52 protein-coding genes are annotated in these 56,980 nt (G+C 62.3%); 29 read left to right on the forward strand and 23 right to left on the reverse strand.

The window, feature by feature from the left end; all coding sequences use genetic code 11:
• Positions 1–616 precede the first annotated feature (616 nt).
• From NCR98_RS13965 to zwf, 4 genes are all read left to right on the forward strand, one after another.
• Complete coding sequence (locus NCR98_RS13965) at positions 617–1,237, forward strand: glutathione S-transferase family protein (RefSeq protein WP_250492989.1); 621 nt, start codon at positions 617–619, stop codon at positions 1,235–1,237.
• A gap of 7 nt (positions 1,238–1,244) precedes the next feature.
• Entirely contained in the window at positions 1,245–3,311 is a 2,067-nt protein-coding gene (locus NCR98_RS13970; RefSeq protein WP_250526452.1) for a 2Fe-2S iron-sulfur cluster-binding protein, read from the forward strand.
• A 69-nt stretch (positions 3,312–3,380) separates the two neighbouring features.
• On the forward strand, positions 3,381–4,286 hold the full coding sequence (locus NCR98_RS13975) for a LysR family transcriptional regulator (protein WP_250526532.1): 906 nt from the start codon (positions 3,381–3,383) through the stop codon (positions 4,284–4,286).
• A gap of 178 nt (positions 4,287–4,464) precedes the next feature.
• Positions 4,465–5,940, forward strand: a complete 1,476-nt coding sequence (gene zwf / locus NCR98_RS13980; RefSeq protein ID WP_244828944.1) for a glucose-6-phosphate dehydrogenase — start codon at positions 4,465–4,467, stop codon at positions 5,938–5,940.
• Positions 5,941–5,975: 35 nt separating this feature from the next.
• Here zwf and NCR98_RS13985 read toward each other — a convergent pair whose 3' ends face one another.
• From NCR98_RS13985 to NCR98_RS13995, 3 genes are all read right to left on the reverse strand, one after another.
• On the reverse strand, positions 5,976–7,268 hold the full coding sequence (locus NCR98_RS13985) for an FUSC family protein (RefSeq protein ID WP_250526453.1): 1,293 nt from the start codon (positions 7,266–7,268) through the stop codon (positions 5,976–5,978).
• An 87-nt stretch (positions 7,269–7,355) separates the two neighbouring features.
• On the reverse strand, positions 7,356–7,997 hold the full coding sequence (locus NCR98_RS13990) for a LysE family translocator (RefSeq protein ID WP_250467684.1): 642 nt from the start codon (positions 7,995–7,997) through the stop codon (positions 7,356–7,358).
• A gap of 125 nt (positions 7,998–8,122) precedes the next feature.
• A complete protein-coding gene (locus tag NCR98_RS13995) occupies positions 8,123–9,016 on the reverse strand; it encodes a LysR family transcriptional regulator (RefSeq protein WP_250467685.1) in 894 nt (297 codons plus the stop codon).
• Between the two features lie 94 nt (positions 9,017–9,110).
• On the opposite strand from NCR98_RS13995, the gene NCR98_RS14000 reads away from it, so the two are divergent.
• The 3 genes from NCR98_RS14000 (at position 9,111) to NCR98_RS14010 (ending at position 11,907) form a co-directional block, all read left to right on the forward strand.
• Positions 9,111–10,085 (forward strand): NAD-dependent epimerase/dehydratase family protein, encoded by a 975-nt coding sequence (locus NCR98_RS14000; RefSeq protein ID WP_250526454.1) that lies wholly within the window; start codon positions 9,111–9,113, stop codon positions 10,083–10,085.
• 273 nt (positions 10,086–10,358) lie between these two features.
• Positions 10,359–10,898 (forward strand): nucleoside deaminase, encoded by a 540-nt coding sequence (locus tag NCR98_RS14005; protein ID WP_250526455.1) that lies wholly within the window; start codon positions 10,359–10,361, stop codon positions 10,896–10,898.
• Between the two features lie 166 nt (positions 10,899–11,064).
• Positions 11,065–11,907, forward strand: a complete 843-nt coding sequence (locus tag NCR98_RS14010; RefSeq protein WP_250467688.1) for a class II aldolase/adducin family protein — start codon at positions 11,065–11,067, stop codon at positions 11,905–11,907.
• Here NCR98_RS14010 and NCR98_RS14015 read toward each other — a convergent pair whose 3' ends face one another.
• On the reverse strand, positions 11,908–12,681 hold the full coding sequence (locus NCR98_RS14015) for an IclR family transcriptional regulator domain-containing protein (RefSeq protein ID WP_244828951.1): 774 nt from the start codon (positions 12,679–12,681) through the stop codon (positions 11,908–11,910). It lies immediately after the preceding gene.
• Positions 12,682–12,963: 282 nt separating this feature from the next.
• Here NCR98_RS14015 and NCR98_RS14020 point away from each other — a divergent pair, with 282 nt between their 5' ends.
• Positions 12,964–14,370, forward strand: a complete 1,407-nt coding sequence (locus NCR98_RS14020; protein WP_250467689.1) for an MFS transporter — start codon at positions 12,964–12,966, stop codon at positions 14,368–14,370.
• Positions 14,371–14,443: 73 nt separating this feature from the next.
• Here NCR98_RS14020 and NCR98_RS14025 read toward each other — a convergent pair whose 3' ends face one another.
• Positions 14,444–15,217 carry an SDR family NAD(P)-dependent oxidoreductase gene (locus NCR98_RS14025; RefSeq protein ID WP_250526456.1) on the reverse strand — a complete coding sequence of 258 codons (774 nt, stop codon included), beginning with the start codon at positions 15,215–15,217 and terminating at the stop codon, positions 14,444–14,446.
• A gap of 100 nt (positions 15,218–15,317) precedes the next feature.
• On the opposite strand from NCR98_RS14025, the gene NCR98_RS14030 reads away from it, so the two are divergent.
• Positions 15,318–16,232, forward strand: coding sequence for a LysR family transcriptional regulator (locus NCR98_RS14030; protein WP_250492997.1), 915 nt, complete (start codon positions 15,318–15,320; stop codon positions 16,230–16,232).
• A 13-nt stretch (positions 16,233–16,245) separates the two neighbouring features.
• Here NCR98_RS14030 and NCR98_RS14035 read toward each other — a convergent pair whose 3' ends face one another.
• Positions 16,246–17,295, reverse strand: a complete 1,050-nt coding sequence (locus tag NCR98_RS14035) for a Gfo/Idh/MocA family protein (RefSeq protein ID WP_250526457.1) — start codon at positions 17,293–17,295, stop codon at positions 16,246–16,248.
• 382 nt (positions 17,296–17,677) lie between these two features.
• Between NCR98_RS14035 and NCR98_RS14040 the strand changes: the two genes are divergently transcribed.
• Entirely contained in the window at positions 17,678–18,031 is a 354-nt protein-coding gene (locus NCR98_RS14040) for a Rieske 2Fe-2S domain-containing protein (RefSeq protein ID WP_250467693.1), read from the forward strand.
• Between the two features lie 11 nt (positions 18,032–18,042).
• Here NCR98_RS14040 and NCR98_RS14045 read toward each other — a convergent pair whose 3' ends face one another.
• The gene (locus NCR98_RS14045; protein ID WP_250526458.1) at positions 18,043–19,299 is read right to left on the reverse strand and encodes an MFS transporter; all 1,257 of its coding nucleotides are present in this window, start codon (positions 19,297–19,299) and stop codon (positions 18,043–18,045) included.
• A 206-nt stretch (positions 19,300–19,505) separates the two neighbouring features.
• On the opposite strand from NCR98_RS14045, the gene NCR98_RS14050 reads away from it, so the two are divergent.
• The 6 genes from NCR98_RS14050 to NCR98_RS33320 all read left to right on the forward strand — a co-directional run bounded on the left by NCR98_RS14050 (position 19,506) and on the right by NCR98_RS33320 (position 25,685).
• On the forward strand, positions 19,506–19,682 hold the full coding sequence (locus NCR98_RS14050) for a hypothetical protein (protein WP_250493000.1): 177 nt from the start codon (positions 19,506–19,508) through the stop codon (positions 19,680–19,682).
• Between the two features lie 69 nt (positions 19,683–19,751).
• Positions 19,752–20,051 (forward strand): DUF6723 family protein, encoded by a 300-nt coding sequence (locus NCR98_RS14055; RefSeq protein ID WP_244828959.1) that lies wholly within the window; start codon positions 19,752–19,754, stop codon positions 20,049–20,051.
• A gap of 83 nt (positions 20,052–20,134) precedes the next feature.
• A complete protein-coding gene (locus tag NCR98_RS14060; protein ID WP_250526459.1) occupies positions 20,135–21,931 on the forward strand; it encodes a thiamine pyrophosphate-requiring protein in 1,797 nt (598 codons plus the stop codon).
• 115 nt (positions 21,932–22,046) lie between these two features.
• Positions 22,047–22,304: a hypothetical protein gene (locus tag NCR98_RS14065; RefSeq protein ID WP_250526460.1), complete on the forward strand. Its 258-nt coding sequence runs from the start codon at positions 22,047–22,049 to the stop codon at positions 22,302–22,304.
• 24 nt (positions 22,305–22,328) lie between these two features.
• Positions 22,329–22,658, forward strand: a complete 330-nt coding sequence (locus NCR98_RS14070; protein WP_250526461.1) for a hypothetical protein — start codon at positions 22,329–22,331, stop codon at positions 22,656–22,658.
• Positions 22,659–23,372: 714 nt separating this feature from the next.
• Positions 23,373–25,685, forward strand: a complete 2,313-nt coding sequence (locus tag NCR98_RS33320) for a hypothetical protein (protein WP_284503847.1) — start codon at positions 23,373–23,375, stop codon at positions 25,683–25,685.
• Positions 25,686–26,374: 689 nt separating this feature from the next.
• Here NCR98_RS33320 and NCR98_RS14085 read toward each other — a convergent pair.
• Together NCR98_RS14085 and NCR98_RS14090 are read right to left on the reverse strand one after the other, a co-directional pair.
• Positions 26,375–27,718, reverse strand: a complete 1,344-nt coding sequence (locus tag NCR98_RS14085; protein WP_244828966.1) for an MFS transporter — start codon at positions 27,716–27,718, stop codon at positions 26,375–26,377.
• A gap of 32 nt (positions 27,719–27,750) precedes the next feature.
• A complete protein-coding gene (locus NCR98_RS14090) occupies positions 27,751–29,025 on the reverse strand; it encodes a glucarate dehydratase family protein (protein WP_250526462.1) in 1,275 nt (424 codons plus the stop codon).
• 156 nt (positions 29,026–29,181) lie between these two features.
• On the opposite strand from NCR98_RS14090, the gene NCR98_RS14095 reads away from it, so the two are divergent.
• The gene (locus tag NCR98_RS14095; protein WP_250466325.1) at positions 29,182–29,892 is read left to right on the forward strand and encodes a GntR family transcriptional regulator; all 711 of its coding nucleotides are present in this window, start codon (positions 29,182–29,184) and stop codon (positions 29,890–29,892) included.
• Positions 29,893–29,897: 5 nt separating this feature from the next.
• Here NCR98_RS14095 and NCR98_RS14100 read toward each other — a convergent pair whose 3' ends face one another.
• Positions 29,898–31,034: a GGDEF domain-containing protein gene (locus NCR98_RS14100; protein WP_250526463.1), complete on the reverse strand. Its 1,137-nt coding sequence runs from the start codon at positions 31,032–31,034 to the stop codon at positions 29,898–29,900.
• Positions 31,035–31,189: 155 nt separating this feature from the next.
• Here NCR98_RS14100 and NCR98_RS14105 point away from each other — a divergent pair, with 155 nt between their 5' ends.
• The 6 genes from NCR98_RS14105 (at position 31,190) to NCR98_RS14130 (ending at position 38,342) form a co-directional block, all read left to right on the forward strand.
• Entirely contained in the window at positions 31,190–31,777 is a 588-nt protein-coding gene (locus tag NCR98_RS14105; RefSeq protein ID WP_244828970.1) for a glutathione binding-like protein, read from the forward strand.
• 291 nt (positions 31,778–32,068) lie between these two features.
• On the forward strand, positions 32,069–32,806 hold the full coding sequence (locus tag NCR98_RS14110) for an SDR family NAD(P)-dependent oxidoreductase (RefSeq protein ID WP_250526464.1): 738 nt from the start codon (positions 32,069–32,071) through the stop codon (positions 32,804–32,806).
• 67 nt (positions 32,807–32,873) lie between these two features.
• Positions 32,874–34,535, forward strand: a complete 1,662-nt coding sequence (locus NCR98_RS14115) for a rhodanese-like domain-containing protein (RefSeq protein ID WP_250526465.1) — start codon at positions 32,874–32,876, stop codon at positions 34,533–34,535.
• Positions 34,532–35,743: an LLM class flavin-dependent oxidoreductase gene (locus NCR98_RS14120; protein ID WP_250466332.1), complete on the forward strand. Its 1,212-nt coding sequence runs from the start codon at positions 34,532–34,534 to the stop codon at positions 35,741–35,743. The genes NCR98_RS14115 and NCR98_RS14120 overlap by 4 nt, the downstream gene beginning before the upstream one ends.
• Complete coding sequence (locus NCR98_RS14125; RefSeq protein WP_250526466.1) at positions 35,740–37,071, forward strand: LLM class flavin-dependent oxidoreductase; 1,332 nt, start codon at positions 35,740–35,742, stop codon at positions 37,069–37,071. The genes NCR98_RS14120 and NCR98_RS14125 overlap by 4 nt, the downstream gene beginning before the upstream one ends.
• Positions 37,072–37,103: 32 nt before the next feature.
• Positions 37,104–38,342, forward strand: a complete 1,239-nt coding sequence (locus NCR98_RS14130; protein WP_250526467.1) for an SfnB family sulfur acquisition oxidoreductase — start codon at positions 37,104–37,106, stop codon at positions 38,340–38,342.
• A 37-nt stretch (positions 38,343–38,379) separates the two neighbouring features.
• On the opposite strand, the gene NCR98_RS14135 is transcribed toward NCR98_RS14130, so the two are convergent.
• The 6 genes from NCR98_RS14135 to NCR98_RS14160 all read right to left on the reverse strand — a co-directional run bounded on the left by NCR98_RS14135 (position 38,380) and on the right by NCR98_RS14160 (position 44,601).
• Complete coding sequence (locus NCR98_RS14135) at positions 38,380–39,378, reverse strand: ABC transporter substrate-binding protein (RefSeq protein ID WP_250509741.1); 999 nt, start codon at positions 39,376–39,378, stop codon at positions 38,380–38,382.
• Positions 39,379–39,408: 30 nt separating this feature from the next.
• Positions 39,409–40,188, reverse strand: coding sequence for an ABC transporter ATP-binding protein (locus tag NCR98_RS14140; protein ID WP_250526468.1), 780 nt, complete (start codon positions 40,186–40,188; stop codon positions 39,409–39,411).
• Positions 40,175–41,083, reverse strand: coding sequence for an ABC transporter permease (locus tag NCR98_RS14145; RefSeq protein WP_250526469.1), 909 nt, complete (start codon positions 41,081–41,083; stop codon positions 40,175–40,177). Before NCR98_RS14145 ends, NCR98_RS14140 begins: the two co-directional genes overlap by 14 nt.
• A gap of 126 nt (positions 41,084–41,209) precedes the next feature.
• Positions 41,210–42,580 carry an LLM class flavin-dependent oxidoreductase gene (locus tag NCR98_RS14150; RefSeq protein ID WP_250526470.1) on the reverse strand — a complete coding sequence of 457 codons (1,371 nt, stop codon included), beginning with the start codon at positions 42,578–42,580 and terminating at the stop codon, positions 41,210–41,212.
• An 11-nt stretch (positions 42,581–42,591) separates the two neighbouring features.
• Positions 42,592–43,539, reverse strand: a complete 948-nt coding sequence (locus tag NCR98_RS14155) for a TauD/TfdA dioxygenase family protein (RefSeq protein WP_250466345.1) — start codon at positions 43,537–43,539, stop codon at positions 42,592–42,594.
• A 45-nt stretch (positions 43,540–43,584) separates the two neighbouring features.
• The gene (locus tag NCR98_RS14160; protein WP_250526471.1) at positions 43,585–44,601 is read right to left on the reverse strand and encodes an ABC transporter substrate-binding protein; all 1,017 of its coding nucleotides are present in this window, start codon (positions 44,599–44,601) and stop codon (positions 43,585–43,587) included.
• Positions 44,602–44,861: 260 nt separating this feature from the next.
• Between NCR98_RS14160 and NCR98_RS14165 the strand changes: the two genes are divergently transcribed.
• Complete coding sequence (locus tag NCR98_RS14165) at positions 44,862–45,500, forward strand: NADPH-dependent FMN reductase (protein ID WP_250526472.1); 639 nt, start codon at positions 44,862–44,864, stop codon at positions 45,498–45,500.
• Positions 45,501–45,587: 87 nt separating this feature from the next.
• Here NCR98_RS14165 and NCR98_RS14170 read toward each other — a convergent pair whose 3' ends face one another.
• Both NCR98_RS14170 and NCR98_RS14175 read right to left on the reverse strand, forming a co-directional pair.
• Entirely contained in the window at positions 45,588–46,181 is a 594-nt protein-coding gene (locus NCR98_RS14170; protein WP_250509745.1) for a nitroreductase family protein, read from the reverse strand.
• Positions 46,182–46,282: 101 nt separating this feature from the next.
• On the reverse strand, positions 46,283–47,512 hold the full coding sequence (locus NCR98_RS14175; RefSeq protein WP_250526473.1) for a multidrug effflux MFS transporter: 1,230 nt from the start codon (positions 47,510–47,512) through the stop codon (positions 46,283–46,285).
• Between the two features lie 157 nt (positions 47,513–47,669).
• On the opposite strand from NCR98_RS14175, the gene NCR98_RS14180 reads away from it, so the two are divergent.
• On the forward strand, positions 47,670–47,906 hold the full coding sequence (locus NCR98_RS14180; RefSeq protein ID WP_244829738.1) for a DUF1272 domain-containing protein: 237 nt from the start codon (positions 47,670–47,672) through the stop codon (positions 47,904–47,906).
• 35 nt (positions 47,907–47,941) lie between these two features.
• Here NCR98_RS14180 and NCR98_RS14185 read toward each other — a convergent pair whose 3' ends face one another.
• Positions 47,942–48,460, reverse strand: coding sequence for a hypothetical protein (locus NCR98_RS14185; protein ID WP_250526474.1), 519 nt, complete (start codon positions 48,458–48,460; stop codon positions 47,942–47,944).
• Between the two features lie 149 nt (positions 48,461–48,609).
• Here NCR98_RS14185 and NCR98_RS14190 point away from each other — a divergent pair, with 149 nt between their 5' ends.
• Entirely contained in the window at positions 48,610–49,242 is a 633-nt protein-coding gene (locus NCR98_RS14190) for a YceI family protein (RefSeq protein WP_250526475.1), read from the forward strand.
• An 11-nt stretch (positions 49,243–49,253) separates the two neighbouring features.
• On the opposite strand, the gene tdh is transcribed toward NCR98_RS14190, so the two are convergent.
• Positions 49,254–50,285: an L-threonine 3-dehydrogenase gene (gene tdh, locus NCR98_RS14195; protein ID WP_250526476.1), complete on the reverse strand. Its 1,032-nt coding sequence runs from the start codon at positions 50,283–50,285 to the stop codon at positions 49,254–49,256.
• A 115-nt stretch (positions 50,286–50,400) separates the two neighbouring features.
• The gene (locus tag NCR98_RS14200; protein WP_250526477.1) at positions 50,401–51,603 is read right to left on the reverse strand and encodes a glycine C-acetyltransferase; all 1,203 of its coding nucleotides are present in this window, start codon (positions 51,601–51,603) and stop codon (positions 50,401–50,403) included.
• 158 nt (positions 51,604–51,761) lie between these two features.
• Here NCR98_RS14200 and NCR98_RS14205 point away from each other — a divergent pair, with 158 nt between their 5' ends.
• Together NCR98_RS14205 and NCR98_RS14210 are read left to right on the forward strand one after the other, a co-directional pair.
• Complete coding sequence (locus tag NCR98_RS14205; protein WP_250526478.1) at positions 51,762–52,364, forward strand: helix-turn-helix domain-containing protein; 603 nt, start codon at positions 51,762–51,764, stop codon at positions 52,362–52,364.
• 301 nt (positions 52,365–52,665) lie between these two features.
• Entirely contained in the window at positions 52,666–53,022 is a 357-nt protein-coding gene (locus tag NCR98_RS14210; protein WP_250526479.1) for a DUF2471 family protein, read from the forward strand.
• Positions 53,023–53,056: 34 nt separating this feature from the next.
• On the opposite strand, the gene NCR98_RS14215 is transcribed toward NCR98_RS14210, so the two are convergent.
• Positions 53,057–54,499: a DUF2252 domain-containing protein gene (locus NCR98_RS14215; RefSeq protein WP_250509750.1), complete on the reverse strand. Its 1,443-nt coding sequence runs from the start codon at positions 54,497–54,499 to the stop codon at positions 53,057–53,059.
• 178 nt (positions 54,500–54,677) lie between these two features.
• Between NCR98_RS14215 and NCR98_RS14220 the strand changes: the two genes are divergently transcribed.
• Complete coding sequence (locus NCR98_RS14220; protein WP_250526480.1) at positions 54,678–55,706, forward strand: tyrosine-type recombinase/integrase; 1,029 nt, start codon at positions 54,678–54,680, stop codon at positions 55,704–55,706.
• Between the two features lie 21 nt (positions 55,707–55,727).
• Here NCR98_RS14220 and NCR98_RS14225 read toward each other — a convergent pair whose 3' ends face one another.
• Positions 55,728–56,927, reverse strand: coding sequence for a DNA-binding protein (locus tag NCR98_RS14225; protein WP_250526481.1), 1,200 nt, complete (start codon positions 56,925–56,927; stop codon positions 55,728–55,730).
• Between the last annotated feature and the right edge of the window lie 53 nt (positions 56,928–56,980).

Genomic DNA, 56,980 nt, shown 5'->3' on the forward strand with positions numbered 1-56,980 from the left:
GGCAGCGGCCCTCGGGCCGCTGCCTGAGAAGCGACGGTGCGTTTCTTCTTCATCGGCATATCCATGACTTTTACCTCTCATAATATGCCTCGCCCACAGAATTACGGATAGGTCCGGCCCGTGTTGTTATGCGGGCCAAGTCTAAGAAACGATCGACTTGCCTGCCAGGCACACGCGGTATCGAGCCTTTGATGCCATACATCTCATAAAATCTTATTAATTTCGAGGCCATTGCGAGCTTGTATTCGCGAGGCAGCGCCGCGCTTTGCGCGTTCTCCGTATCCGCTCGGGAACGAGGAGTCTCTTCGCAAAAAGAAATCCGGGCTTCGTATCCGCTCGGGAACGAAGCGCCTCGCGACGCGCATTTCAAATGCGGTCGCTTGCAGTTCAATTAAGCTGCCCTTCCACCGCGCGCCTACTCAAGCGTGAATCAAAATCTCCCAAATACCTCACCGTTCTCCAAACAAGAACAGTGATTTGAATCCATGTGGTATTCAACTCAGCAGGACAAGTCCCCATACTTGGTTCGTACACGGAGAGACCCTCCGTAAGTCAGCGAAACGCGCCTCCGCGTCAAAAGACTGCCAGGAACCAACCATAAGGACTGAAGCCCGCCATGAAGCTCTATCACCATCCCCTCTCCGGCCACTCCCACCGGGCGCGGCTTTTCTTGCACCTTCTTGCCCTCGATCACGAAGAAGAAGTCGTCGACCTCGCCGCCAACGCGCACAAGTCGCCTGAATTCCTGCGCCTGAATCGCTTCGGCCAAATCCCGGTGCTTACCGACGGCGATCACGTCATCGCCGATTCGAACGCCATCCTCGTCTACCTCGCGAAGAAAAGCGGCGATGCCCGCTGGCTCCCCGAAACGCCCCTCGAAGCGGCCCAGGTGCAACGCTGGCTCTCCGTTGCCGCAGGCCAGATCGCCTACGGCGCATGCGCGGCGCGTCTCGTCACCGTGTTCGGCCGGAAGTTCGATACCGAAGAAGTCATCGGCCGGGCGCACGCTTCGCTCGAAGTCATCGACGAAGAATTGCAGTCGCGCGACTGGATCGCCGATATCGGCAGCTCGCATCCGACCATCGCGGATGTCGCGCTCTACAGCTACATCTCCAGCGCGCCCGAAGGCAACGTCGATTTGTCCGGTTATCGCCATGTGAACGCGTGGCTGGCGCGCGTGGAAGCGCTGCCCGGATTCATCGAGTTCCAAAAGACGGCGGCCGGGCTGCGGGCCTGAGACGATCATGTCCTTCTCCAGTCCCGTCACGATGGACGCGCCGTGGCATCGCGGCGAAATCACGCTGCAGAAAACCGCGGGCGTCTACGAGCGCATGCAGGAACAAGGGCGGCGCGTGGTGCGCAGCTTCATGCCGGAGCAGCATCGGCAATTCTTCGCGCAGCTGCCGTTCATCGTCACGGGCGCGGTCGATCGAAACGGCGACGCCTGGGCCACGCTCCTCGCGGGCCGTCCCGGTTTTCTGCAAACGCCTGACGCGACGACTCTCGCCGTCAGGCATCCGCGCGACAAGAACGATCCTGCCGATGCCGGCATGAGCGATGGCGCATCGGTCGGCATGCTCGGCATCGAACTGCATACGCGGCGGCGTAATCGCATGAACGGCGTGATTCATCGCCATGGCGACCGCGCGTTCGAAGTGGCCGTCGAGCAGAGCTTCGGCAATTGCCCGCAATACATTCAACTGCGCGATTTCGCATTCGTGCGCGAGCCTTCCGAGCCTTCGAGCTCGAAGCCGGTCGAAGAAGATCCGCACTCGCCACGCGCAAGGGCGATGATCGAACGCGCCGACACCTTCTTCGTGGCATCGTATTACGACCGCGAAGACGGGCATCGTCAGGTGGATGTGTCGCATCGCGGCGGCAAGGCGGGTTTCGTGCGCATCTCCGACGATGGCGTGCTCACCATTCCCGACTTCGCGGGCAACCTCTTCTTCAACACGCTCGGCAATATTCTTGTGAACGGACGCGCCGGTCTGCTCTTCACGGACTTCGAAAGCGGCACGCTGCTGCAACTTACGGGCGACGCCGAAGTGCTCACCGATTCACCCGAAATCGCCGCGTTTCAAGGCGCGGAAAGGCTGTGGCGCTTCACGCCGCGTCGTGTCGTGCTGCGCGAGAATGCGCTGCCCTTGCGCTGGGCGCTGCGCCGCGAAGGCTTTTCGCCCAATGCGCTGATGACGGGCGACTGGGCGGAGGCATCCGAACGCATGAAGGCGGCCGCGCTCGCCAACGCGTGGCGGCCGTTCAGGGTGAGCCGCATCGTCGATGAAAGCGATGTCATCCGCTCTTTCCATCTGCAATCGGCGGATGGCGCGGGCATCGTGGCGCACGCGGCCGGCCAGCATTTGCCGATTCGCGCGCATCTTCCCGGCGAAGCGAAGCCGCTGATCCGCACGTACACGCTGTCGGTGGCGCCATCGGACGGGATGTATCGCATCAGCGTGAAGCGCGAAGGACGCGTGTCCGCGCATCTGCATGACACATTGAAAGTGGGCGATGTCGTCGAGGCGCGCGCGCCGGCGGGCGACTTCACCATCGACGCGCTGGAGCGACGCCCGGCCGTGCTGATCGCGGCGGGCGTCGGCATAACGCCGATGATCGCTATGCTGCGGCACGTCGTCTACGAAGGCCTGCGCAAGCGCCGCATCCGCCCGACGTGGCTGATCGTATCGGCGCGAACGCTCGCCAATCGCGCGTTCGCCGCCGAGATCGATGCACTCGTGCAAAGCGCAGGCGGCGCGGTGCGCATGATTCGCGTGCTGAGCGACCCGCAGGGCGCGACCTTCAAGGAAGATTACGAGGTGTCGGGGCGGATCGATATCGACTTGCTGACGAGCTTTCTGCCGTTCAACGACTACGAGTTCTATCTGTGCGGACCGGGCGCGTTCATGCAATCGCTCTACGATGGCTTGCGCGCGCTCAACGTGGCCGACACGCGCGTCCATGCCGAAGCCTTCGGTCCCGCATCGCTGCGACGCACCGCCGATCGCGGTATCGAGACGAAGCCGATGCCGCCAGCGGCAACGCAAGCCGTATCGGTGAGCTTCCTCAAGTCGGACAAGCGCGTGCAATGGTCGCCCGAAAGCGGCTCGTTGCTCGATCTGGCCGAAGCAAACGGCATCGACGCGGAGTTCAACTGTCGCGGCGGAACATGCGGCACGTGCAGGACGCGCATCAGGGAAGGCGCTGTGACCTATGCAAGCGAGCCCGCGTTTCATGTCGGCGACGACGAAGCCTTGATCTGCTGCGCGCTTCCCGCGGAACAAAGCGCGCCGCTGCTACTCGATCTCTAGATTGCGCGGCGCGCCAGCATGCCCGAGAATGCACGGCAACTTCCCAGCCCGCAGGCCGTGCGCCCCAACATGGATCGTTTCCAGGCAATGTCGACCTTCGTCACCGTGGTCGAAACCGGAGGCTTCGCGTCCGCCGCGCGCAAGCTCGAAGTGTCGCCATCGGTGGTGAGCCGCGTCGTCACGGAACTCGAAGAACGGCTTGGCGTGCGGCTGCTCACGCGCACCACACGCGTCGTGCGTCTCACCGACGCAGGCCGTGGCTACTTCGAGGACTGCCGCCGCATTCTCGGCGAACTCGACAGCGCCGACCTCGCCGCGACCGGCACCCATTCGTCGCCGCGTGGCGTCCTCGCCATCACCGCGCCAGTCATGTTCGGCCGACTGCATGTCATGCCGGTGATGCTCGACTACCTTTCGCGCTATCGGGAAGCGGACGCCAGTTGCTGGTTCGTCGACCGCGTGGTGAATCTCGTCGACGAAGGTATCGACGTGGCGGTGCGGATCGCGGAACTGCCGGACTCGTCGCTGCAGGCGATTCCCGTGGGCCACGTGCGGCGGGTGCTGTGCGCGTCGCCCGAATATCTCGATGAACACGGCACGCCGCAACATCCCGCCGACCTCGATGACCATACGATCATCACGTCCACCGGCTCCTCGACGCCGCCCGAATGGCGTCTTTACGAGGGCGAGCGGCATATCGTCGTGCGCGCGCGGCCGCGCCTTTCCACCACGACCAACGACTCGGCGATGGAAGCCGCGCTCGCGGGCTTCGGCATTGCGCGGCTGCTTTCTTATCAGATCGCGTCGCATCTGAACGAAGGCGCGCTCGTCACCCTTCTCGCCGATTTCGAACCGCCGCCGCTGCCGGTGCATCTCGTGCATCGTGAAGGGCGCCATGTCGCACAGAAGGTGCGCGCGTTTCTCGATCTCGCCGTGCCTGCGTTGCGCGCGAATCCATCGCTGAACTGGCGTTAGTTTTTGGTTGCGCGCGGCGGGCAAGACACGCGCGCTTCGAAGCTCGTCCGCTCGAATCGAACGGCCGTTAGCGCGCGCCCCGTGCAAAATGCCGGCAAACCATGCAACATAGCTCTCTCGACCGGATGTCACGGTCGCCGCGCTTCGGCTTTCCTGAACCTTCAACGGCTCACGCACCATGACGAATCAAACATCTTCCTCGAATGAACGCCCGCTCGACATGATCATCTTCGGCGGCGGCGGCGACCTTGCCGCACGCAAGCTGCTGCCCGCGCTCTACATGGCTCATTCGCATTGCAATCTGCCGCCCGACACGCGCATTCTCGCGATCGGCCGCAAGGACTGGACGCGCGAAGACTATCTGAAGAATTTCATGGAGAAGCAGTCGCGCCCGTTCATCGACGAAAAAGGCTTCGATGCGCAGTCGTGGGACAAATTCCTCGCGCTGTTCGATTACGTGCGCGTGGATGTCGAAAACCCGGACGACTTCCGCCGTCTCGCCGAAGCATCGCGCGAGAACGCGCAGCGCGTGTTCTATCTCTCGACCTCGCCGGAACTGTTCACCACCATCTGTGACAATCTCGCGGCAGCGGGTCTCGTGGACGAGCAGTCGCGCGTCGTGCTGGAAAAGCCGCTCGGCCACGATCTCGCCTCGGCGGTCGAGATCAACAACGCCGTCGGCAAGCGCTTCAAGGAAGAGCAGATTTATCGCATCGACCATTATCTCGGCAAGGAGACGGTCCAGAACCTGATGGTGCTGCGCTTTGGCAACGCCATCTTCGGTCCGCTGTGGCAAGCGCCTTATATCAAGAGCGTGCAGATCACGGTGTCGGAAACGGTGGGCGTGGGCAGCCGCGCGGGCTTTTACGACCACACCGGCGCGCTGCGCGACATGGTGCAGAACCACTTGCTGCAACTGCTGTGCATCGTGGCGATGGAACCTCCCGTCTCGCTCGATCCCGACGCCGTGCGCGACGAAAAGCTCAAGGTGCTGAAGTCGCTGCGGCCCATGTCGGTCGCGGATATCGCCCGCGACACCGTGCGCGGTCAGTATGCGGCGGGCGCGGTCGGCGGCGAGGCGGTAAAGGGCTATCTGCAGGAAGACAACGTGCCCGCCGAAAGCCGCGCCGAGACCTTCGTAGCATTGCGCGCGCATATCAACAACTGGCGCTGGGCCAACGTCCCGTTCTTTCTGCGCACCGGCAAGCGCATGCAGAACCGGCGCTCTGAGATCGTCATCGACTTTGCCGACTTGCCGTTCTCGATCATTCCGGCGGGTCCGCGTCATTACGGCAACCGGCTCACCATCACGTTGCAGCCGGAAGAATCAATCCAGTTGCAGATGATGGCGAAGGAACCCGGCAGCGGCATGCAAATGCTGCCCGTCAATCTGAACCTCGATCTGCAGCAGGCGTTCACCGAGCGCCGCGCGGAAGCGTATGAGCGTTTGCTGATCGACGTGATTCGCGGCCGTCTCACGCACTTCATGCGCCGCGACGAACTCGAAGCGGCTTGGGCGTGGGTCGAGCCCATTCTCAACGGCTGGAAGGAACTTGGCGACAAGCCGCGCGGTTATACGGCGGGAACGTTCGGCCCGGCGGCTTCATCGGCACTGATGGCGCGCGAGAATCTCGCGTGGGCCGAGGAAGCGTGATGCGTTGACTTCGCGCTGACTTCGCGGCGGGCGCTTTATCGCATCATCGAGCGAGCGCCCTGCCGCGCGGACCACGCCGTGCCGACCGCCATCACCCACGCGAGCACGACGATCCCGCACAGAATGCCGGACAGCCGCAGCACGGCGGGCATCGGGTCCGACGACCAATGGTGGTCCTGCACGAAGACCATGATGAACGCGATGCTGAACTGCCGCCCGACATAGCTCGCGCCCTGCGAGCCCGTCTGCACGTGACAGCCGAGCCACACGCCCGCGCACAGCGCGAGCATGCAGGCGAACGCGTTGTCGCCCAGCAGTGGCAAAAGCGCTAGGCTCACCGCTCCCGCCAGCAGACAGCCGACGAGCCGCTGCACCATGCGCTGCGTGACGGGTTTTTTCGTCGGCTTGTCCAGTGCGGATGCGGGCAAGATCAGCACGGCAACGGCCGTTACCATCGCCTGCGCGAAGCCGGGCAGATTCCACGCATACGCGAGCGCCGCGAGAATCATGATCGACCACGCGGACTGCCATGCCAGGCGCTTGCGCATGACGTTGGCAACGTGCTGCGCGTGCGCGGCTTCGAGCGCTTGCACGGCTTGCGCGGCATCGGAGGGAACGAGCGTGATGGCATGCGTGACGGCGAGGCTGTTGGCATTCACCCTGTCGGCCGTGGACGACGCCTGCGCGCCCGGCACGAGCGCCGCGCCACGCTTTTTCCGATAATGCTGCACGCCCGCGTGAAAGAGCGCCGACACGGCCACGCACGCCACGGTGCCGACGATCACCTCGACCACGCGCAGCACCGCGAACGAAGCCGTCGCCGATGCCGAATCGAGCCGATGCGCCTCGAACGTCACCATCAGCGCGGTCACCGCGCCGAGCACCCAGGCGTAGCCGGCATCCGAGACGAGCGCGCGAAACACCGAGAAGCCTGCGATCAACCCGAGCAGCGGCACGAAGAGCCACGGCACATCGCCGATGAGCGGCCCGGCCACCGCCCCGAGCAACGCGCCCGCCACCGTGCCGAGCACGCGATGCACGCCGCGTTGCGCGCACGCGGAGAACTTGGTCTGCATGACGGCGAAGCCGCTGATGGCGGCCCACCAGATGTGCGTCAAGTGAAACGCGTAGGCCAGCGCGACCGCGAGCGCCACCGAGAACATCGCCTGCGTGGCGAAGAGCGCGCGCTCGGGCGTCGGTTTGATCGCGATGAGTTCGCGGCCCAGCGAGACGAAGGCATCGCGCAGAACGGGCGCGAGCGCGTCCACGCCGCTCAGGGCGTCACGTTCGAGCGGCGGGGCGGCTCGGGTCGAGTTTTCGTTGGGCATTGTCCGAGCGTCTTCGAGGATGCACTTTGCAGCGTAGTCGCGATGCGGCCCGAGCGCAAAGGCAAGACAAAAAGACGGCGGATTGCGTCAGACCCGCGAAGTCAGCAGTCGAATGCCTGCAACTGCAAAGACGAGCGCGAGCGCGGCGTCGAGACCGCGCTGGATGCGCGTGTAGATGCGGCGCGCCGATGCCATCGAAAAAAGCGCGGCATAGCCGCCGAACACGCATACGCCGATACACAGACAGCCCGCGACGACCGCGAGCATGTGCGCGGTGCCCTCGCCCGCCGATGAGCCGAGCGCCGCCACCGACATCCATACGAGAATGGCCTTCGGATTGGTCAGATGCAGCAGCGCGCCGCGTGCATAGAGCTTGCGCGTGTCTGGTTGCCCAGTCGTTTCCACCGACGATGCACGGCGCGCCGGCCGCCACGCCGAGCGGCCCGACTTGAACGCGAGCCACAAGAGATACACGCCGCCACACAGCTTTACCGCGACGAGAAAGCCCGTGTATGCCGTCAACACGGCGGAAAGGCCGAGCGCGGCGAGCATCGCCCAGAAGAAGGAGCCGGAGATCACGCCCGCCGCGAAAGCGAACGCCGCGCGCCGGCCGGAAGTGCTCGCAATCGACATGATCGCGAGATTGCTCGGGCCGGGGCTTGCCGTGCCGACGAAATAAGCGGAATAGGCCAGCAGAAGGTTGGCGCTGACAAATGCGTGAGCAGACATGGAGTGGCTCCGGCGAGTCGAGTGTTTGCCGATGAGCGCGACTTTCGCGCCCGCCGATATTCTCGCCGACCGAAGCACCCCCGCACATGCACGATTCCCACGTGAACCGGCAGGCCAGTGCGTGATCAGTCCGCATAGCGCTCGATGCCATCCGCCAGCGCGTCGAACACGGCGCGGCAGCGCGGACTGCCGCGCAGATCTTCGTGCATCGTCACCCAGGTTTCGAGCTGAAACGTGAATATTTTCGGCAGCACGCGCACGAGCGACTCGTTGCGCCGGGCGAGCGCCACCTGACACATGCCGAGGCCCGCGCCCGCGCGGATCAGCGCAAGTTGCGCGAGGTCGCTGTCCGAGCGCAGGGCGAACGTATCGCGCGAAAATTCCGGCAGCGACTTGCTCGCTTCGCGTACGAAGGCGTTCGGCTGATCGAAACCGATGATCGCATGCCGATCCAGCGCCGCGACGTTGCGCGGCGTGCCATGCTTCGCGAGATAGTCGCGATGCGCGTGCAAGCCCACTTCGATCCGCCCGACGCGCCGCGCGACGAGTTGCGTCTGCTTCGGCCGCACCATGCGCACGGCGATGTCGGCTTCGCGTCTGAGCAGGTCCTGCACGCGATTGCTGAGGACGAGTTCGATCACGAGACGCGGATGCCGCTCGCGCAACGCCGCGAGAATGGGCGGCAACAGTTCGACGCCCACGACTTCGCTCGCCGATATCCGCACGGCGCCCTGCACGCTTGCGCCATCCGCATGACCCGTCGCGGCGCGTTCGAGCGATGCGGCCGTGCTGTGCATCGCCTCGGCATGCGCGCGCAGGTCGAGCGCGACATCGGTAGGTTGCAGGCCGGTTTGCGAGCGCGTGAACAAGCTTACGCGGAGCGCCTTTTCGAGCGCCTCGATATGCCGTCCCGCAGTAGGCTGCGTGATGCCGAGCGAACGCGCCGCGCCCGAAAGCGAACCTTCCTGCAAGACCGCCAAAAAAGTGCGGTACAGCTCCCAGCCAATACTCTCTGCCATACGAATTTGTATATCTGCTCAACGAGGTTAGGCAATTTTATTGTATCGCTGCACGGCACAGAATAAGGTCTTCGATCCATAAGAGGCGCAAGACATGACACACGGCGAACAGGCATTGGTGCTCGGGGCGAGCGGCGGAATTGGCAGCGAAGTGGCCCGGCAGCTGCGCGATGCGGGCTGGCGCGTGCGCGGCATGAAGCGGGGCGCACCCGACGCGCGGCCCGACGTGCACGGCATCGAATGGATTCAGGGCGATGCCATGAACCGCGCGGATGTCACGCGCGCCGCACGGGGCTGCGCGGTCATCGTGCATGCGGTGAATCCGCCGGGCTACAAGCGCTGGGCCGACTTCGTCTTGCCGATGATCGATCACACCATCGCCGCCGCGAAAGCCGAGGGCGCGACCATCGTGCTGCCGGGCACGGTGTACAACTTCGGGCCGGACGCGCTGCCCTTCATCGATGAGCGCGCGCCACAGCGTCCGCTCACGGAAAAAGGCGCGATACGCGTGGAGATGGAAGCGCGACTGGAACGCGCGAGCAAGGAAGGCGCGCGCGTGCTGATCGTGCGCGCGGGCGATTTCTTCGGGCCGAAAGCGGGCAACAACTGGTTTTCGCAGGGACTCGTGACGCCGGGCAAACCGGTCAGGAAAATCAGTTGTCCCGGTGCGCGCGGTGTCGGGCATGAATGGTCGTATCTACCCGATGTGGCGCGCACGATGATCGAGTTGCTTCGACGCCGCGATACGCTCGAACCCTTCGCGCGCTTTCACATGGGCGGACATTGGGACGAAGACGGCATGCAGCTCGCTCGTGCTATCCAGCGCGTCGCCGCGCGCAGCCGGCCGCGCATCGTCGGGTTTCCGTGGTGGTTGCTCGCGCTGGCATCGCCCTTCAATACGACGTTTCGAGAGCTGCGCGAGATGCGCTACTTATGGCGCACGCAGGTGCGCATGAACAATGCCTTGCTCGTCCATACGCTCGGCCACGAACCGCACACGCCGCTCGATGAAGCCGTCGAAGCCACGCTCGTCGGACTCGGCTGTCTCGATCTCGGCGAGCGCGCCTGACCGAAGCGCGGACTACTTCTGGGCGCAATGAAGCTCGGCTTCGTAAGCAGCCGAAGACGACGGCTCCCGAAAGCGCTCACCTTTAGACGCTCGAAAGCCGCCAAATCGATGGAAAAGCCCTTTGTTTTCAAGGCTCCGTGCCAACCGCGAGCATGCCTCCCGAATACCCTCACCTTTCGCGCTGATACACGTCATCCGCCTCGCACGCGCTAGCGGCTTTTTGCCTGCGCTATGCTGCCTTTCCTTCCAACGGCGATTGCAGGAGACAAGTCCATGAGCATTACCGCGCCCGCGCCCAAGCAGCAAAGCGACGCTTTTCCGCCGCAAGGTCTCACGCCCACGCGCGAGCAGATCATCCGGCATCTGCGGCATTCGAGCGTTATCGCCGAGCGTGCAACCTTGCTCGGTCATCATCCGTTCGGCGCGATCCTCGTCGGTCCTGACCAGGAAACCGTGATGATGGAGCAAGGCAATGTCGATACCGTGAATCACGCGGAGTCGGTGCTCGCGCGCGTCGCGGCGCTCAACTTCACGCCAGAGTACTTGTGGAGCTGCACGCTCTATACGTCCGTCGAGCCGTGCTGCATGTGCGCGGGAACCGCGTATTGGGCGAATATAGGACGCGTGGTGTATGGACTGACGGAAGCGCGTCTGCTGGAAGCCACCGGCAATCACGAAGAGAATCCGACCATGAGCGTCTCGTCACGCTACGTGTTCGATCACTGCCAGAAGCCCGTCGAACTGATCGGCCCGGTTGCCGAAGTAGAAGACGAGGTGCTACGCGTGCAACGCGAGTTCTGGGCCAAACGCTAGACAAGCCTCTTGCAGTGCAACATGAAGCAAGCAAGATGGATTGGCCGTCATGCGTTGACTGCATACATGAGCCGGGTTCATGCATGGATGAACATCGATCGTTTGTCATCGGATCGCGGCGGGGAGACTATAACGATAACGAGGCAACAAACATTGGAGACCCGCCATGAACGAAGTGCTCGAAAAACCCACATTGTCGATCGTCAAGGAAGGCAAGGTATCGATCTATCAGCCGGAGCAGGAAGGGCTGATCTTTCCTGAATTGCCGGAATTCAAGAATGCGGCCGAACATCGGCAGTATTTGAAAGAGCGGCTAGTGGGTGCATGTCGCGCGTTCGCGCTGCAAGGCTTCGATTACGGTTTCGCCGGGCATCTCACCGTGCGCGATCCGGAAAACCCGGGCCTGTACTGGACTAATCCGATGGCCATTCACTTTTCGCAAGTGAAGGTGTCGAATCTGATCTGCGCGGATCACAAGGGCACCGTCGTCGAGGGCAATCACGCGATCAATCGCGCCGGCTTCGTGTTGCATGCGGCCGTGCATGAGATGCATCAGGATATCGTCGCCATGTGCCACGCGCACACGCTCTACGGCACCGCGTTCGCGTCGCTCGGCAAAGCGCTCGAACCGATCTCGCAAGACGCGGCTGCGTTTTTTGAAGATCACGTCGTGATCGGCGAGGAAGCGGGCAAGGTTGCAGTGGAAGTGAAAGGTGGCAACAAAGTCGCGCTCGCGTTCAAGGGCGTGAAAGCCGCGATCCACCAGAACCACGGGCTGCTCACGGCGAGCCGCCACAGTATCGACTCCGCGGCGTTCTGGTTCATTGCGCTGGAGCGCTGCTGCCATCAGCAACTGATGATCGAGCAAACCGGCATCACGCCGAAGCTCGTCACGCCGGACCGCGCGCGTTATAGCCGCGAACACGTGGGCAGCGACTATATCGGCTGGCTGCACTTCCAGACTATCTGGAATGACCTCGTCGCCACGCAGCCGGACATGTTCGACTGATCAGATCACGTTGAGCATGTTCAACGCCGTCTCCTGAAGCGGCGGCAAGACCCGAGCGAGCGCAGCCTCGCTCGTTTCTTTTCCGATCGGCATATTTGCCGACAAAGCCGCGACCACCTGCCCGTGCCGGTTCTTCATCGGCACGGCGATCCCGCGCACGCCCACCTGCAATTGCTGTTCGATTGCAACGTAACCTTCCACGCGCGCCGCGCGAATCTTTTCGTACAACCTCTCCTTGTTGGTGATGGTGAGCGGCGTGAACGGCTTGAACTCCGTGGCGTCGAGCCACTTGCGCACCGCTTCCTCGTCCGGCTTGTGTGCGAGCAGAACGATGCCGCCCGACATCAACGCCGCCGGCACGCGCGCGCCGAGCACGAACCCGGTGGTCATGACGCGCGTCGAGCCGTTTCGCGCGATGATGACGAGATCCCACTCGTCCAGCACACTCACATACACTGATTCGTGGATCAGCGCGCTCAACTGCTGCAGATAAGGCTGCACGATACGCGGCAGCCGCGCCGAGTCGAAGTACGACCAGCCCACGCGCAACACGCGCGGCGTCAGGTTGAATAGCTTGCCATCGGTTTGCACGTAACCGAGATGTGCCAGCGTCAGCAAATAGCGGCGCGCGGCCGTGCGCGTCATGCCGGTGCGCACGGCGGCTTGCGTCGGCGTCATGCGAGCGTGCTGGTCGTCGAAGGCTTCGAGAATCGCTAGACCTTTCTCCAGTCCGGCGATCCAGTCGCGCTTGTCGAGTGTCGATGTTTTCGTCATGTTCGTTGCTCGAATGGGGCAGCCGGCGTGCGCTGACAAAGCCGAAAGGTCAGTGCTAACCCCCAATTCGGTCGATTATCGGACACACGCGTACGATTATCGCGCAAAATGCGTTATAAGTCGTTGCCGCGATCAGCCAGCGCTCTTATGCTCGAAACACTTCTGAGCGAGGCGTATTCCGGTGATCCGAATGCCCTGCCGCTCGGCCACGAGCAGCAGGCCAGAAAGCGGCGGCCTCGGTGGCAAACGGGTTCTACTCATAACCATTGTCGGAGACATTACATGGCTAGCCTTCAGGACGAAGCACACGGCGGCCGCCAGGCGAAGAAAGCGACGGCGAGCGGCTGGATCGGCTCGGCGCTCGAGTACTACGACTTCTTCATCTACGCCCAGGCGGCAGCGCTCATATTCCCGCAGTTGTTCTTTCCCTCGGGCAATCCGAAGGTGGCTATCGTCGCGTCGCTCGCGACTTACGGCGTGGGTTATGTCGCGCGTCCTATCGGCGCATTCGTGCTCGGCCATCTGGGCGACACCCACGGCCGTAAGAACGTCCTGTTGGTCTGCATGTTCCTGATGGGCTTTTCCACCATGGCCGTGGGCCTGTTGCCGACATATCACAGCGTCGGCATGCTCGCACCGACCTTGCTCGTGATCTTGCGTCTGGTTCAGGGCTTCGCCGTGGCCGGCGAAATCTCCGGCGCAAGCTCGATGATTCTCGAACACGCGCCTTTCGGACGACGCGGCTTCTTCGCGAGCTTCACGTTGCAAGGCGTGCAGGCGGGCCAAATTCTCGCCGCCGCCGTGTTCCTGCCGCTCGCGTACTTCATGCCGGAAGACACGTTCAACTCATGGGGCTGGCGCATCCCGTTCCTGCTGTCGGCGGGCGTGCTGGTCGCGGGTTACATCATCCGTCGCGAGGTTCACGAAACGCCGGCGTTCACGGCAGAAGGCAAGCATGGCGATCTGCCGAAGTCGCCGATCAAGGAAGCGTTCGCCAACAGCACGCCCGACATGCTGCGTGTGATCTGCATGGCGCTCATGAACGTCATTCCCGTGGTCGCCACGATCTTCGGCGCGGCTTACGCGGTGCAGGCTTCCTACGGCATCGGTTTCTCGAAGAGCGTGTATCTGTGGATTCCGGTCGCGGGCAACATCCTCGCCGTGCTGGTGATTCCGTTCGTCGGCAATCTGTCGGACAAGATCGGGCGCCGTCCGCCGATCATCGTCGGCGCTATCCTGTCGGGGCTGCTGTCGTTCGCTTATCTGTGGGCGATCAGCATCCACAACGTGCCGGTTGCCATCGTCATGTCGCTGCTGATGTGGGGTCTCGTGTATCAGGGCTATAACGCGATTTTCCCGAGCTTCTTCCCGGAACTGTTCCCGACGCGCTCCCGCGTTTCGGCCATGGCGATCGCGCAGAACATTGGCACCACCATTACCGCGCTCTTGCCCGCCCTCTTCGCAGCGGTCGCGCCGCCGGGATCGAACAATATTCCGATGACGGTCGGTTGCATCACGCTAGTGGTGACGATCATCGCGGCACTCGCGGCATGGTCGGCTCGCGAGACCTTCCGCGTTCGCCTGAACGATCTGGGCAAGCCGGACGCCGTGCCGATGACTCAGCAGGAATACGACCGTCAGCGCGCCGACTCCATGGCCGTGGAAAAAACCGCCAAGGCGCACGCCTGATCAGAAAGAACACGCGATGTTGGAGTGATTGCCGGGCTTTTCGAAGCCCGGCTTTTTTTCGTCCGGCACGAACTCATCTGTCGATACGCACGCCCGACAGACGCTCGCAAATGCCGATCAGGCGGTCCTGCATGGCTTCGTCGCGCGCGGCCGGATCGCACGAGCGCTCGCGCAGATGGAAGAAGTATCGGCCCGATACGCGCGCCTTGTCGTCGTCGCTGGCCGCGAGCCACGCTTGCGTGCGATGCGCCTTGTCCATGTCGTCGGGCGCGGAAGCGCCGCCCATCTTCGTCGGCACCCAGCCGGGTTCTAACGCGTTGGACAGCACATCCGGCCAGTAGCGCGCCACCGCCAGCGCGAGCAGCACGTCCATGAACTTGCTTTCGGCATACGCGAGCGAGCCGTTCCAGCGGCGTTGCGTCCATTCGATGTCGTCGAGATTCGCGGGCGTGCCGTGATGCATGCCGGAACTGAGATACACGAGCCGCGATGGCTTCTCGATCAGCGCCGTCAGCACGTACGGCGCGAGCACGTTGATGGCGAAGACATGCGGCAGGCCATCGACGGTTTCGATACGGCCCGGCTCGCGATACCCCACGCCCGCGTTATGAATGACGGCATCGAAATGTCCCAGCCGGTTGACTTGCTCTGCCACGCCGCGCACGGCTTCCAGACTCGCGAGATCGCCCGTGACGACGCCTTGCGCTTGCGGCAGGACAGTGAGTGCGTCCTCGGCGCGCGCCGCGTTGCGCGCATGCAGCACCACGGCATGCCCTTGTTCGATCAAAAGACGCGCGGCCATGTGACCGAGCCCGTCGCTCGATCCGGTGATGAAGATTCGTGACATGCAACGCTCCTATGGCGATTGATCCAAAGCCCATTCTGCGCGTGAAGGCGCTGCTTCGCGATAACATGAAAGCCATTTCATCGATGACGCGGAGGCATGAATGGCGGGCTTCAACGAACGCATCCTGAACGGCATCAGCGTGTTCGCGGCTATCGTCGATGCAGGCACGTTCGCCGCCGCGGGCAACCGTCTCGGCATGTCGCAGCCCGGCGTAAGCCGCGCCATCGCCCGCCTGGAAGCGCGTTTGAGAGTGCGGCTATTCGATCGCACGACGCGCAGCGTGTCGCTCACCGACGACGGCCGGCGCTTCTTCGAACAAGTCATGCCGCATCTAAACGGACTGGAAGAAGCGGCGGCCACCGCTTCGGGCGGCGCGACCGCCGTGCGCGGCCGGTTGCGCGTGAATGTCGATCCCATTTTCTCGCGCCTCGTGCTCGGGCCGAAGCTCTACGCGTTCATGGACGCGCACCCTGAGATCGAACTCGAACTGATCACGAGCGACCGCCTTGGCGACATGATCGCGGACGGCTTCGATCTGGCGATCCGTTTTGGCGAGCCGCGCGATTCGAGTCTCGTCGCTCGCAAGCTGCTCGACACGCCGGTGCGCACCGTGGCCGCGCCTTCATACATCGCGCGATGCGGACGGCCCGCGACACCGCAAGCGCTGGAAAGCGACGCGCATACGTGCGTCGAGTTTCGCGATCCTGAAACAGGGCGTCCGTTCGTGTGGGAGTTTCACCGCAAGAAGAAGCGCATGACCGTCGATACGCGCGGCCGCCTCACGCTCAACGATGTCGGCACCATGTTGAGCGCCAGCCTGTCGGGCTATTGCGTCGCTCAGATTCTCGAACTCGGCTCCGAGCATCTGTTCACGGAAGGCAAGTTGATCGACCTTTTTCCCGACTGGCCCGACGAGCGCTTCCCGCTGTACGCGTACTATCCGTCGCGGCATCATCCGCCCGCGAAGACGCGGGCGTTTCTCGATCTCGTGATTTCGCTTGCGCAGACGAAGTGAGGCCGTTCGTCATTCAGGCGAGCGCCACGGACTTTCCAGTGCGAGCGCTTTCGATGATAGCGGCCAGCGTCGCCGCGTTATCGAGACTCGCCTGCGCGTAGAACTCGATGGCCGCCGTATCGTGCGTGGCGACCATGCGGGCGAACGCTTCCGCCGTGAAGAAGAAGCCGCTGCCCGTGTCCGCCTGCACTACTTCGAACGGCACCGAATTGGGAATGCCGCGCCGCACGCGCAACTGGCTCGGCAGATAGCCATACGGATGCCCGTGCGTCAGATCGCTCGTATGGTTGAGATACTCGGTATCGATCGTGCCTTCGGAACCGATGATCGTCGCATATCGATGATTCGCGCCATCCATTGCGCAGGAGAGTTGCGCGCGGCGGCCATCGGCATAGATGAGCGTCGCCATGAGGCTGATGTCGACCTTGGTATCGGCCCACGTCGCCACGGCCTGCACGCTTTGCGGTGCGGTTCCGGTCACGAGGCGAATCAGGCTTAGCGGATAGCTGCCTGCATCGAGCAGCGCGCCGCCGCCGAGTTCCGGCTTCATGCGGATGTTCGCGCCCGGGTTCCCGACAGTGAAGCCGAAGTTCGCCTGAATGGCACGCACCGCGCCGATGGCGCCTTCGCCGATCAGCGACATCATCTGCGCGGTCTGCGGCTGGAAGTACCACGGGAAGGCTTCGAGCAACAGCACGTCGTTGCGCTCGGCGGCCTCGAACATGCTGGCGGCTTCGTCGCGGGACAACGCGAGCGGCTTCTCGCAGAGGACGTGCTTGCCGTGGTTTGCTGCCTTGATTGCCCATTCGGCATGCAGGCTGTTGGGCAAGGGAATGTAGATGGCATCGACATCGGGGCTGGCGAGCAGTGCTTCATAGCTGCCGAACCATGCGCCGATGTCGTTCGCTTCCGCGAATGCTTTTGCGTTGTCGTCGCTGCGGCTCGCCACTGCGACGATGCGCACGTTTTCGCTTGGCTGCACGTCACGCGTGAATTGCCTGGCGATATTGGCGCCGCCGAGAATACCGAGGCGCAAGGGCGATGAGGCTTGAATCGATGACAAGGCAGCTCCTTACTTGAACGAGAGAAATGAGTGGAATCGATCAGGAACCGTATCACAGCTTGACCGCGCGGCGCTTCATGTACGTGTGAAAGGTGAGGGTTTGCGGGATCGTGTGTTTGGGCGCCTCAATTGCCTGGATTTCGCTTCATTGGATGCGCTGCTCGAAACGCGTGAAGCGTTACTGCATAAGGACAAGCGGCATGACGCTTGTTTTGCTCACGCTCCGCGTATGGACGCGCTCTTCGACCAAAGGTGAGCGTTTTCGGGGAGCATGTCTGCAGACAATTAGCGCGATAACCTTAGGCGCCCTTGGGCTTATCGCTTAAGCTCAGGATGAAGCGTAAGGCGTGTTGCCCGTGCAAACACAGAGAGTCGTTGGCGTATGAAGTCGTTGAAACTGCAGGAAATGTCTGGATGGGCCCACGTGTGCACGTCGGAGAACGTGCCGTGCGAAGCGGCGCGCGCCGTTTCGTATGGAGATAGACGACTCGTCGTGTGGCGCGATGGCGAAGGCGGCATCCATGTCTGGGACGATGCTTGCCCGCATCGAGGCAATGAACTGTCGACAGGACGCGTGACGGGCGGGTTGATCACGTGCGCATCGCATGGATGGCGCTTCGATAGCAACGGTCAGCATGTGCGACCGCTGACGGTCGCATCGTCGTGCCGCGATGACTCTTACGCGAGAACATATGAAGCGCGCGAACACGACGGCACGATTCTCGCGATGCTTTAAGGGCCGCGGTATCAGCGAAAGAGCGGTGACGAATCCACATCCGCGAGCTTCGACAACTCTTCGCCACGTTCGTCGCATGCCTGCCGGATCTGGCCGCCGTAGCCAATCCATATCGCGAACGATGCCACCGACGCGCTGCCGAGCAGCATGAACGCAACCGGATAGCCGAACAGGTGCGCGAGCCATCCGCCAATAAGCGGACTCAGACACGCGCCCGCCGCCTGAACGCCCTGCACCGCGCCCTGTCCCAGATTCACGCGACCGCTGCCATGCAGAAGATGTACGACAAGCGCCGGCACGGCCACGCTTTGCAAACCGGCGCCAATGCCGTCGAGAATCTGCACGGGAAGAATGCCCCATGGCGGCTCTAACCACGCTGCCGTCACCGCGCGCAACGGCAAGGTCAGAAGCGTGACGAGAATGATCCACCAGAAGCCGAAGCGCCGCGTCAGACGGCTCGCGAAAGCCGCCGCCAACAACATGACGACCTGCGCGATCACGATATTCGCCGCCGTGATCTGGCTTGCGCCCGCTTTGTGTGTCGATGCGACCGCAAGACTGTAGAGCGGCAGCATCGCCGAATTGCCGAGGTTGAACGCGGCAAGCGCGATGGCCAGCAGGAGCAAGGGCCGATTGCGCACGAGGATACTCGCGCTGTCGGTTTGTACCGGCGCGTTGTCGTCGTTGTCATCGCGAGCAATACCGCGTGCGTGATGCCTATGCACGGAACGCGCGGGAATCAGGAACGCAGTAAGCATGCAGCCCACGCCGAAAGCCGCGCTCAAGGCAAACACATAGACGATGCCAAGCCACGCGCCAAGCCATCCAGAAAGCAAGGCAGCAGCAATATTGCCCGCATGATTCGCCACCTGATTGCGGCCGAATTGCCGGTCGAAGTTTTGTCTCCCGACGATGCCAAGCGTCAGCCCCGCCAGGGCCGGTCCCATGGCGGCGCCCGCCACTGCCGTGGCGATCTGCGAAAGCGTGACAGGCCAGAAGCCTTGGCCCAGCCAGATGATCACCGCCGCCAGCACCGTCAGCGCGCCGCCCGCGGCCACGATGCTGCGGCGGCGCGTGGTGGCGTCGACGAGCGCGCCCGCGGGCGCCGTCACCAACATGCCGACGATGCCCGCGATGGTCAGCACCGTGCCGATCTTTTCCGACGTCCAGCCATTGGCCAGCAGATAGATGCCAAGGAACGGCCCGACGCCGGCTTGTACATCCGCTGCAAAGAAACTGACGGCGATTAGAGGAAAAGTCGGCTTCACGCGATAAACCGCCGCGATGCAGGCAGTTCGAGGTCAGGCGGATAAGCGCAGGTCACTTGCTGATCTCCCGTAGTTGGCGGTCGAGGAGCAAAGTTCGCGCCAGTGATCGGTCGTCGCGCATCCGCCAGACACGTCTCGCCCCGCGACGGTACGCCGATTGCTCGAACAATGACGATGCAATCGAACCATCGCGACCAGGTGACGAAATGAAGCGCACTGCCCTGCCGACACTCATCCTCGCCATCGCGATGGTCTCGCTCATAACCGGCTGCAAGCGCAACACGGACACAGCCGCTTCGACCACGCCCACATCTTCCGCGCCCGCAGCGGCAAGCTTCCCTGCGACGGCCGCGAGCGATACGCCGGGCGGCGCCAGCCAGTAAGCCATACGGCTCGAATGCGGCACAACGAATGCTTATCGGATTTTCAAAGTTCATCGACCTCCACGAATCATGAAAGAGCCAGTTTCCGGACGAGCCAAGCTCGTGCTGTTCCCGCACAAGAAGGATCGCAATGCAAAGCCGGGTTTGACCGATGACGACTACGCGATTTACGCGTCGTATCGGCCGCATGTGGGAGGCGGTTATGTCGGCACGCTGAAAGTCGTGCGCTTGACGGATGCCCGCTTGCTCTTTCCCTTCGAGGGCGCGGAAGATATTGGCCCGTTCGATTCGAAGCAGACGGCAAAAGATGCTGCCGTGCTGCGCGGCCGGGAAATCGTCCAGGCCGATTTGCAGGTTCCCGAGCTTTAAACGCAGCATTCTTTATCTCTGCTACGTTGCGACATCGCGACGTACGCGTGCGCTTTTTGCTTCGTCATCCGGAGAAAAATTCCATGTCCACTACTGTCGGCGATTTTCTGATCGACCGTCTGCACGCCTGGGGCGTGCGCCGTATTTATGGCTATCCCGGCGACGGAATCAATGGCGTCTTCGGCGCCATGAATCGCGCGAAAGGCAAGATCGAATTCATTCAGGCGCGGCACGAGGAAATGGCCGCGTTCATGGCATCCGCACATGCGAAGTTCACGGGCGAGCTGGGCGTGTGCATCGCGACATCGGGACCGGGCGCGGCGCATCTGATCACCGGCCTTTACGATGCGCGGCTCGATCACATGCCAGTGCTCGCCATCGTCGGACAGCAGGCGCGCGCCGCGCTTGGCGGCCATTATCAGCAGGAAGTCGATCTGAGCGCGTTGTTCAAGGATGTTGCGGGCGCGTTCGTGCAACAGGCGAGCGTGCCTTCGCAGATACGGCATCTCGTCGATCGCGCGGTGCGCATCGCCATTGCCGAGAAGCGCGTGACCGCCCTCATCCTGCCGAACGATCTGCAGGACCTCGACTATGAAGCGCCCGGCCGCAAACACGGCACCTTGCATTCGGGCGTGGGCTATCGCGCGCCGAAGACCGTGCCGTATCCCGCTGACTTGCAGCAAGCCGCCAATGTGCTCAACGCCGGCAAGAAGGTCGCGATACTCGTCGGCGCGGGCGCGTTGCAGGCAACCGATGAAGTCATCGCCATTGCGGAAAAACTCGGCGCGGGCGTGGCCAAGGCGCTGCTGGGCAAGGCTGCATTGCCGGACGATTTGCCTTTCGTGACCGGTTCCATCGGCTTGCTCGGCACCGAGCCGAGCTACAAGCTCATGACCGGATGCGACACGCTGCTCATGATCGGCTCGGGTTTCCCTTATGCCGAATTCCTGCCGAAGGAAGGCGCGGCGCGCGGCGTGCAGATCGACCTGAAGGCGGACATGCTGAGCATTCGCTACCCGATGGAAGTCAACCTCGTCGGCGATAGCGCTGAAACCTTGCGCGCACTTCTGCCCTTGCTTGAAGAGAAGACGGATCGCGCGTGGCGCAAGGACATAGAAGGATGGATGAGCGACTGGTGGAAGACGCTCGAAAAGCGCGCGCTCGAGCCCGCTACAACCGGCGTGAACCCGCAGCGCACCGTGTGGGAATTGTCGCCGCGCGTGCCGTCGAATGCCATTGTCACGAGCGATTCCGGCTCGTGCGCGAACTGGTATGCGCGCGACCTCAAGGTGAAGCGCGGCATGATGTGCTCGCTCTCGGGCGGCCTTGCATCGATGGGCGCGGCCGTGCCCTACGCCATCGCGGCGAAGTTTGCGCATCCCGAGCGGCCGGTGATCGCGCTCGTCGGCGACGGCGCCATGCAGATGAACAACATGGCCGAACTCATCACCGTGGCGAAGTACTGGAAACAATGGTCCGATCCGCGCTGGATCTGTCTCGTGCTCAACAACCAGGACCTGAATCAGGTGACATGGGAGCAGCGCGTGATGGAAGGCGACCCGAAGTTCGAGGCATCGCAGGACATTCCATCGGTGCCGTATCACAAGTTCGCCGAGATGATCGGCCTCAAAGGCTTGTATGTAGACGATGCCGAACGCATGGCCGCCGTGTGGGATGAGGCATTTGCATCGGACCGGCCTGTCGTGATCGAAGTCAAGGCCGATCCCAATGTGGCGCCGCTGCCGCCGCATATCACGCTGCAGCAAGCGAAGGCGTTCGCGACCACACTCTTGAAGGGCGATCCAAACCAGGGCAACGTGATCGTCGATACCGCGCGGCAAGTCCTGGGCGCTGTGCTGCCGGGGCATCGGGACAAATAGCTTTCGATGCGACGTGATGCATTGCGGCGGCATAACCGTTGCTGCGTTATTCGTGTAACCGTTGCAACTGTGCGGCCGACCTTCGGCGCACTGATCCTCGATCGGGAGTAAAGAAATGAATAGCGAACCTTCGGACCCGGTGGAACGCGCGGACCAGCGCCGCGAAGCGACTGGCGAAGGCGACGTGAAGGAGAAGGCCGACGGCACGATCGAACAGCGCGAACACGGAAACATGGATGCATCGCTGGTCCCGAAGGGCAAGGACCATCCGGAGCAAGGGCCTTACACGCCGGAGAACGATCATATCGATCCCGATGTCGATCCGGACGCCGGGCCCGATCATCCATCGAGCAAGCGCGATTCGGAAGCGTGAGTCTTATCGAAAAGGAGAGATGCCATGAAGATCAGCAAGCAACTCGTTCTATGCGCACTCATGTCGGGATTGTCCGGCGCGGCGGTCGCGCAAAGCGCGCAGACACAGCCGGGTGCGAGTCATGGTCCGGCCAGCCCCGGACAGGTCAATAGCGATATGACTCGTTCGGGCACCGCCGATATCACTACTGGTAAATCGGCAACGGGTGGGTCCTATAACGGCACGAGTGCCGCGGGTCGTGGCACAAATCAGGGCTCGGGCGGCATGCAGCCTCGCGTAACCGGATCGGGCGGCGGTAGTTCGAATGGTGCAACGAGTCCTTCAACCAACGGCGGCGGTGGACAGGGCTTCTGATAACCGATCGCTTGCGCAATGCGGCGGTGTTCGATGGTTCGGACACCGCCGCTTTTTTTATTACGCGCTTGAGGAAGTTATGCGGTGTGGACCGCATAACGATTGCCATTGAATCTTTCGATAACCATCGAATTAACTTTCAACTAGCATTCGTTTCGAGTGCTATACCGTGCTCATAAGTGCGTTCGATGTGCTTCCAATTAGTTAGGATGCCGACTATTTTCACGATTTTCCCGTTGCTGATCGATGCATTTCTCCCATTGCGGCAAGGCAAAATTTCCGCTGATGATCGGCTCCACGTGGTAACTGCAACCGTGTCTTTTGTGGCTTATGCAAACGTTTTCTGAGAGGTCGCGCACGCCCTGCTACATGGCCGCCCGGCGCTAGGTTGAGTAACGCACAGAACGACATCCTGAGACTGCCATTCTTGCCCCACATCGCGTTAAACGCCTCACCGAAGCGTCGCGATAGCCAAACTACGGGGAAGACATGAGGAACCCAAACAAATACAAATTGAGGACGGCGCTCAAGCTTAGCGTGATCGTTATCGCGGCTGCGGTGTCGAATCTTTCACATGCTCAGACAGCCACGGAGGCTTGCAATAACCTGACATCGGCGGCATGCGCGAATGGTGTCGTTGGCGTTGCGCCGGCGGCAGTGTCTGCTGCAACGGACCCGCAAACGCGCGCTCAAGCCGCCGTTTTGCCGGGACGGATGGTTGGACTTCCAGCGGGTAACCGGAGCGGGACATCCGCTGGTGCTGCGGGTACTTCGAGCAGCAATGGCGCGAGCACGGGTAGTGGAACCGCTAGTGCTGGAACGGCGGCTGGTCAGGGATCGACCGGAGGGCAAGGTGCGGGGTCGACTGGTTCGCATGGTGGCTCGAGTTCCGGTAGTACGGGGTCTGGTTCTGGGTCGGGTTCGAGTTCGGGTGGCGGGAGCACGGGGTCGGGTGGTGTAGGCGCTGGTGGTGGTAGCACGGGCGGTGGCAGCACGGGCGGTGGCAACACGGGTGGTGGCAGCACGGGTGGTGGAAGCACGGGTGGTGGAAGCACGGGTGGTGGAAGCACGGGTGGTGGCAGCACGGGTGGTGGCAGCACGGGCGGTGGCAGCACGGGCGGTGGCAGCACGGGCGGTGGCAACACGGGCGGTGGCAACACGGGTGGTGGAAGCACGGGCGGTGGCAACACGGGTGGTGGCAGCACGGGCGGTGGAAGCACGGGTGGTGGTAGCACGGGCGGTGGCAGTACGGGTGGTGGAAGCACGGGCGGTGGCAGCACGGGTGGTGGTAGCACGGGCCATGGCGGCGGCAGCTCCGGTCACGGCGACGGCGGTCATGGCGATGGTGGTCACGGCGACGGCGGTCACGGCGACGGCGGTCACGGCGACGGCGGTCACGGCGACGGCGGTCACGGCGACGGCGGTCACGGCGACGGCGGCCACGGCGACGGTGGTCACGGCGACGGCGGCCACGGCGACGGTGGTCACGGCGACGGCGGTCACGGTAACGGTGGCGGCAACGGCAGCAGCGGTGGTCACGGTGACGGCGGCCATGGCGACGGCGGTCACGGTAACGGTGGCGGCAACGGCAGCAGCGGTGGTCACGGTGACGGCGGCCATGGCGACGGCGGTCACGGTAACGGTGGCGGCAACGGCAGCAGCGGTGGTCACGGTGACGGCGGCCATGGCGACGGCGGTCACGGCGATGGCGGTCACGGCGATGGCGGTCACGGCGACGGTGGTCATGGCGACGGTGGTCACGGCGACGGCGGTCACGGCGACGGCGGTCACGGCGACGGTGGTCACGGTAACGGTGGCGGCAACGGCAGCAGCGGCGGTCACGGTGATGGCGGTCATGGCGACGGCGGACATGGCGATGGTGGCCACGGCGACGGCGGCCACGGTAACGGCGGTGGCAACGGCAGCAGCGGCGGTCACGGTGATGGCGGTCACGGCGACGGCGGTCATGGCAACGGCGGCGGCAACGGCAGCACCGGCGGTCATGGCAATGGCGGCGGCGATGGTGGTGGCCACGGTGATGGCGGCCACGGTAACGGCGGTGGCAACGGCAGCACCGGCGGTCATGGCAATGGCGGCGGCGATGGTGGTGGCCACGGCGACGGCGGTCATGGCAACGGCGGCGGCAACGGCAGCACCGGCGGTCATGGCAATGGCGGCGGCGATGGTGGTGGCCACGGTGATGGCGGCCACGGTAACGGCGGTGGCAACGGCAGCACCGGCGGTCATGGCAATGGCGGCGGCGATGGTGGTGGCCACGGCGACGGCGGTCATGGCAACGGCGGCGGCAACGGCAGCACCGGCGGTCATGGCAATGGCGGCGGCGATGGTGGTGGCCACGGCGACGGCGGTCATGGCAATGGCGGTGGCAACGGCAGCAGCGCTGGCGGCCACGGCGACGGCGGTCATGGCAACGGCGGTGGCAACGGCAGCAGCGCTGGTGGTCATGGCGATGGCGGTGGCCACGGCGACGGCGGTCATGGCAACGGCGGTGGCAACGGCAGCAGCGCTGGTGGTCACGGCGATGGCGGCGGCCACGGCGACGGCGGTCATGGCAACGGCGGTGGCAACGGCAGCAGCGCTGGTGGTCATGGCGATGGCGGTGGCCACGGCGACGGCGGTCATGGCAACGGCGGTGGCAACGGCAGCAGCGCTGGTGGTCACGGCGATGGCGGCGGCCACGGCGACGGCGGTCATGGCAACGGCGGTGGCAACGGCAGCAGCGCTGGTGGTCATGGCGATGGCGGTGGCCACGGCGACGGCGGTCATGGCAACGGCGGCAGCGCCGGTGGTCACGGCGATGGCGGCGGCCACGGCGATGGCGGTCATGGCAATGGCGGCGGCGCAGGTAGCACCGGCGGCCACGGCAATGGCAGCAGCGGCGGTCACGGCAATGGCGGCGGCGCGGGCAGCAGCGGTGGCCACGGCAACGGCGGCGGTGGTCACGGTGGTGGTGGCGGCGGCGGCGGCGGCGGTGGCGGTGGCGGTGGTGGAGCAGGCGGCCGCTAACCCACCCTTCGCAAACGCGTCGATCGGACCGCAATCCGGTCGACGCGAATCAAAAGCAAAGCCAACACAAAGCGCTAGAAGCACCCGATGCTGCCTTTGCAGCATTCAAACAGATTCAAACGTCAATCGACAACCGCGGGCCCGATGCAATCCGCCCGCGGCCGCAACAAACTTCCCTCCTCGATCTGCCCCATCGAATGCGCCATCCATCCCCCGCTTCGCGCGATGGAGAACAACGCGAACGCTGCACCCTCCGGTAACTCTCAATGCTCAACGAGCGCAGCCAGCGCGACGTCGATCGCGGGCTTCCTATCTGTCAGACGCTCGGCTTAATCGATCAAAGCACGCGCCACATCGGATGCCTCGAAAGCGCATAAAAGATCCGCGCGCGAATCGCCCTGCGGATAAGGCTCGGCGTGACGCGAGGCATGCCAAGCGCGCGCAAGACGCATATGCAACGGACGAGCAGCGAAAGCAAGCTCGACAAAGCTGCTCGCGAGTCGGCCGATAAGTTCGGCGGCGCACTAGAACATGCCTGCGAAATCGGCATATCGGTTTGAGTACGGAAGAAACGCGCCAAGCGATGGCCGAACGTAGTCGATGCGCTGGCCAAGCATTCCAACATTGCCAGGCCGCGCGATGAATCGAAACGACGTGCGGCGCGTATCGCCTGACGCCGGACGCCACAATCAGTGCGAACGCCCCGCCTTTGCAATCATCACGCCGCGTCCATCGCGCGGCTTCATGGCCGCGAAGAAGACGAGCGCCGCGGCCACGACCGACATCGCGGCGAGCCCCGTGAGGCCGCCTTCGATCGATCCCGTCTTCTGCTCGAGAAAGCCGAAGGTCGCGGGCGCCACGAAGCCGCCGAGATTGCCGAGCGAATTGATGAGCGCGATGACCGGCGCCGCGATGCGCGCGTCGAGATAGCCTTGCGGAATCGGCCAGAACAGCGACGACGCGGCCTTGAAACCCATCGCCGCAAAACAGATCGCCACGAACGAAAACACCGCGCTGCCCTGCCCCGCCGCATACATGCCGAGCGCGGCGATGATCAACACCACCGCCACCCACGCCTGCTGAAATTTGAAGCGCGCCGCGAGCATGGCGAAGACGTACATCGCTGCAATGGAGATGATCCACGGAATCGAATTGAAGAGCCCGACCTGGAAGTCGTTGAAGTGCCCCATCTTGCGGATGATGCTCGGCAGCCAGAACGTCGCGCCGTAGATCGTCAGCGACACGGAGAAGTAGATCAGGCAAAAGATGAGAATCTGCGGATCGCGCAACAGGCTCCACGTGGATGGCTTGACGGTATGCGACGCGTCACGTTCCACTTGTTCGCGCTCGATCTCGTCGATGATCGCGTCCTGCTCCGCACGCGTGAGCCACTTTGCATCGCGCGGCTTCGAATCGAGCCAGAACCACACGAAGGCCGCGAGCACCACGGAAGCGGAACCTTCGATCAGGAACATCCACTGCCAGCCATGCAGACCCATGCCGTCTATCAGCATGAGCGCGCCGGAGATCGGCCCGGATAGCACCGAAGCCAACGCGGAGCCGCTCAAGAAAATCGCCATGGCACGGCCACGCTGATTGCTCGGCAGCCAGCGCGTGAAGTAGAACACCACGCCGGGAAAGAAGCCCGCTTCAGCCGCGCCGAGGACCAGGCGCATGATGTAGAACGAAGTCTCGCCGCGCACGAAAGCCATGCCGACCGCCGCCAGTCCCCAAGTAATCATGATGCGCGTGAGCCACGCCTTCGCGCCGAAGCGCTGCAACAGCATGTTCGACGGCACTTCGAACACGGCATAGCTCACGAAGAACAAGCCCGCGCCCAGTCCATAAGCCGCAGCGCCGATCCCGAGATCAGCGCTCAGATGCTGACGCACGAAACCGATGTTCACGCGGTCGATGTAATTGACGATGAACATCACGACGAAGAGCGGCAGGATGTGCCACTTGATCTTGCTGACGGCGCTCGTCAGTGGATTCGTCGGTTCATCCGCGCGATCTGGCGTCGAACTGCTCATGGGCTTGTCTCCTCGTTGATCGTGCGTGCCGCTCAGAAGCGCGGATTCTTGCCGGTGAATTCCGGCTGATATTTGCGCATCTGCTTGAGGTCGTCACGATTGCGCACGCCGCACGAGAGATATTGCTCATGCAGTTCCGCGAGCCTGTCGCGGTCCAGTTCGACACCGAGGCCCGGCGTCGTCGGCACGCGCACCGCGCCGTTATCGAACTTCACCCGGCCGCCCTTGATGACTTCCTCTTCCTGCCACGGATAATGCGTGTCGCATGCATAAGTGAGATTGGGGATACTCGCGGCGACATGCGTCATCGCCATCAGGCTGATGCCCAGGTGCGAGTTCGAGTGCATCGACATGCCAAGCTCCCACAGGGCGCACATGCGTGCAAGCGTCTGCGTCGCGCGCAGGCCGCCCCAGTAGTGGTGATCCGACAGCAGCACCTTCACCGAGCCCATTTCGCAGCCGCGCCGGAAGTCGTCGAAAGTCGTGATGACCATGTTGGTCGCAAGCGGCAACCGCGTGTGCTTGGCGAGTTCCGCCATGCCTGCGAGACCCGGACACGGGTCTTCGTAGTATTCGAGCAGTTCGTCGAGTTCGGGCGCGGCCTCGATGCTCGTTTCGAGCGTCCAGTTGGCGTTCGGATCGAGCCGCAGCGGCGTGCCGGGAAAAGCCTCGGACAGCGCGCGCATGCAGGCAATTTCATGCTTCGGCTCGAATACGCCGCCCTTGAGCTTGATACTTTGAAAGCCGTACAGATCGATCATGCGGCGCGCCTGCGCCACGATCTGTTGCGGGCTGATGCCTTCGCCCCAGGCATCCGGCGCATACGGCTTGTCGATATGTTCCGCATACTTGAAGAAGAGATAGGCGCTGTACGGCACCGTGTCGCGCACCTTGCCGCCGAGCAGATCGACGACAGGCGCGCCGACCATTTGCCCTTGCAGATCGAGCATCGCGACTTCCAGCGTGCTGATCACTTTCGACGCGTTCTTGGCCGTGTGCGAGCCGGGTGCGAGTTCGAATTCCACCGCGCCCGGGCTTGGCTTGATGCTCGCACGCACGCGCTCCTCCATGCGGTTCAACTCAAACGGCGAGAGGCCGATGGCCAGTTCCTTCGCTTGTTCCAGCACGCGCAGCATCGGCTCATCGCCATAAGTTTCGGAGATACCGACGCGCCCGTCGCTCGTTTCCAGTTCGACGATGGCGCGCAACGCCCACGGCTCGTGAATACCGGCCGCGTTCAGGAGCGGACCGTCGCGAAAGGCGATCGGCGTGATGCGGACTTGCGTGATGGTGACGCTGCGGCTCATGGGAATCATCCGGGAGTGGAATCGATGTCCGCATCATAAACACTAATATATTAGTGCGTCAGTGGGGAAAGTACCCATCGTCGCTGCCGCGCCATGCGGCCGGAAATCGCTCTTGCAGGCCTTAAAATCGCGAATATCGCAATCAAACAGTCCGCCATGAAACTCATCGACGCCCCGGCTGCGGCAACCCGACAAGGCCTCGACCGGTCGCGCCACGCCGCGCCGCAAGTGTTCGAGCAGTTGCGCGCGCGCATTCTTTCGCTCGAACTCGCGCCGGGCACGGTGCTGTCGCGCGCCGATCTCGCCGCGCGTTATGGCCTTTCCCAAACGCCCGTGCGTGACGCGTTGATGAAGCTGGGCGAGGAAGGTCTCGTCGACATCTTCCCGCAGCACGCCACCGTGGTTAGCCGCATCAGCGTGACTTCGGCGCTGCAAGCGCATTTCCTGCGCCGCTCGATCGAACTGGAAGTGGTGCGCACGCTGGCGAACGCGCGCAATGCCGAGTTGGTGGAGCGGCTGCGCACGACCATCGAGAAGCAGATGGAGCTGCGCGACCTCAAGAATTACGAGCAGTTCTCGCTACAAGACCAGGCGTTTCACCGGCAAATGTACGAAGCCGCCGGCGTGCCGCAGTTGTGGGATCTGGTGCGCCGGTTGAGCGGCCATATCGACCGGTTGCGGCGGCTTCATTTGCCCGTCGAGGGCAAGACGCTTGCCGTGGTGCGCGATCACACCGAAATCGTCGATGCCATCGCGAATGGCGACGCCGAAGCCGCCGACGCCGCGTTGCGCAAGCATCTGTCCGGCACGCTGCATCAGATCGATCAGATTCGCACGCGTCATCCGACCTTTCTTGCGGACGACTGAGCGCGCTACCAGCACGCGTCGCCGATAGCGGTCAGCTTGTCGCGTCCGGCGACCTTCGCGCGATACAGCGCCTTGTCCGCGCGTTGCAACGCATCCTGAAAGCCTTGCTCGCCTTCGCTCACCTGCGCGACGCCGATGCTCATCGTCCATTCCGGCATGCCTTCCGTAAACGAGCGGCACGCGCGATGAATCTGGTTGGCGCACGCCTGTGCATAAGGCGCGCGCCAATCCGGCAGGATCGCGATGAACTCGTCGCCGCCCAGCCGCCCGAACTCGCCGCCGAGCGAGCCGACTTCCGCGCCCGCCAGCCGCGCCAGTTCCATCAGCACGTTATCGCCCGCGAGATGGCCGTGACGGTCGTTGATCTGCTTGAAGTGATCGAGGTCGATGGCGAGGATGGTCGCGCCCGGTGCGATCAATGGCCGCGCGTGTTGCTCAAAGCCCGCGCGATTCCATACGCTCGTCAGCGGATCGCGCAACGCGGCGTCGCGCAGACGCTGCTGCGCGCGCTCCGCCGGAATCGCGAGCAGGCCAAGATTGAGCACGGCCAGAAGCAGTTGATCCGAAAGCATTGGAATGACCGCGAGAAAATTCACGCGCGAGTCGCCCCACGCCAATGCCGCGAGCGTGATCGCGTAACCCGGCAGATAACCGAGCATCGCAAGACCGGCGATGCGCCCGCCCCGGATCTTCAGGCGGCGCGCGTCCAACACGAGCATGGCGCCCGCGATCAGCGCCGATATCGCGATGCCGATGGTATCGCCCGCGCGCGTCCAGGCGAACACGGCCGGCCGCGCGCCGAACGTCAACGTGGGAAGCACGTGGACCAGCACGGAGCCCGCAATGGGCGCGAGCATCCACCAGCGAAAAGGCGGCTTGCCGTCGAACGCGCGCATGCCCGTGATCAGCAGCATATTGCTCGCCGCCAGGCCGCCCAGCAGCAGGCCATCTAGGAATAAACGGTCTTCCCAAAACTCGAAGCCGACCAGAACCGCCGCATAGAGAAACGCGCTCGCCGACCAGTGCGCGAAGTAGCGTTCCGCGCGCGGTTCGAAGCGCACGAGCGCAAAGACGAGTCCGAACGCGCTGCTCGAAAGCACGCTGCAAAGACGTAGGGTTTCGGTGTCGGGTGTGGGGAACATGACCGGGCGACGCGGCCTGCGCGCGCGAGGGAGAAGGACACCGGTATATCGGCAGCCAAATCGTGGAACTTGAGCCACGGCGCGACGTTTTCGCGCGGCATAACCCTTGCTCGCCTTCAAGACGCCAAATCAACGAAACCAAGGAGGGGCACACGATGAAACTTTATTACGCACCCGGCGCATGCAGTCTCGCGGATCACATTGCCATGCACGAGGCAGGGCTCGATTTCGAACGCGTGAAGGTCGATCTGAAGACCAAGCTGACTGAAGACGGCCGTCCATTCGACGAGATCAACCCGAAAAGCTACGTGCCGGTAGTCGAATTGGACGATGGCCGCCGTCTGACCGAAAACATCGCGATTCTCTCGTGGGTCGCGCGTCAGAAGCCCGCCCTCGCACCATCCGACGATGAAGGCGGCACGCGTCTGCTCGAAACGCTCGCCTTCATCTCGACCGAAATCCACAAGCAGTTCGGCCGCGTGTTCCGCCCGACATCGGATGCGGAAGCGTCGGCGGCGCGCGAGAAGATCGGCCAGCGTTTTACGCTCATCGACAAGATGATGAAGGGCGACTATCTCTTCGGGGAATCCGCAAGCGTCGCGGATGCTTACCTTTTCACGATGCTGACATGGGCCAACAAGATGAGCATCGAAGTGCCGGCAAAGCTCAAAGCGTTCTACGAGCGCATGCGCGAGCGGCCTGCTGTCAAGCTCGCCCTCGAACACGAAGGCATTTCGCTTTGAACCTGACCATCTAACCAAATACGAAATCAGGTAAGAAGCATCGTTGAAATGATCGGTTCGCGATGACCGCAAGCAAGGCGAAGATGGGCGACTCCGCTCTCGAAACACTTCGTCCATGCTCCTTTCCGCCATCGCCACCAACACACCGGGGCGGCGCGCATGAACGCGTTGCCCCGGCGCCTGCCCGCCTCGTTCCCTGACGTTTTCCGCGAATCTTCGGCCGGTCGCCTCGACAACCGGCTGTGTGGGCGCGCGCGCCGCGTACTTTCCAACCATTTATCGGAGTAAGCCATGAGCAGCACATTCAAGGACCGGGTTGTCTGGGTGACGGGCGCTTCCGGCGCGCTGGGCGCGGCCACCGCGCGCACGCTCGCCGATGCGGGTGCGACGGTCGTCGCATCGTCACGCAGCGTCGATGAGCGATTGTTCGCAGCGTCGCCAAACGTGGTCCCGCTCAAGGTCGACGTGACCGATGACAAAAGCGTGAAGGCGGCGTTTGCGCAGATCGAAGAGCGCTTTGGGCGCCTCGATGGCCTCGTCACCAGCACCAACGTCTCCACTTTCGGCGACTTCCTCGAACTCACCGACGACGACTGGCAAAGCGTGATCGATGCCAAGCTGCTCGGCTCGGTGCGCCCGATTCGCGCCGCCTTGCCGCTCTTCATCAAGCAAGGGCGCGGCGCGATCGTGGCGATCTCGGGACGCGGCGGCATTGCGCCGCCGCCGAATCATTTCCCCGGTTCGAGCGTAAACGCGGCTATCGATCTGCTCGTGCAAGGTCTCGGCCGCCGCTACGGTCCGCAAGGCGTGCGCGTGAATGCCGTCGCGCCCGGTCCGATCCGCTCGCCGCGCTTCGATGCGCTCGCCGGCGCGCAAAGTCAGAACGAGCCCACGCGCCTGACCGCGCTCGAAGGTCCCGGCACGCCGGAAGACGTCGCGGCCGCGGTCGCGTATCTGCTTTCGGACGATGCCCGTTTCGTCACCGGTTCGCGTCTCTATGTCGATGGCGGCGGGCCGCCCTACGCGTAACTCGTAACGCGTAACGCATAGCGCCCGATTCGCCGCGTCAACCGAAACCCATCCAAGGACCTTCTTCATGTCACGTTTCGTTTCTCCCGCGCAATTGCGCACCCTGATCGCTCAACACAATGAACTCGCGGTGCTCGACGTGCGCGAAGAAGGCGTGTCGTCGAAAAAACGCCTGTTCTATTCATCGGTCGCGCCGGTCGGACGCCTGGGTCTCGTGATCGATCGGCTCACTCCACGGCGCGGCACGCCCGTCGTTCTCGTCGATGCCGAAGGCGCCGAGGACGGCTATGCGCAACGCGCCGCCGCATTGCTGGCGCGCTGGGGCTACACGGACGTGTCGATTCTGGATGGCGGCGTGGAAGGCTGGGCGCGCGCCGGCTTCGAAATTTTCAGCGGCACCAACGTGCCGGGCAAGGCGTTCGGCGAACTGATCGAGCATCGGCTGCATACGCCCAACATCGACGCCGAAACGCTTAAGGCGCGTCAGGATGCGGGCGACGATCTGGTCGTGCTCGACTCGCGCCCCTTCGGCGAATTCAACAACTTCAATATTCCCGGCGGCATCGACTGCGCGGGCGCGGAGTTGGTGTATCGCGCGCTCGCGGCGGCGCCTTCGCCGGATACGCTGATCGTCGTCAATTGCGCCGGGCGCACGCGCAGCATTCTCGGCGCGCAATCGCTCATCAATGCGGGCGTGCCGAATCCCGTCGCCGCACTCACGGGCGGCTCGATGGCTTGGCTGCTCTCGGGCCTCGAACTCGAACACGGCGAGATTCGCACCGCACCGCGTCCCGAAGGCGCGACCCTCGCGACCGCGCGCGAACTCGCGGCGGCCGCCGCGCGCAAGGCGAACGTGCCCGTGATCAACGGCGAAACGCTCGCGGCGCTCGAACGCGAAAGCGGCGAGCGCACGCTGTATCGCTTCGATGTGCGCGATCCGCTCGAATACGTGGCGGGGCATCCGGCAGGCTGGCGTTCGGCGCCGGGCGGTCAACTGGTGCAGGCGACCGACGAGTACATCGCCACGCTGCATGCACGCGTGGTACTGCGCGACGACGATGGCGTGCGCGCCCGCATGACCGCGTCGTGGCTCAAGCAACTCGGCTATCTCGATGTCCGCGTGCTCGACGATGCCGCCAGCGCCGCCCTCACCCACGACGCGCTCGAAGCCGGTCCCGAGCCGTTGCGCGTGCGTCCGCATGGCGCGCGCACGCGCTGGATCGAGCCGGATCATCTGCAACGCGCGCTCGATGCCGGTCGCGCGCAAGTGATCGATATCGACGCGAGCATTGCGTATCGCAAAGGCCATGTGCCGGGCGCACGTTTCGTGGCGGCAAGCGCAGTGGAAGACCACCTGCGCTCGGGCGTTTTCAAGCGCGATGCGCCCGTCGTGCTGACTTCGGAAGATGGCTTGCTCGCCGGACTCGTCGCCGCCGAACTCGCGCCGCGCTGGCCGGAGATCGCCGCGCTCGTGGGCGGCACGGCGCGCTGGAGCGCGATTGGCTTGCCGCTCGAAACCGGCGACGCGCACAACCTGACTGGCGACGACGACGCGTGGTATAGCCCGTATCACGTCGAGAAGGAACGCGTGGCCGAGCAAATGAATGCGTACCTCGCGTGGGAGCTGCAACTGGTCGAACAGGTGGAGCGCGACGCCATTGCATCGATCGATGTGCTGGACTTCAAGACGGCCACGGACAAGCGCAGCCGCGAACGCCTGGCATCATGACTTCACCGACGATACGCCCTGTCTTCGACGGTTCGACGAGTCCCGCCGACATTCCCGGCAGCGCGCTTCACGGCGCGTTTCAGCAACCGTTGATGCTCGGCCTCTTCTTGCCGATTCAGAACGGCGGCTGGTCCATCTCGACCTTGCCGCGCTCGACCGACTGGCGCTTCGACTACAACGCGCGGCTCACGAAGACAGCGGAAGCGCTCGGCTTCGATCTCGTCTTCGGCCTCGCGCAATGGCTTGGCAAGGACGGGCATGGCGGCGCGCTCAAGTATCGTGAGCAATCGCTCGATGCGTTCATCGCGACGAGCGCGCTTGCCGCCGTCACCGAGCGCATTTTGCTGATCTCGACGGTGCATGCGCTCTATGGTCCGTGGCATCCGCTGCATCTCGCCAAGTTCGGCGCGACGCTCGACCATATCTCGGGCGGACGCTGGGGCATCAACCTGGTGACGGGTCACGTCAAAAGCGAATGGGCGATGTTCGGCCAGCCGATGATCGAGCACGACACGCGCTATGAACGCGCGGCCGAATTCGTCGCCGTGCTCGATTCGTTGTGGCGCAGCGATGCGAATCAGAACATCGATTCGCCGCACTGGCAGTTGCAGGACGCGTTCGTGAGTCCGCGACCGCGCTTTCATCGGCCGGTGCTCGTGAATGCGACCGGGTCGCCCGCGGGGATTGCGTACGCGGTGCGTCACTCGGACCTGATCTTCATCACGAGCCCCGCAGGCGCGGATTTCAACGACGCCATCGGCGCTCTGCCTGCGCATACCGCGACCATTCGCGAAGAGGCCGCGCGGGTGAAACGCAACGTGCGCACGCTCATCAATCCGACCATCGTGTGCCGGCCGACCGAACGCGAGGCGCGCGAGTATCGCGATGCCATCGTCGCTCACGCCGATGAAGGCGCGCTCGACGGCTTCGTCGGCCAGCACGGCCGCAGCGACGCGAAGGCATGGGCGAATCACAAGCGCGAGCAGCGCATTCTCGGCGGCAATCTGCATCTGATCGGCTCGCCCGAGCAGATCGTCGATCAGTTGCTTGCATTGAAGCGCGCCGGTTGCGATGGCGTGCAACTCACCTTCTTCGACTTCGAACCGGACCTCGCGTATTTCGGCGAGGCCGTGTTGCCGCTTCTCGTCGATGCGGGCTTGCGACTGCCCGTGCCCGCAGCGAACTCCTTACCTAGGACGACGTCATGACCAAGCCTCGCCAATTGCATCTGAACACCAACATCACGGGCGTCGGGCGGCATCCCGCAGGATGGCGCACATTGGACAATCCGCGTGCGATCATCGACTTCAAGTTCTTTAGGGAGATTGCAACGACAGCAGAGCGCGGCAAGCTCGACGCCGTGTTTCTCTCGGATGCGCTCGCCCTGCGCAATCACGCCGAAGGTCCGCAGCAATCGTTCGAACCCACGGTGCTCCTCACCGCGCTCGCGGGCGCGACCGAGCATGTCGGTCTCATCGGCACGGCATCGACCACGTTCAACGATCCGTTCAATCTCGCGCGGCGCTTCGCATCGGTCGATCACCTGAGCGGCGGGCGCGTCGCGTTCAATGCCGTGACGACCTACGACGCAGCCGCCGCCGCGAATTTCAGCTTCAACACGCCGCTTTCCACGGAAGAGCGCTATGCACGCGCGCAAGAATTCGTGGATGTGGTGACGAAGCTCTGGGATAGCTGGGAAGACGACGCGCTCGTCGCCGATCAGGCCACGGGACGTTATGCGGACCCGTCGCGCGTGCACTCCATCGAGCATCGCGGTCAGTACTTTTCGGTGCGCGGCCCGCTCAATGTGCCGCGTAGTCCACAAGGAAGGCCCGTGCTCGTGCAGGCGGGATCGTCCGAAGGCGGACGCGCGCTTGCCGCCCGTTTCGCCGATGCGGTCTTCACCGCGCAAACCACCTTGCCGAGCGCGCAGGCGTTCTACAAGCAGATGAAGGAACGCGTGGCGCGGCATGGGCGCAACCCCGATCACTTTCTGCTGTTGCCGGGCCTGTATCCGGTGGTCGGCGGAACCGAACAGGAAGCGCGCGCGCATAAAGCCGAACTCGATGCGCTGCTCGACACCGACCGGGAAGTCGCGCGCCTGGCCGGCGCGCTCGGGCTCTCGCCGGACGATCTGCATATCGACAAGCCGCTGCCTTACGAGCGCATCGAAAAGGTCGTGCGCTCGGACTTGCCGCGCGGCTTCATCGACTCGACGGTTGCGCTTGCCAAGGCCGAAAACCTGACCGTACGCGATCTGCTCGATCGCAATCCGGGCGCGCATCGAATCATTGTCGGTACGCCCGAGCAGATTGCCAACGACATCGCGCAGTGGTTCGAGGAGCGTGGCGCGGATGGCTTCAATCTCAACGCGGATGTGTTTCCGAGCGGCCTTGCGGCGTTCGTCGATCACGTCGTGCCGCTCTTGCAGCGCAAAGGCATTTTCCGCACCGACTACGAAGGCACGACCTTGCGCGAACATTATGGTTTGCCGCGTCCTGACAGCCAGTATGCAAAGAGGCGCGAGGCCGCCTGATCTTTTATCGTCCGAGCCTCCAAGGGAGTTTCATGTCTTCTACTCTGGATCAACCGACTCTCGCGCAAGAAGCGCATCGCATTCGTACCGATGCAGAAGCGCTGGAAACGGCACAACGTCTCGAACATGCGTTCGCGCAGGAAGCGTCGGAGCGAGATCGCGAGCGGCGCTTGCCGCGTAAAGAACTCGAAGCGTTCAGCGCATCGGGACTGTGGGGCATCTCGGTTCCCAAGGCATTCGGCGGCGCGGATGTTTCCGTATGGACCATCGCGCAGGTCTTCGAATATATCTCGGCAGGCGATTCATCGCTCGGCCAGATTCCGCAGAATCACTTCGCCAATCTGGAACGCCTGCGGCACGACGGCACGCCTTCGCAGCAGGCGTTTTTCTTCGAACGCGCGCTTGCAGGCGAGCGACTCGGCAATGCGACGGCCGAACCCGGCGATCGCTTGCCGGGCTCGCATGAAACACGCGTGCGGCGCACGACGCGCGGGCTCGTCGTATCGGGCAAAAAGGTGTATTCCACAGGCGCGCTCTTCGCGCACTGGATACCCGTCGCCGCGCGCGATGACGATGGCTCGCCCGTGTTCGTCTACGTGCCGCGTCATGCGCGCGGCGTCGAAGTGATCGACGACTGGTCGGGCTTCGGGCAACGCACGACTGCAAGCGGTCGGGTGCATATCGACAATGTCGAAGTGGACGCGGTGCAAGTGGTGCGTCGCGAGCCAGGCGGCGAGATCGATACGGGCAACGCGGTTTCGCAGCTGATTCATGCGGCGATCGACCTGGGTATCGGCCGTGCCGCGCTCGATGAGACGAAGCGCTTCTTGCGCACGCTTGCGCATCCGGCACGAGGAAGTGGCGCCGCACATGCCACGGACGATCCGTTCACGTTGCGCGATATCGGCAAGCTGACCGTGGACCTGCACGCTGCGCGCGCGTTGACCGAGCGCGCAGCGGTGTTGATCGAAGCGGCGCGTGTGCCCGGTTCAGCGCGTGACAAAGTGAGCGCGGCCATCGTCGCGACGGCGGAAGCCAAGATTCTCACGACACACCTCGCGCTCGATGCATCGAACAAACTCTTCGAGCTTGCAGGCACGCAATCGACACGGGAAGAGCATAACCTCGACCGCCACTGGCGCAATGCGCGCACGCATACGTTGCATGACAGCGTGCGCTGGAAGTATCACGCGGTGGGGCAGTATGCGCTGAACGACTTGCTGTGCGATCCCTTCAGCTACGCGCATCCTTATACGGCGGTGAAGGAATGAACAAGCGGGCGTGTTCTGCGCACGCCCGCTTCAGGCATCAACGCGCAGCGACTGCTTGCGAATCGAATACCGGATTGAACTCGATATCCACCTTGATGTTGTTCTTGATATCGCCGGACTTGTAGAGCGTGTCCGCAATCTTCTGCTCGCGCGCGACGAGCGTCTTGTCGAGCGGATAAAACACGGAGCGTCCATTTTCCGCCGAGAACTTCGCTCGTGCCGGCGACTGCTTCATTTTCTCCGCATAGATCTTCTCGACGGCCGGCACGTTCTGCGCCCACCACGTCCACGAGCTCTTGAGACGTCCCAGGAAGTCACCGATGGCCTTGCTCTTCGCGGGATCGCGCAAGACATCGGTGCGGGCCGCGAACACCGAGAGCGCTGGAATATCCAGTTCGTCGCTCTTGACGATCACGCGTGCATCGCCCTTATCGACCGCTTCCTTCACCGGACCAAAGCCACCCGAATAAACCGACACCTGTCCCGCGTTGAAAGCGGAAGCCGACACGTTGCCATCGCCGAACTTGACCGCTTGAAAGTCCTTCGGCTTGAGATCGGCCTTCACATACGACAGCACGTATTGCAGATAATTGAAGCCGCCGAAGTTGTAGCCCCAGGTCTTGCCGCGCAGGTCCGCGAGCGTCTTCACGTTGGCTTCCTTGCGAACCACGGTGACGATAGGCGGATACGCGTTATCCGGGTTGCGCCATCCCGCGATGATCTGCAAGGGCGCGGTCTCCGGCGTCCATGTCTGACGCGCATTCCCCTGTTCGATGATGAGCGAGGTATCGCCCATCAGACCCACGTCGAGCACTTTCGAATAGAGCGCGGACAGTTGCGCGGCGGGTCCCGTGAGCACGGCCCACTTGACCTTGTACGGCGCGCCATCCAGCACGTGCGATGCCTCGACGATCAATGGCCACGCGGCATCCTGCGTGCCGATCTGAATGGTGAGCGGCTCTTCCGCGAACGCCGAAGTCGATAAAGCAAGGAAGCCCGTAACGAAGAGTGCGGTTAAGCTTTTCTTGATGCGCATGAAGTGAGTGGTCGGTTAAGGAAAGGAATGTCAGGCCGCGCTTGCTGTCGCGGCTCGTTGTGGTTCTTCTGTCGTCACGCCGAGCGCTTCGAGCAGTTGTGTTCTGAGTGCTATGGCGTTGCCGTCCGCACGCGAGCGCGGCCGCGGAAAGTCCACGGTGAAGTCCGCGCTTATCTCGCCTTGCGACAACACGACAATGCGGTCCGACAAGAGAATGGCTTCGTCGATGTCATGCGTCACCAGCACGACCGCCGGCGTATGCGCGCGCCACAAGCGTGCGACGAGGTCGTACATGCGGATGCGGGTCAATGCATCGAGTGCGGCGAAGGGTTCATCGAGAAGCAAGAGACGCGGCTCGCGCACGAGCGCTCGGGCCAATGCGACGCGTTGCGCTTCGCCGCCCGAAAGCGTCTTTGGCCAGCCTTCCGCGTGACTTGCAAGACCCACTTCGTCGAGCGCGGCGAGTGCGTCGTTTTTTGCGGCGCCCAACCTGTCATGGCCGATGACGACGTTCTCCCACACGCGCCGCGCCGGCACGAGACGCGGTTCCTGAAACACGACGGAGCGCGCATTCGCCACGCGCACGCGTCCTTCATCGGCCTTGTCGAGGCCCGCGAGAATACGCAGTAAAGTGGTCTTGCCGGCGCCCGATGCGCCGAGCATCGATACGAATTGGCCGCGCCTTATGTTCAGCGATACGTCCTTGAGTACTGCACGTCCGCCGAAGCGACGGCTCACGCCTTGCAATTCGAGTGCGATTTCACGATGATCGCGTACGTTCTTCAAGGCATCGATATCAGGCGAGTTCAAAGCGCGGCCTCCACGGAAGCGCGACATGTTCGAGACCGCGCATGATGAGATCGGTGAGAATGCCGAGCGCCGCATAAACCAGAATGCCCGCGATGATGATGTCCGCGCGCTGGTTCTGGTTCGCATTGACGAGGATGTAGCCAATGCCGTTCTGCGCGTTGATCTGCTCCGCGACGACGAGCGCAAGCAGCGCCACGGCGGACGCATAGCGCAAGCCGACGAGTATGGAAGGCAGCGCGGTCGGCAGAATGATGCGCAACGCTACTTGCCGGCTCGATAGCCCGAACACGGTGGCCGCTTCGAGCAGCTTGGGATCGACACCGCGCACGCCCGCGTAGGTGTTGAGGTACATCGGGAAGATGGTCGCAGCGAGAATGACCGCGATCTTCGCGCCCTCGCCGATACCGAACCACGTGATGAAGAGCGGAATGAGCGCGATGAATGGAATCGTGCGCAACATCTGCAAGGGCGCATCGACGACTTCTTCGCCTACGCGCCACAGTCCCGCGAACAAGCCCGCAATCAGGCCGATACCGCCGCCAATGGCAAGGCCAGTCGCCGCACGCGCAAGCGAAACGCCGATAGCGCTCTGCAATTCGCCATCCGCGACGAGTTCCTTCAATGCAGCAAGAATGACGGTCGGCGGCGGCAGCGTTTCGGGCGCGATGAGTTGCAGCGACGACACGAGTTGCCACAGCACGACAATCGCAATGGGCACGCCCACGCGCAAACTGCGCGAGCGGATGAGCTTCCAGTTCAGTGTCGTGGTACGGGCGCGTTCGCGTGTGGGCAGTTCGACCAGCGTCTGTGCGCCGGATGCGCGTGGCGCGGGCTGTTCGAGCGGCGTGCCCGGATCGAGCTCGAGTATCGCCGAGGAAAAGCGAGGGGCATTCATGGGCATTCTTCGAGTGAGAAAGAGAACACCCGATACTACGTTCGTGTTTGCCCCACGCAAACCAACGGTTTGCCAGATGCTATCCAAGGATCGCGCAATATCGTTTTGCGCGCCGCTGGCTCACATTCAGGCAAGATCCGTGCTGGTTTCCTCTTGCGTCACCGCATAGCGAGAACGCGGTCTTTCGAGACCAAGATGATCGCGCAACGTGCGCCCTTCATAGCCGTGTCGGAAGAGCCCGCGCCGGCGCAATTCAGGCAGCACCAGTTCAATGAAATCATTCAGCGAATCGGGCAGCAACGCCGCCATGACGTTGAAACCATCCGCCCCGTAATTGACAAAGCGCTCTTCCAGCGCATCCGCAACCTGCACCGGCGTGCCGACGATTTGCCAATGACCGCGCGCGCCCGCAATGCGCAAATAGAGCTGACGTATGGTCAGATTCTCGCGGCGCGCCAGGTCGATCATCAAGCCCTGGCGGCTCTTGCTGGCATTCGTTTCCGGCAAATCGGGAATGGGTCCGTCCAGCGGATAGCCCGAGAGATCGAAGCCGCCCGTGAGCGTCGAGACCATCGCTAGGCCGACCACGGGATCGATCAATGCCTGCAGTGCATCGAACTTTTCGCGTGCTTCTTCTTCCGTGCGTCCGACTATGGGCATGACGCCCGGCATGATCTTGAGCGATTCGGGATCACGTCCATATTGCGCCATGCGTCCCTTTACATCGGCATAGAACGCAACGGCATCTTCGAGCGTCTGCTGCGCGGTGAAGATCACTTCGGCGGTGCGCGCGGCAAGCGCCCTGCCCGCTTCAGACGATCCCGCCTGCACCACGACTGGATGACCCTGCGGCGCACGCGAAACGTTCAGCGGACCATGCACCTTGAAAAACTCGCCGCGATGGTCGAGCACGTGCCGCTTGTCGGGATCGAAATACCTGCCCGATGTTTTGTCGCGCACGAAGGCGTCGTCGTCCCAGCTATCCCACAGGCCCGTCACCACTTCGGCGAATTCCTCCGCGCGTTCGTAACGGTGTGCATGCGCGAGATGCTGATCGAGATTGAAGTTGCGCGCTTCATGCTCGCTCGACGAAGTGACGAGGTTCCAGCCCGCGCGGCCGCCGCTGATGTGATCCAGCGACGCGAACTTGCGCGCGATGTGATAAGGCTCGTTGAACGATGTCGATGCCGTACCGACCAACCCGATGCGCTCGGTCACGGCCGCGAGCGCGGACAACAGCGTAAGCGGCTCGAACTGCGCGACATAGCTGTGCGCGGTGCGGCTCAGGAACGCGGCATCGTCGCCGCGCGTGCCGGAGCCATCGGCGAGAAAGACGAGATCGAAGCTCGCCGCTTCCGCTGCCTGCGCGAGCGCTGCGTAATGCTTGAAGTTGACGCCGGCATCCGCGACGGCATGCGGATGACGCCACGCGGCAATGTGATGTCCCGTCGGATAAAGAAACGCGCCCAGGCGCAGTTGTCCGCTTCGTTTTGCCATGGCGTCGTCGATCAGTTGAGTGCGACAGCGGCCGCGGCACCCACCGGCGAGCCTTCGATTGCCACCGATGATTGACCGTCCGGTCCCACTGGAATATCGCCGACAAGCGTCGTGCGATATAGCTGTCGATCGAAATCCAGATCGAAGATATCGGTCGGCGCGAGATGCGCGGTCGTGCGGTTATCCCAGAACGCGATGCTGCCCGGCTCCCACTTGAAGCGCACGGTGAATTCCGGCCGCGTCACGTGTTCCCACAGCAGTTCGAGCAACGCCTGACTCTCGCGCGGCGCAAGACCCGCGATGTGCTTGAGAAAGCTCGGGCTTACATACAGCGCGCGTTCGCCGGTTTCAGGATGCACACGCACGAGCGGATGCTCGCTCACGAGCGTGTGCTGGTCGACCGCTTTCGCGAAAGCATCGGTGCCGGCGGCGCCTTGCGGCGGCGCGAAGCGATGCACGCCACGCAGGCCATCGACGAATGCGCGCAGCGGCGCCGAGAGCTTTTGGTACGCGGCCACGAGGTTGGTCCATTGCGTATCGCCGCCATACGGCGGAATGGTCACACCGCGCAAGATGGATGCATACGGCGGATTCACGGCAGCGGTGACATCCGTATGCCAACCGGTCCACGGACGCAATACCGACTGCCCTTCGAAGCGCGTGGCCTTGCGGAACTTGGAGATCGAATAAATCTCGGGATGCCCGTCCACGTGACCGAATACGGGGTGGCCCACCGTCAATTCGCCGAACTGCGCGGAAAACGCGACATGCTGTTCATGACTCAGGAATTGCTCGCGAAAGAACACCACGCGCCACTTCAGAAGCGCGTCGCGAATGGCCTTGACCTCGTCCTTCGACAAGGGCCGCGTAAGATCGACACCGCTGATCTCCGCACCGATATGCGCGGACAACGGCTTCACTTCGACACGCGCTGCGTGTTCGATGACGGCTGCGTTCATATGCCTGTCTCCTGATTGATGTTGATGCCGGCGCGGATGCTCGCGTCAACTGCCTTGCGCGTTTGCATCGTCCACGAAAAAGTAGTCGCGCCAGGACTTCGGTTCATGATGAATCACGCCTACGCGAAAAAGAAAAGCGCCTAATTGCAGTGTGTTTTGCGGTGTCGTCGTGAAGCTCACGTCTTTGTCGTCGAGAATGCGTGCGACGAAAGTGGGCGTGAGTTTCGACTCGTCCTGACGAAGATAGATGGCTGCGGCCTGTTGTTTGTCGCTCGTAATGAGCTTTGCGGCATCGACAAGTGCGGCGCGTACGGCTGCATAGGTCTTCGGATTGTCCTTGCGCCATTTCTCCGATGTCACGACCACGCTGCCCGTCGATGGACCGCCGAGAATGTCGGTCGAGCTGATGACCTTGTGGATCTTCGGATCGTCGAGTTCCTGATACTGATACGGCGCGTTCGAGAAATGCAGGTTGATGACCGAGTTGCCCGAGAGCATCGCGGTGGTTGCATCGGCATGCGGCATGTTCACTTCGAAGCGGTCGAGTTGCGCGTAGTTCGCGTCGCCGTATGCCTTGGCCGATGCCATCTGCAACAGCCTGCCCTGCTGCGAGACCGCGACGGAAACTACCGCGATGCGGTCCTTTTCGCCGATATCCTTGATGCTGCGAATGCGGGGGTCGTTCGAAACGAGCACGACCGGAACCGAGCTTTGCGCCGCGATTGCACGGAAATTCTGGTGACCTTGCGTGCGGTCCCAGATCGTCATGAGCGGTCCGATGCCGAGCGTGGCGATATCCGCCGCACGCGAAAGCAGCGCTTCGTTCACGGCCGCGCCGCCGGAGAGCGTGTGCCATTCCACGTCGATCTTGATTCCGGCGCGCTCGCCTTCCTTCTCGATGAGATTCTGGTCCTTCACGACCTTCAGCAGCAGCGAGCCGATGCCGTATTGATCGGCGACTTTCACTTCGCCTTCAGCATGCGCGCATTCGAATGGAAGCGCGATCGATGCGATCAGCGCGAGCGCGGCCATGCTGCGATTGCTTGAGCCTTTGATCGTCATGCGGGGATTTTTGCCGTGGATTCGTCGCGCCAAGACGATGAAATGTACAAGCCGTCTCGTCACGCGCGAACCAAGAAAACGCCATACGGTTATCTTCGTGCGAGATAAGGTGCGCGGCACGGCACTTGCACATGCTTACTGAATATCCTTAGCGCAAATCATGCGTTCCGATACGCACGTTCGCTGGCTATCATGTTTAGTCTGTCGGCTCGCCGTAAAACGAACGCGCGCGCTGCTTTACCTTTCATGGAGCGTTCACCTTGACTCGAAACACCTCATCGCGTCAGCCGCTGGTTGTCGGTATCGGCGGAACGACGCGGCCGGCATCGTCGACCGAGCGTGCGCTGGCTTTTTCGCTGCGCGGCGCACAGGAATCCGGCGCGCGCGTGCAGTTGTTCGGCGGCGCGTTCCTGCATAGCCTGCCGCACTACGCGCCTGAGCATCGCAATCTGACCGACGAGCAGCACGAACTCATCAAGGCGGTGCGTATCGCCGACGCAGTGATCATCGCGACGCCGGGCTATCACGGCGGCATCTCGGGGCTGGTCAAGAACGCGCTGGATACGCTGGAAGAGCTGCGTGAGGACGAACGCCCTTATCTGGATGGGCGCGCAGTCGGCAGCATCGTGACCGCTTACGGATGGCAGGCAGCAGGCACCGTGCTGACGTCGCTGCGTTCGATCGTGCACGCGTTGCGCGGCTGGCCGACGCCTTTCGGTGCGACCGTCAACACGCTTGAAACGCGTTTTGAAACCGCCGATACATGCTCCGACCCGAAGGTCGTCGAGCAGCTGCGCACCGTGGGCCGTCAAGCATCGAGCTTTGCGCTCGCATTCGCCGCGCACGATAGCGACGCTTATCACGATGTCGAACGACGCGTGGCCGTCGCGCAGAGTTAAACGACCTCGCCTTAACGAAAAAGCCTTCGCCGTGAGTGGCGAAGGCTTTTTTTCATGGGCGCTACGGCTTGTTCGCGATCATTATCACTAAGCCGATTCGGGCCATCCACCGAACTTGGCGATCTCGTCCAGCGCAAGGCGCGCACGTGGTGCCTGCTCACGTTCGGCAAGCGCTTCGGGCAACGCCTCTGCCTCGCCATGATGCGCGATGGAGATCATGCTCAAAGCCTGATAGCGCTCGGGAATGGCGAAGGTATCGCGCAATTTCGCTGCGTCGAAGCCGCCCATCGCATGGGCGGCGAGGCCGAGTGCATGCGCCTGCAACAATACGGCAAGACCCGCGGCGCCCGCGTCGTAACTCGCGCTTGGATTGATGGTGCCTTTGGCCGTGAGCGTGTCCGCAAGAACGGCGATGAGCACCTGCGCATGCGCGTTCCACGACTGATTGAACGGCACGAGCGTGGCGAATGCGCGCTCGAAAGCCGCTGCATCTTGGCCCTTCTCGAACACCACGAAACGCCACGGTTGAACGTTATAAGCGGACGGCGCCCAGCGTGCGGCTTCCAGAACAGCGACTACCTGTTCATGCGCTACGGGCTGCTCTGCATACGCGCGCGGACTCCAGCGCCCTGCAAGCAGCGGATGAATGTCGATATCGGTTGGAGCGGGACGATGTGTCATGCGTTTATCTTCGATGGATATGACCATGCTTCATATGCGAAGCTTGGCAGTCAAGGGAATGCATCAAGTGTCGCCGATGCGCGCGGCATGGACAAGTCGCTTCAGGCGTTCATGTGTTCGAGATGCGCGAGCAGCTTCGTCACCATCCACACGACGGTAAGTCCAAGCAACACGAAGAACGCTGCAAGCGGCGCCAGGATGTGGACCGATACGAAGCCCGCGAGTCCCATCATCACCGCCGATACGAGCAGCAATGCGCAACCGAGTATCGCGCTCGTCAGTCCAGCAATGTGGGGAAACAGCGAGTTGCCCTTGGCCATCAATGTCGGATACATGGCCCCTGCGCAGAAGCCCATTACGAGGACCGGTAGCGCAAGCGTCCACACATGCAGACCTATCGTCAACGAAAGCAATAGCATCACGATGGATGCGCCCGCCATGATCCGCGATCCATACTTGAGCCGTTGTTCTGCTGTCGGCAGACGCAGGCTATGAATACGGTTGGACAGGCCGCCGAGAAAGTACATCAAGCCGATGCCAAGCGCGAGGTAACCGAAGTACGTCGGCGGCTTATGCAACGTGTTCTGCACCATGAAAGGCCCGACGATGTTGAACACGAGCAGAATGCTGTAGCACAGTCCTTGTGCAAGAAAGCAGCTCTGAAAAACCGGGCTCGACAAGACCTTGCCCGTGTTCGCGACGAGCGTACGCAATTCGAGTCGAACAGGCTTGGGTAATGTCTCGCGATAACGCCACACGAGCACCCACATGACGATCGAATACACGAGCAGAAACACGAGACAGGCCTTCCAGCCGAACCACTCCTGCAAGTGCGCACCGATCACGGGCGCAACGATCGGCGCGAGTCCCCAAGCAATCGACATGTAGGTGAATGCGTGCAGCAGCGCCTGGCCTTTGAATGAATCGGTGATGATTGCCTTGGCGAGCAGATTGGTGGCCGCAATGCCGAAGCCCTGCAAACAGCGCGCCAACAGGAATGTTTCGAGGCTCGGCGCGACGAGTGACAGCAGACAGCCGACCGTATAGACGACGAGTCCGAAGGCCAGCACTGGCTTGCGGCCGTATGCGTCCGCTATCGGACCAAATACGAGTTGGCCTAGCGCATAAGCGGCCATGTAACTGGATACGCTCGACTGGATCGCTTGCGGCGAGGTATCGAAGAAGCGCGCCATCGCGGGCAGCGCGGGAACATAGATGTCGATTGCGAGCTGCCCTGCCGAAGCGAACAGGCATACGAGAAACAAGAGATAGCGCGGCGAATTCGATACGCGCGCGACGGTACTGGTGCGGCTGGGAATGTCGGATGGCATGGAGGCGTCGGGAAGCGGGTGGCGATGTGCGATGGCATCGCAACGTATTGTGCCTGCATGAGCGGGATTTGGCGTAAATGTCCACTGCACGCGCGGGGATTGGTACGATCTCAGGCTCGAGACCATGAATGCAGCACTGAGGAGAAAGGAGCAAAAAATGCTTGAATTACGGCCCGGTTGCGAATGTTGCGACAAGGACTTGTCGCCCGCTTCATCGGAGGCATTCATCTGCTCGTTCGAATGCACATTTTGCAGCGACTGCACCGAGCAAGTGCTAAAGGGCACGTGTCCGAACTGCGGCGGTGAACTGGTGAAGCGTCCGCGACGACCGGCGGAGAAACTGGAGAAGAACCCGGCATCGACGAAACGAGTCTTTAATCCAGCGTGCCGTTGATTAGTTCGGATGCCGTATAAAATCGAGTTTGACGGTCAAAACTTGACCTTGATCTGAAAGCCGAGCGTGAACGGCAAGTCGCTCGAAGGAATGGGCGGAATGAGGATGATGTTCGCGCCCACGCGCTTATAGTCCATCATGATGAGCGGCGCGGCCACGGGGCCAAGCGTGTGATTGTGCCCAATGCCCCAGCGGCCGTAGTCATAACCGGAGATCAAGCCACCCATGGCTGCGAGCCGCACGAAGCCCCAGTGAAGGAACTCGGGCGCCCAGACGCCGCCGCCGTAAAACGAAGGCTTCGAGAGCGAGTTGCGGAAATAGCCGCCGGTCACTGCCCATTGCGGCGAGACCCAGCATTCCACGCCAATGCCGGGATTGAACTGCTCGAAGTGCTTATCGGGATGAACGTGATGCGAGCCGATCATCGCATCGATCCAAACGCCGTCAGAGCACAGCGCGGCGTGCGCCGACGGCGTCCAAGATACCGTGATGGCAGCGAGCGCCGCCGCACACGCGGCGCGAGCGAATCGGAAACAGAGTGGCCATGAGCGCATGATTTAGGCGTCTTATTTTCGAGATGAAGGTCGTCGCGAACTCTACCTGATCGTGCCATTTTCGTGTGATGAACTGACACGCACGTGACGAATGCGCACTTTCCTTTTTCGGAGGAAACTCGTTTTTCGCGTCAAGGAGATACAGATCGATGAAAGTTTGGAAAAGCTTGCAATGCGTCGCGCTATTCGCGTTGATCGCAACGAGTGGATGCACGCCGCTTGCGGTCGTCACGCACAGTGTGTCCGCGAATGAATCGAGCGTGCCGCCCGGGATCTATCAGTTAGATGCACATCACTGGAATGTGAGCTTCGACGTCGATCATCTTCATTATTCGCGCTTTGTCATGCGTTTCGACAAGACGGCCGGACAACTCGACTGGAGCGCGGATGGCATGACGGAGAGCACGGTGCATGTGACTATCGACGCCGCGAGCGTCAATACGAATGTGCCGTTGCTCGACCGGATGGTAAAGGGCCCCGACATGTTCGATGTCGCGCGTTATTTGAACATCGAATTCGTCAGCACCGGCTTCACGCGTACGGGCAACGACAAGGGCACATTGGCAGGCAATCTCACGATTCGCGGAACGACACGACCCGTCACTCTGGATGTCACGTTCAACGGGCATTCGGTCGATCCACTGACCAAGCTGGAAACGTTAGGCTTCTCGGCCGACGGTCATTTCAGCCGCGCGCAGTTCGGACTGACGACGTGGTATCCGGCAGTCGGCGACGATGTTCACGTCGCCATTCAGGCCGAGTTCGCAAAAGAGAAGCAGTGAAGCGCTGACACTTACGCCGCGGTCCAGTCGAGCACGACCTTGCCGCTGTTGCCCGAAAGCATGGTGTCGAACGCGCGCTGGTAGTCGTCGACGGGGAATGTGTGCGTGAGGATCGGCGAAAGATCCAGACCACTTTGCAGCATCGCGACCATCTTGTACCAAGTCTCGAACATTTCGCGCCCGTAAATGCCTTTGAGCTCAAGACCTTTGAAGATAACCTGATTCCAGTCGATCGCAGTTTGTGCGGGTGGAATGCCGAGCAGAGCGACTTTGCCGCCGTGGTTCATCGCTTCCAGCATGGCGGTGAAAGCGCTCGGTACGCCGGACATTTCCAGGCCGACGTCAAACCCCTCGGTCATGCCGAGTTCTTGCATGACATCGCGCAAAATTTCATTGGAAACGTTGACCGCTCGCGTTGCACCCATCTTGCGGGCAAGTTCGAGACGATATTCGTTGACGTCCGTAATGACGACATTACGCGCTCCGACGTGCCGCGCAATGGCGGCCGCCATTACACCGATGGGTCCGGCGCCGGTAATCAGCACGTCTTCGCCGACAAGGTTGAACGAAAGGGCAGTGTGCGTCGCATTGCCGAAGGGGTCGAAGATCGCGGCGACGTCGTCGGAGATATCGGGCGGAATCTTAAACGCGTTGAAGGCAGGAATCACCAGGTATTCGGCAAACGCGCCTTCGCGATTCACGCCAACGCCAACGGTGTTGCGACACAAGTGACGGCGACCTGCGCGGCAATTGCGGCAGAATCCGCATGTGATGTGACCTTCGCCGGAAACGCGATCGCCGATGGCAAAGCCGCGGACTTCCTGTCCCATCTCGACGATCTCACCGACATATTCATGGCCGACGTGCATCGGCACCGGTATCGTCTTCTGCGCCCAGTCATCCCACTTCCAGATGTGAATATCCGTACCGCAAATTGCAGTCTTGCGGATGCGGATGAGGACATCGTTATGTCCGACTTCCGGCCGCTTGACGTGAGTCAAGGTAAGACCGGGGGCGCGTTCGAGTTTGGCGAGTGCTTTCATTGTTGGTGTTCCGGGCGGTTGTGTCGCGGCGCTGCTTGTGACCGCGCCGTGCATCTAAACGTCGGGGAACGTGTCCTGACTTTATGCGCATAAAGGACCCTGCGAAGCGTGAGTCCTAACGGATCACACCAAGCGAGCGGCCCACGCGCGCGAATGCATCGACTGCGCGGTCGATGTGTTCGGCAGTGTGGGCGGCGCTCATCTGCGTGCGGATGCGCGCGCGGCCCTTTGGTACGACAGGGTATGAAAATCCGATCACATAAACGCCTTCGTCGAGAAGCGCGTCGGCCATCTTCGAAGCAAGTTGGGCATCGCCAAGCATGACGGGAATGATCGGATGCTCGCCGGGCACTAGATCGAAACCTAAAGCGGTCATCGCTTGCCGAAACCGCGCGCCGTTTTCGCGAACGCGTCGCCGGAGCGCGGCGCCTTCATCGCTATCCAGCAACTCAAGCACTTTCAGCGACGCAGCCGCAATGCTCGGCGCAAGCGTGTTCGAGAACAGATACGGCCGGCTGCGCTGCCGCAACAAGTCGATGATCTCCTGATGCGCAGCCACATATCCGCCTGACGCACCACCGAGCGCCTTGCCGAGCGTACCCGTGATGATGTCGATTCGATCGAGCACGCCGCAATACTCGGGCGTCCCGCGTCCGTTCTCCCCGATGAATCCAACGGCATGCGAGTCGTCGACCATGACCAGCGCGCCGTAGCGTTCAGCCAGATCGCAGATGCCAGCAAGATTGGCGATGATGCCGTCCATCGAGAACACGCCGTCAGTTGCAATCAATTTGAAGCGGGCGCCGGCTGCATCGGCTTCCTTCAAGCGCGCTTCGAGGTCTACAAGATCGTTGTTCTTGTAGCGCAAGCGTTTTGCCCTGGAAAGACGCACGCCATCGATGATGCTCGCGTGGTTCAACTCGTCGCTGATGATTGCATCGTCCTCGGTCAGCAACGTCTCGAAGAGCCCGCCGTTTGCGTCAAAACAGCTTGAGTAAAGAATGGCGTCGTCGGAGTGGAGAAACTTCGCGGCTTGTTGTTCGAGCGCTTTGTGGACTGTTTGTGTTCCGCAAATAAAGCGAACGGATGCCATGCCAAAGCCATCTGCTTCAAGTCCGGCTTTTGCGGCTTCGACCAAGCGAGCGTCGTTCGCAAGACCGAGATAATTGTTCGCGCAAAAATTGAGGACGGTGCTCCCGTTGGCAAGGCGGATCTCCGAGGACTGCGAGCTAGCGATGACCCGCTCGCTTTTGTAAAACCCGGCGGCGCGAATCTCGTTAAGCGTAGTTCGCAAATGGGAGAGGTATCGGTCTTTCATCGGCATCTTTCCAGTATCCGGCTGTTTAGGAGTCGATGCGGACCAGCCAGGCTCGGCCACACCTTTAGCCCTGTTATAGTTCATTCATTGCATTGGACAGGTTCGGTATTTCGAACCGATTTCCAGTATATCGAACACTCTAAGGGAATGCAGCGTTCATGACAAGTTCTGTCACAAGCGGCAAGGCTGGTGATTCCTCAGGCAGCGGAACTGCGCCACCACGCGTTGGCGAGCAGATTCAGCGTCTACGCAATGAAAGGAAATTGACACTCGATGACTTATCCCGCGCCGCTGGCGTTTCGAAATCGATGCTATCGGAGATCGAGCGGGACAAGGCCAATCCGACTATTGCCGTGGCGTGGCGGCTAACGAATGCATTGGGTATCAGCCTCGATCAACTATTTGCGCAGCAGAAGGCCGGTGACGTCATACGCGTTGCAGGTCCGCATGAGATTCCTACATTGAATGGTGATAACGGCGGCTATCAGCTTCGCGTGTGGGGACCGATTGAGCTGGCTGGAAAATTCGAATGGTACGAGCTCACGTTGCACGCGGGTGCGGCGCTCATCTCGGACGCGCATGAGCCAGGCACGCGGGAGCATTTGACCGTGTTAAATGGCGCGATCGAAATCGAAGCATCAGGTGCTGCGAAGCGACTGAAGGCGGGGGAAACCGCACGTTACGCTGCCGACGACGGTCATGTCATTAGGAATGTCGGGCGAGGCGAAGCAAAGGCTTTGCTCGTGGTTATACATGGGTAATGGCCCGACTCGCGAGTCTGCGGTTTTCCGCGAGCAGGTGCTCCGCCTCTTCCTCCAGCGCACAGCAACGGTGGCATGGCACTTCTTTATGCGCATAAATTTCTGGCGCGTCCTGCGAAGACGTAGCATCCGTCTGCGTCGCGCGGCCGCCTTACGTTACTCGCCGCGCACTCCCACGCAGGACTGAACCGCCGATAAGCGAAACCGCACATACACGCAAGGCGACTGGCGAGACCCTACTTTCATGACGGCAAGTACTGTATATTTATACAGTATAAAGACCAGTCGGAAGGGGCGAATCATGGAGTCGAACGGCGAGCATCTCAGCAGGAAGCAGTTTGCACGTGCGGTACAAGATCTGGAACGCATTACGCGGCAGATTGCGGGCCGATACATCGATCTGGGCGTGCCGCTGACCTGGCGTTTGCTGCACGCCATCGAAGCGGAAGCCGTGGCGGACCTGGGCTTCGCTGGCCGGCACGAGGCTGCGTTGCGCGAACTTTTTGCCCGCCCCGACGACTTCCATTTCCCCGAAACCGACGACGTGGTCGATGTCGCCTCTTCCGACGCCTTGCCGGCAGTATTCGCATTCGCCGTCGACGCCTACGAATGCGCTGCACGACAAGGCCGACCGCAACTGGCCATCGCCGCACACTGACATGGGAACGATGCACGCCGCACATCGCTAGTCATCAGGCGGCAAAGTCCGCCGCCATGTCCGCATCCGTGCGCGCCATAAGTCTGCCGCTGCGGCAGGCCAAGCGGAACGCGTCGTAATCTTTTTCGACTTGATCCGCATAGGAGCTTGCGTATCGGACGAGCACTTCCGCCATGCGATCACCAGAACCCAGATAGCCGGAAATCTCAAGCGCGCAGCCGCTTGCCTTGGCATGCGCGCGCGCGAGCGCCCAGCCGCATAGCGACGCGTATCCGCGAAAGGCCTCGCCGCTGAATGTTTCGAGGTCGGCGGATATTTTCATGTCGCGCAGTTGGCGAACATAAAGCGGGCGTCCAACCGGGCCCGACGCCCAGCCTAGAAAAGGATCGCTCGCCGCCTGCATCAGGCGTTGCCCGTGAACGATGCGATGCCCGTCGTGCGTATGTTTCGTCGCGCCGACGTAGCGCGCCACCACGGACGTCGATGCCTCTTTCAACTGCAGGAAGAGCGCCTTACCAAGATGATCGGTAAGCAACAACACGAAGCATCGCGTTCCGACACTTCCCACTCCAACCACTTTGAAAGCGATGTCCTGAAGTGCGAATTGCGACAAAAGCGCGGCGCGCTCGGATGTCAGCGTCGAAACGTAATCGCGTATGAGCGGAGTCAGGATCGTGTGCGAATCGCCTTCGAGCTTCATCCACTCGTCGTCTTCGTCGACGAGCGTGCTTGCGCCGCGAATATGAAAGATCGCGGGCGGCGCGTCGCGAATTCGCCAGGCATCGCCCGATCGATCGGCGAGCTTCGGCAGCAGCTTTTCATGCGTGCGCCGGCTCGCGCGTTCGCTACCGCGCTTGATCCGACGTTTCACGTCTTCGTTTTGCACATCGTCGTACATCCTGTCGAACGTAATTCGTTCGTACCAAAGATCCAGCACGCCCATCTCGGCATACTCGCGCATGTGCTGCTGATAGCTCTGGGCCGCTTCGAAGCAGAGTGCTTCAGAGCCCGCGCGGCCGTGGCCCAGATGCCTGCCCGCGACCGCCACGCTCGCGACGAGTCGCTTGACGTCCCATTCCCATGGACCTTGTGCGGTTTCGTCGAAATCGTTCAGATCGAATACGAGCGCACGCTCGGGCGTCGCGAACCCGCCGAAGTTTGACAGGTGGCAGTCACCGCAGATTTGAACGGTCAATCCACTCGAAGGTGTACTAGCTAGATCGTGCGCCTGAACAATCGCGCTGCCACGAAAAAAAGCAAAGGGCGATGCCAACATGCGGCCGTATCGCAGCGGAATCAGCGCAGGGACGCGACCCATGCTGCTTATTCGCAGCAACTCGATGGGATCGCGATCGATGTCGCCGACAGCCTCTTGCGTGCCTCGTGGTGTTCGCTGACGCGCGGCACGTCCGCTAGCCCGGCGTTCCTGCCACGTAGACGTCGATTGCCCCGAGTCTGATGCAAAGCCTTCGCCCATGGATCACCTCTCGTTATTATTCGAAGTACGTCACATCGAAAACAGTAGTCGACGATTGCAAACACCGCTACAAGACACTTCACCACACTTATCCTGAAGAGTGCCCTTGACGGAATCAGTCCGAAGTCCGACGCTGTTCGCAACGCAACATGACGCTTAGAAGCGCACTTTGAACACCATGCCGAACACTACCGATCTCTTCGACCAACAGCGCGCTGACTGGCAAGCGGACCCGCATGCTGCTTTCGATGCGTGGCTCGCGCAACAGCAGTTCCGGGCATCGTCGGCTGATGTCTATCGGGCACAATGGGGCAACTTTCTTGAATGGCTCGCGGCCAGGCGCACAACGCTTCATACGGTGCAGCGACCGGTCATCGAGCAGTTCGTCTCTCAACTCGAGATTCGGCGGCCACAGCGCATGCGCTATCTACGCTTGATCGAACGCGTGCTGGATCACGTGCGCGAGATCGAATCGGCGTCGACGAATCCGGCTCGATTCATCGCGCAGGACGGCGAGGCGGCGTGGCGCAAGGCACGCGACAACGAGCCGACCGGCTTTCTCACGCATGACGAACGCGGCTTGCTGATCGCGCGACTCGATGCGCCGCTTGGCGCATTGTCGAGTGTGCAGCGGTGGCGCGAGCTTCGCGATCGAGCGCTCGTCGCGGTGTTTCTCGGCGCGGGGGTGAAGACCGGCGAGGCGGCGCAACTCACTATCGATTGCTATGCGCGCGGCGCGCCCTATGTCACCGTCGACGCCTCGAATCCCATGCTGATCCGGCAGGCCCGGCTCTCGCCTTTTGCCGTCGATGTGCTGGATCGGTGGATCGACGAACGAAAGGTCGCCGGACTCTCGGGCGCGCTGCTCTTCCCGGCCGCGCCCGCCGGTCGGCCGATGCACAAAGCGACCATGCTGCGCGCCATCGATGCGGTGGTCGCAGCGGCGGGAATCGCCGAGTCACGCGCCGCGCGCGCGAGCCCGCAAACGCTGCGCAATACCTATGCGGCTGAACTTTTCGAGAACGGCACAGACCCTGAACGCGTTGGACAATGGCTCGGATTCCAGCAGATGATCTCGGTTCATCGCCTGCATCGGGCGTGGCAGGACTGGATGGGTGAGCAAATACGGGAGCGCGATATGGCCGAGGCTTGCGGGCAAGACGGGATGGAAGATCGGTTCATCGATCCCGAAAACTCTCACCTTTGACCTTCGACACCCGCGTGCGGGCTAATCAGCCTTCAATCGCGGGGCTTCGATGAATCCTTCAATTGCGGCCAGCTTCGACGCGGCCGCGCCCGAAGTGCGCTCGCAATTCGGACAAGAGAGCTCGAACTCGTCTTCGTGACGCTGCAGTTCTGGCTCGCCGATTTCGCAGGCCGGGCACGCGGTGGGGGTCACGAAATACGCATCGACCTGGGTGCCGAGCGCCGCCAACTCTTCGGGGTTCAGTCGGCCGTCCTGGGCCATCGACGCCAGCAGTTTGCCAATCTCGGCACTCATGCCCGCTCTGACGCGATGCGCGTCTCGCTCGCGAACCAGAGCATCGATCTCGTCCGACTGCGTGCGGACCTGCGATTCCAGCCGATCCGCGCGGCCCCTCGCGGCGCTAAGTTGTTGAATGAATTCGAATTCTTTCTGACCTGCCTCTCGCGTGCCGGCCTGATACGTCGCCGCCATGCCGCGTAACGCATCCAGTTCGACGAGCATGGGCTTGACCCGGCGCTCCGCTTCCTTGACTGCATCCTTGATCTGCTGCGCGTAGTGCTCGCTATTTCGACGCGATTCGTCCTGAAGCGCATCGATGCGTTCGCGCAGCCGCGCGCCATGCGCTTGCTCTTGCGAAAGACGATCGGAAAGGGACGAGTTTTCCTTTTCCAATCGCGCGATGACTTCACGCAGGCCTGACTGCGCATCGATCTGCTGCTCACGGGCCACTCTCAAGTCGGCTTCAAGACTTGCGATTTGCCCCATCGCCGTGTCGAGATGCGCTTTTGCTTGCTGATGCGCTAGCTCGATCGCTTCCCTCCGGATTTCGGCCTCGCGCGCTTGCATTTGAGCCGCGCTGACAGTCGCATCGACTTGCGTGCGCTCGGCATTCAGCTTCGAGCGGGCTTCTTCTTGCGCATGTACGAATAGTTCCGTGAGCAGCTCGCCAGCGCGCTCCTGTAAGGCTGCAGGCAGCCCGCCGGCATCGATTCGTACGCGCATCGACGAGCGCACGGTGGACCAGAACGCTTCAATGTCTTTGGGAATGTCGCCAGCGCTACCCGTCTGCGTGAATTCTCGGACCGTCGTAACTGACGGACGAACGCCAAGATCGAAAAACAGGCGCTTACACGCGTGCATGGACAAGTCCTGCCTGCGTGCGCCTGACGCCCTCATCTGTTCTATTTCTTCGCGCAAGGACTCGCGAGTCGCCATTTTCATATCAATTTCCAGCGCATTTGTATCGAACGGTACGTTTTACGTTTTGAGCGTTA

Source organism: Caballeronia sp. GAWG2-1 (assembly GCF_023631405.1).
Taxonomy (GTDB): Bacteria; Pseudomonadota; Gammaproteobacteria; order Burkholderiales; family Burkholderiaceae; genus Caballeronia.

What these genes read in the sequence shown, in the direction of transcription:
- NCR98_RS13965 (WP_250492989.1), top strand. Translation starts at nt 617, where the DNA reads ATGAAGCTCTATCACCATCCCCTCTCCGGCCACTCCCACCGGGCGCGG.
- NCR98_RS13970 (WP_250526452.1), top strand. Translation starts at nt 1,245, where the DNA reads ATGTCCTTCTCCAGTCCCGTCACGATGGACGCGCCGTGGCATCGCGGC.
- NCR98_RS13975 (WP_250526532.1), top strand. Translation starts at nt 3,381, where the DNA reads ATGGATCGTTTCCAGGCAATGTCGACCTTCGTCACCGTGGTCGAAACC.
- zwf (WP_244828944.1), top strand. Translation starts at nt 4,465, where the DNA reads ATGACGAATCAAACATCTTCCTCGAATGAACGCCCGCTCGACATGATC.
- NCR98_RS13985 (WP_250526453.1), bottom strand. Translation starts at nt 7,268, where the DNA reads ATGCCCAACGAAAACTCGACCCGAGCCGCCCCGCCGCTCGAACGTGAC.
- NCR98_RS13990 (WP_250467684.1), bottom strand. Translation starts at nt 7,997, where the DNA reads ATGTCTGCTCACGCATTTGTCAGCGCCAACCTTCTGCTGGCCTATTCC.
- NCR98_RS13995 (WP_250467685.1), bottom strand. Translation starts at nt 9,016, where the DNA reads ATGGCAGAGAGTATTGGCTGGGAGCTGTACCGCACTTTTTTGGCGGTC.
- NCR98_RS14000 (WP_250526454.1), top strand. Translation starts at nt 9,111, where the DNA reads ATGACACACGGCGAACAGGCATTGGTGCTCGGGGCGAGCGGCGGAATT.
- NCR98_RS14005 (WP_250526455.1), top strand. Translation starts at nt 10,359, where the DNA reads ATGAGCATTACCGCGCCCGCGCCCAAGCAGCAAAGCGACGCTTTTCCG.
- NCR98_RS14010 (WP_250467688.1), top strand. Translation starts at nt 11,065, where the DNA reads ATGAACGAAGTGCTCGAAAAACCCACATTGTCGATCGTCAAGGAAGGC.
- NCR98_RS14015 (WP_244828951.1), bottom strand. Translation starts at nt 12,681, where the DNA reads ATGACGAAAACATCGACACTCGACAAGCGCGACTGGATCGCCGGACTG.
- NCR98_RS14020 (WP_250467689.1), top strand. Translation starts at nt 12,964, where the DNA reads ATGGCTAGCCTTCAGGACGAAGCACACGGCGGCCGCCAGGCGAAGAAA.
- NCR98_RS14025 (WP_250526456.1), bottom strand. Translation starts at nt 15,217, where the DNA reads ATGTCACGAATCTTCATCACCGGATCGAGCGACGGGCTCGGTCACATG.
- NCR98_RS14030 (WP_250492997.1), top strand. Translation starts at nt 15,318, where the DNA reads ATGGCGGGCTTCAACGAACGCATCCTGAACGGCATCAGCGTGTTCGCG.
- NCR98_RS14040 (WP_250467693.1), top strand. Translation starts at nt 17,678, where the DNA reads ATGAAGTCGTTGAAACTGCAGGAAATGTCTGGATGGGCCCACGTGTGC.
- NCR98_RS14050 (WP_250493000.1), top strand. Translation starts at nt 19,506, where the DNA reads ATGAAGCGCACTGCCCTGCCGACACTCATCCTCGCCATCGCGATGGTC.
- NCR98_RS14055 (WP_244828959.1), top strand. Translation starts at nt 19,752, where the DNA reads ATGAAAGAGCCAGTTTCCGGACGAGCCAAGCTCGTGCTGTTCCCGCAC.
- NCR98_RS14060 (WP_250526459.1), top strand. Translation starts at nt 20,135, where the DNA reads ATGTCCACTACTGTCGGCGATTTTCTGATCGACCGTCTGCACGCCTGG.
- NCR98_RS14065 (WP_250526460.1), top strand. Translation starts at nt 22,047, where the DNA reads ATGAATAGCGAACCTTCGGACCCGGTGGAACGCGCGGACCAGCGCCGC.
- NCR98_RS14070 (WP_250526461.1), top strand. Translation starts at nt 22,329, where the DNA reads ATGAAGATCAGCAAGCAACTCGTTCTATGCGCACTCATGTCGGGATTG.
- NCR98_RS33320 (WP_284503847.1), top strand. Translation starts at nt 23,373, where the DNA reads ATGGTTGGACTTCCAGCGGGTAACCGGAGCGGGACATCCGCTGGTGCT.
- NCR98_RS14085 (WP_244828966.1), bottom strand. Translation starts at nt 27,718, where the DNA reads ATGAGCAGTTCGACGCCAGATCGCGCGGATGAACCGACGAATCCACTG.
- NCR98_RS14090 (WP_250526462.1), bottom strand. Translation starts at nt 29,025, where the DNA reads ATGAGCCGCAGCGTCACCATCACGCAAGTCCGCATCACGCCGATCGCC.
- NCR98_RS14095 (WP_250466325.1), top strand. Translation starts at nt 29,182, where the DNA reads ATGAAACTCATCGACGCCCCGGCTGCGGCAACCCGACAAGGCCTCGAC.
- NCR98_RS14100 (WP_250526463.1), bottom strand. Translation starts at nt 31,034, where the DNA reads ATGTTCCCCACACCCGACACCGAAACCCTACGTCTTTGCAGCGTGCTT.
- NCR98_RS14105 (WP_244828970.1), top strand. Translation starts at nt 31,190, where the DNA reads ATGAAACTTTATTACGCACCCGGCGCATGCAGTCTCGCGGATCACATT.
- NCR98_RS14110 (WP_250526464.1), top strand. Translation starts at nt 32,069, where the DNA reads ATGAGCAGCACATTCAAGGACCGGGTTGTCTGGGTGACGGGCGCTTCC.
- NCR98_RS14115 (WP_250526465.1), top strand. Translation starts at nt 32,874, where the DNA reads ATGTCACGTTTCGTTTCTCCCGCGCAATTGCGCACCCTGATCGCTCAA.
- NCR98_RS14120 (WP_250466332.1), top strand. Translation starts at nt 34,532, where the DNA reads ATGACTTCACCGACGATACGCCCTGTCTTCGACGGTTCGACGAGTCCC.
- NCR98_RS14125 (WP_250526466.1), top strand. Translation starts at nt 35,740, where the DNA reads ATGACCAAGCCTCGCCAATTGCATCTGAACACCAACATCACGGGCGTC.
- NCR98_RS14130 (WP_250526467.1), top strand. Translation starts at nt 37,104, where the DNA reads ATGTCTTCTACTCTGGATCAACCGACTCTCGCGCAAGAAGCGCATCGC.
- NCR98_RS14135 (WP_250509741.1), bottom strand. Translation starts at nt 39,378, where the DNA reads ATGCGCATCAAGAAAAGCTTAACCGCACTCTTCGTTACGGGCTTCCTT.
- NCR98_RS14145 (WP_250526469.1), bottom strand. Translation starts at nt 41,083, where the DNA reads ATGAATGCCCCTCGCTTTTCCTCGGCGATACTCGAGCTCGATCCGGGC.
- NCR98_RS14150 (WP_250526470.1), bottom strand. Translation starts at nt 42,580, where the DNA reads ATGGCAAAACGAAGCGGACAACTGCGCCTGGGCGCGTTTCTTTATCCG.
- NCR98_RS14155 (WP_250466345.1), bottom strand. Translation starts at nt 43,539, where the DNA reads ATGAACGCAGCCGTCATCGAACACGCAGCGCGTGTCGAAGTGAAGCCG.
- NCR98_RS14160 (WP_250526471.1), bottom strand. Translation starts at nt 44,601, where the DNA reads ATGACGATCAAAGGCTCAAGCAATCGCAGCATGGCCGCGCTCGCGCTG.
- NCR98_RS14170 (WP_250509745.1), bottom strand. Translation starts at nt 46,181, where the DNA reads ATGACACATCGTCCCGCTCCAACCGATATCGACATTCATCCGCTGCTT.
- NCR98_RS14175 (WP_250526473.1), bottom strand. Translation starts at nt 47,512, where the DNA reads ATGCCATCCGACATTCCCAGCCGCACCAGTACCGTCGCGCGCGTATCG.
- NCR98_RS14180 (WP_244829738.1), top strand. Translation starts at nt 47,670, where the DNA reads ATGCTTGAATTACGGCCCGGTTGCGAATGTTGCGACAAGGACTTGTCG.
- NCR98_RS14185 (WP_250526474.1), bottom strand. Translation starts at nt 48,460, where the DNA reads ATGCGCTCATGGCCACTCTGTTTCCGATTCGCTCGCGCCGCGTGTGCG.
- NCR98_RS14190 (WP_250526475.1), top strand. Translation starts at nt 48,610, where the DNA reads ATGAAAGTTTGGAAAAGCTTGCAATGCGTCGCGCTATTCGCGTTGATC.
- tdh (WP_250526476.1), bottom strand. Translation starts at nt 50,285, where the DNA reads ATGAAAGCACTCGCCAAACTCGAACGCGCCCCCGGTCTTACCTTGACT.
- NCR98_RS14200 (WP_250526477.1), bottom strand. Translation starts at nt 51,603, where the DNA reads ATGAAAGACCGATACCTCTCCCATTTGCGAACTACGCTTAACGAGATT.
- NCR98_RS14205 (WP_250526478.1), top strand. Translation starts at nt 51,762, where the DNA reads ATGACAAGTTCTGTCACAAGCGGCAAGGCTGGTGATTCCTCAGGCAGC.
- NCR98_RS14210 (WP_250526479.1), top strand. Translation starts at nt 52,666, where the DNA reads ATGGAGTCGAACGGCGAGCATCTCAGCAGGAAGCAGTTTGCACGTGCG.
- NCR98_RS14215 (WP_250509750.1), bottom strand. Translation starts at nt 54,499, where the DNA reads ATGGGCGAAGGCTTTGCATCAGACTCGGGGCAATCGACGTCTACGTGG.
- NCR98_RS14220 (WP_250526480.1), top strand. Translation starts at nt 54,678, where the DNA reads ATGCCGAACACTACCGATCTCTTCGACCAACAGCGCGCTGACTGGCAA.
- NCR98_RS14225 (WP_250526481.1), bottom strand. Translation starts at nt 56,927, where the DNA reads ATGAAAATGGCGACTCGCGAGTCCTTGCGCGAAGAAATAGAACAGATG.